The organism is Burkholderia sp. HI2761 (genome assembly GCF_002223355.1).
Lineage (GTDB): Bacteria > Pseudomonadota > Gammaproteobacteria > Burkholderiales > Burkholderiaceae > Burkholderia.
In genome coordinates this window covers 394983-450331 of the sequence record NZ_NKFN01000001.1, presented here as the reverse complement: position 1 = coordinate 450331, position 55349 = coordinate 394983, and the positions used below count along the sequence as shown (strand labels likewise).

Genomic DNA, 55349 nt, shown 5'->3' with positions numbered 1-55349 from the left:
TCCCTCCGTTGTCGATATCCCGTATGTCCCGTTCTTCTTCCGGCCGCCCGGCGGCCCCCTCTGGCCGCGGCAAGCCGCACACGATCCGCATCATCGGCGGCGACTGGAAACGCACGCCGCTTGCAGTGCTCGATCTCGACGGCCTGCGCCCGACCCCCGATCGCGTACGCGAGACGCTGTTCAACTGGCTCGGCCAGGATCTCGAAGGATGGCGCTGCCTCGATCTGTTCGCGGGCACCGGCGCGCTCGGCTTCGAGGCCGCGTCGCGCGGCGCGGCGAGCGTCGTGATGGTCGAGCGCCATCCGCGCGCCGCGCAGCAGTTGCGTGCGATCAAGGACAAGCTCGGCGCCCGTTCGGTCGAGATCGCCGAAGCCGATGCGCTGCGGCTCGCGGCCGGGCTCACGCCGGGCGCGTTCGACGTCGTGTTCCTCGATCCGCCGTTCGACGACCTGGCCGCGCTCGAGCGCGCGATCTCGCTGTCGGCGCCGCTCGTCGCGGCAGGCGGCGCGCTGTACGTCGAAACGGGGGCGGAACTCGATCCGGCCGCGCACGACGCGCTCGCGGGCTGGCAGGTGGTGAAGCACGGCAAGGCCGGTGCGGTTCACTATCATTTGCTGCGGCGCGAAAATGATGAATAATGCGCGTTCCATACGAGGCGGCGCGCCGCAAAGGCGACGCATGCCCATCTCGGCAGCGGCGTGCGCATCGCGCGGCTGCCATCCCGTTTGCGTGATGACAGGAGGAGCGACATGGTAGTCGCCGTGTATCCCGGTACGTTCGATCCGCTGACGCGCGGGCACGAAGACCTCGTGCGGCGTGCGTCGAGCATTTTTGATACGCTGGTGGTGGGTGTTGCCGACAGTCGCGCGAAAAAGCCGTTTTTCTCGCTCGAAGAACGTCTGACGATTGCGAACGAAGTGCTCGGCCATTACCCGAACGTGAAGGTGATGAGTTTCACCGGCCTCCTGAAGGATTTCGTGCGCGTCAACAATGCGCGCGTGATCGTGCGCGGGTTGCGCGCCGTGTCCGATTTCGAATACGAGTTCCAGATGGCGGGGATGAACCGCTATCTGCTGCCCGACGTCGAGACGATGTTCATGACGCCGTCCGACCAGTACCAGTTCATCTCGGGAACGATCGTGCGCGAAATCGCGCAGTTGGGCGGCGATGTCAGCAAATTCGTGTTTCCGTCCGTCGAGAAGTGGCTGACCGAGAAAGTCGCCGCGATCGGAGGCCCTGCCGCGTGATGCGGCGCCGGCCGGTTTCGTTGCGAAGCCGGCCGCCGGCCTGAAGAAGTGAGATCAGTATGTCTTTGATGATTACCGACGAGTGCATCAATTGCGACGTGTGCGAGCCCGAGTGCCCGAACGGCGCGATTTCGATGGGCCCGGACATCTACGTGATCGACCCGAACAAGTGCACCGAATGCGTCGGCCATTTCGACGAACCGCAGTGCCAGCAGGTGTGTCCGGTCGAATGCATTCCGCGCGATCCGCAGCATGACGAATCGCACGCGCAATTGATGGAGAAGTATCACGCGTTGATCGCCGCGAAGGGCGACGACGCGTCGTGATCCTGAGTTGACGCACGCACGCTGACTGGCGAACGCGCGTCCTGCTTCAGATCGGCGCCGCCCGGCGCCGATTCTTTCGTGTCAGGCCAGCAGCTCGCGCAACGCCGCGACAAGCGCGTCGCATTCGGCATCGGTGCCGACGGTGATGCGCAGGTGCTGGTCGATCCGCGGCAGCCGGAAGTGCCGCACGAAAATTTCCCGTTCCTTCAGCTTCGCCGCGATCGTGCCCGCATCGTGCGCGGGGTGGCGCGCGAACACGAAATTCGCGGCCGACGGCACGATCTCGAAGCCGAGTGCGTCGAGCGCATGCGTGAGCCGGGCCCGGCTGTCGATCACGCGCCGGCAGGTGGCGTTGAAATGATCGGTGTCCTCGTATGCGGCCTGCGCGGCCACCTGCGCGAGCCGGTCGAGCGGATACGAGTTGAAGCTGTCCTTCACGCGGTTCAGCGCATCGATCAGTGCCGTATCGCCGAACGCGAAGCCGACGCGCATGCCCGCGAGCGAGCGCGCCTTCGACGTCGTATGCACGACGAGCAGGTTCGGATGACGGTCGATCAGCGTGATGGCCGACTGCGCGCCGAAATCGACGTACGCTTCGTCGATCACGACGACCGACGACGGATTCGCGGCCGCGATCCGCTCGACGTCCGCGAGCGGCAACGCGCGCCCGGTCGGCGCATTCGGGTTCGGAAACAGTACGCCGCCGGCGTCGTCGAGATAGTCGTCGACGCGGATCGAGAAATCGTCCGCGAGCGGCACGACCGTGGTCTCGACGCCGTACAGGCGCGCGTAGGTCGGATAGAAGCTGTACGTGATGTCGGGAAAGCGTAGCGGCCGGTCGTGCTTGAGCAGCGCCTGGAACGCGTGCGCGAGCACCTCGTCGGAGCCGTTGCCGACGAACACCTGCTCGGGCTTGATGCGGTGATGGGCCGCGACCGTCTCGCGCAGTGCGCGCGCGACCGGGTCCGGATAGCGGCGCAGCGTGTCGCCGGTGTCGCCGAGTTCGCGTGCGATCGCCGCGACGACGCGCGGCGACGGCGGATAGGGATTCTCGTTGGTGTTCAGCTTGACGGGGTGCGCGAGTGCAGGCTGTTCGCCCGGCACGTAAGGCACGAGTTGCTGAACGACGTCGCTCCAGTAACGGCTCACCGCTTGGCTCCTGTCGGGCAAAACGTCGAGATTACCGCATGTGTGCGTCGCGGTGGGGCGGGCGAGGCCGCTCGGTTGCGCCGAACGGCCGATGCACCAGGCCGGTGCGTCGGACTCAGTTGCGATGCAGCTGCATCGTCGCGCGATCGAGTTCGCCCTTGACGATCATCGGCATCACGGCGAGCGCGCGTTCGATCGATGCGTCGATCACGTCCTGTTCCTCGCGGCGCGGCGGCTTCAGCACGAAGTTCGCGACGTCGGGCTTCGCGCCAGCGCGCGCGCTTTCCGGAATCAGGTCGCGCGGATGGCCGATGCCGATCCGCAGCCGCCAGTACTGCTGCGACGACAGGTGCGCGGAGATGTCCTTCAGGCCGTTGTGGCCGCCGCTGCCGCCGCCGAGCTTCAGCTTCACGGTGCCGGGCGGCAGGTCGAGCTCGTCGTGCGCGACGAGGATCTGGTCGGGCAGGATCTTGAAGAATTGCGCGAGCGCGACGACCGACTGGCCGGAGCGGTTCATATAGGTTTGCGGCTCGAGCAGGTGGACTTCCTCGCCGTGCAGGCGTGCTTTCGCATAGAAGCCGTGGAAACGGCGTTCGTCGCGCAGCGTCGTGCCGGCTTCGCGGGCGAGCTGGTCGATCAGCCAGAAACCGGCGTTGTGGCGCGTCGCGGTGTATTCCGCCCCGGGATTGCCGAGGCCGACGATCAGTTTGATCATGACGTTTCGAAGGCGGCGGCTGCCGCCTGGGCGCAGAAAAAGAAAAACCCGCCGGGCAAGCCGCGGCGGGTTGCGTCGACCGTTTCGTGAAACGGATCGATGGAGCGTGCAGGCAGCCGCTCAGGCAGCCGGCGTTTCGCCTTCTGCTGCGTCCGACACGGCACCCGCCGGGACCGTCGCCGAGGCGACAACCGGGTTTTCCGCGTCGATGTGCGCGACCAGCGCGACGCCCTTCGGCAGCGCGATGTCCTTCGCGTGCAGCGACTGACCGGCTTCGATCTTCGACAGGTCGACTTCGAGGAACTCCGGCAGCGCGGCCGGCAGGCACTCGATTTCGATTTCCGTCGCGACGTGCGAAACGATCGCGCTCGACAGCTTCACGGCAGGGCTGACTTCAGCGTTCAGGAAGTGCAGCGGCACCTTCGTGTGCAGCTTCTTCTTCGCGTCGACGCGCTGGAAGTCCACGTGCAGCACCAGTTGCTTGAACGGGTGGTATTGCACGTCGCGCAGCAGAACCTGCTGCGACTGGCCGGCCACTTCGAGGTCGAGGATCGACGAGTGGAAGGCTTCCTTCTTCAGGGCGTGCCACAGGGCGTTGTGATCGAGTTCGATCTTTTGCGGGGCTGCTTCGCCACCGTAGACGATACCCGTGGTCTTACCCGAATTGCGCAGGCGGCGGCTCGCACCCGTACCTTGCTGTTGGCGCTCGAAAGCGACGACTTTCATGTGATTCTCCAATGGCTGCCCGCGACCAGGCAGTGAAACGGGGCCATCAAGCGGCCCCAGATGAAACGGCCGGGGTTTCGTCTATCCCGTCCGATTGTGCAAAAAGCGAAGCGTTGCCGCTTCGCTTTCCGCGCATACTTTGTTCCGTCGATTCGCGATCAGGATTCCGCGAACAGCGACATCACCGAATCGCCGCGGCGAATCCGCGAGAACGTCTCGGCCAGCAGGCTCGCGCTCGTCAGCGAGCGGATCTTCGAGCATCCCAGCGATTCGGCCGACAGCGGGATCGTATCGGTGACGACCAGCTCGTCGAGTTCCGATGCGGCGATGCGATCCCCGGCGCCGCCCGACAGCACCGGGTGCGTCGCGTAGGCGAACACCTGCTTCGCACCGCGGTCCTTCAGCACTTGCGCGGCCTTGCAGAGCGTGCCGGCCGTATCGACCATGTCGTCCATGATCACGCAGGTGCGGCCTTCGACTTCACCGATGATGTTCATCACTTCGGCGATGTTCGCCTTCGGACGACGCTTGTCGATGATCGCGAGATCGCAGTTGAGCTGCTTCGCGAGTGCCCGGGCACGCACCACGCCGCCGACGTCCGGCGACACGACGAGCAGATCCGAGTAGTTCTGCTTGCGCAGGTCGCCCAGCAGGATCGGCGTCGCGTAGATGTTGTCGACCGGGATGTCGAAGAAGCCTTGAATCTGGTCGGCGTGCAGATCCATCGTGATGATCCGCTCGACGCCGGCGATTTCCAGCATGTTCGCGATGACCTTCGCCGAGATCGCGACGCGCGCCGAACGCGGGCGGCGATCCTGACGTGCATAGCCGAAGTAGGGGATGGCAGCAGTGATCCGGCCGGCGGATGCGCGCTTGAGCGCATCGACCATGATCATCAGTTCCATCAGGTTGTCGTTCGTCGGTGCGCACGTGGATTGCAGGACGAAGACGTCCTTGCCGCGCACGTTTTCCTGGATCTCGACCTGGATCTCGCCGTCGGAGAAACGGCTGACCATCGCTTTGCCGAGGGGAATACCAAGGATATTGACGACTTCCTGGGCGAGCGCGGGATTCGCGTTGCCAGTAAAGACCATCAGGCCATCATGGCTGTGGCTGCTCATCGTGCACCTGCTTCAGGCTTGGGCGGGAAATGCGGGAAAATTTTTGGCAGGGGAGGAAGGACTCGAACCCTCGCATGCCGGAATCAAAATCCGGTGCCTTGACCAACTTGGCGACTCCCCTACACTTAACTGATAACTTCACCGAACTCGTGTAGGCCGTTCGGCAAAGTAAAACTTCATGACGCGAAAGCGAAGAGCGGATGCTCGTTCAGGCTTTCGGCAACTGCGCCATTCCAACTGGCGGGCAGTTTGGCTTTCGCCGCTTCTGCCTCGTGCTTGCTGTGAAACGCTGCAAACACGCTAGCTCCGGAGCCGGTCATCCTCGCGGGGGTCACATCATACAACCATTTGACCACCTGCGCAACTTCCGCGTACTTCTTTGTTACAACTTCCTGCATATCGTTCCGGCCGAAGCTGTCTGGCCATCCCGCATCGCTGGTTTGCCGTGCAAGAAAGTCAGCAATTGTGACGGGCTTCGTATTTCTTGTCAACAACTCATCTGAAAATATTTCAGCGGTCGGGACATGAACGCGTGGCGTCACAACCAGGAACCAGCGAGTCGGCAATTCTACCTCAGCTAATTCTTCTCCGATACCCTCTGCGAATGCATTTTTTCCAAAAATAAAAAACGGGACGTCGGCGCCGAGTTTGACCGCGAGCGACTGGAGTTCGGCGCGCGGCAAATCGAGTTGCCACAGGCGGTTCAGCGCGAGCAGCGTCGTCGCCGCGTCGGAGCTGCCGCCGCCGAGGCCGGCGCCCATCGGCAGGATCTTGTCGATCTCGATGTCGACGCCGTGCGCGGTGTCCGTATGCGTTTTCAGCAGGTTGGCCGCGCGCACGACGAGATCGCTTTCCTCGGGCACGCCGGGTACCTCGGTGGCGCGGGCGACGCGGCCGTCGTCGCGTAACGTGAAGTGCAGCGTGTCGCCCCAGTTCAGCAGCTGGAATACGCTCTGCAGATCGTGATAGCCGTTCGGACGGCGGCCGGTGATGTGCAGGAACAGGTTGAGTTTCGCGGGCGCCAGGCAGTTGCGCAGCGAGCGGGTCGAATCGGTCATGCGGGTATCGGGCTAGGCGCGCGTGCTCACTGATCGAGCACGAGCTTGATGTCGAGCGGCGGCGTCGCGCGCACGAGGTTGACGCGTTTGACGCCCGTGGCCGGGGCATCCGCGTAGGCAAGGTAGTCGATCGTCCAGCCGTCCTGACGGAGCTGCTTGAGGCGCGTGCCGTCGGCCGGGTCGCGCACGGTTTCCGCCGGCGTCGCGGGTGCGGCGGTCGGCAGCAGCCAGTAGCGCAGGCCCGCGAGCGGCAGCTCGAAGCCGAGCGCTTTCTGCATCAGGTCGCCGACGTCCGGCGCATATTGGGTCGGACGGTTCGGCAATTCGAGCGACGCCGCGCGCGGCGTCGATTTCACGACCGCAAGCGTCTGGCCGAGCGGGCTGCGCAGTTCGAGCGACACGTCGTCGCCGTGTTCCTGCCAGTCGAAGTTGCCGTACACGTTCTGCGGGTTGCCGAGACGATCGTCGTACCGCACCGCGAAGCGGCCATGGTACGCATGCATCGCCGCCGTCTGCAGTGCGGCGCCCGCCGGCGTGCCGGCCGACGGCGGCGTACTCGCGCAGCCGGCGAGCGCGAGCGCCGCGCCGGCCGCGGCCAGCGTGCGCCGCGCGCGGGAGGACAGGGAAAACATCGGGAACATCCGCATCAGAGGCCGTTGATCTGCAGGCGCTTCAGCGTCTGCACGAGCGTTTCGTTGTCGGGCTCGAGCTTCTGCGCGGCACGCAACGCGTTGCGCGCGTCGTCCTGCGCGCCGCTCTTCCACAGCACTTCGCCGAGATGCGCGCCGATTTCGGCGTTCGGCTGCAGTTCGTATGCGCGCTGCAGCACCTTCGTCGCGCCGGCCGTGTCGCCCATCCGGTACTTCACCCAGCCGAGGCTGTCCATGATGTACGCGTCGTTCGGCGCGAGCGCCATCGCCTTGTCGATCAGCTTGCTGGCCTCGGGCAGGCGCTGGTTGCGGTCGGCGAGCGAATAGCCGAGCGCGTTGTAGGCCTGCGGATTGTCGGGCTGCGTGCGGATCAGCTCGCGCAACTGCTTTTCCATCGTCGCATAGTGGCCCGTCTTTTCGGCCGCCATCGCGTAGTCGTAGCGCAGGTCGGGATCGTCCGGGAAGTCCTGGACGGCCTGCCCGAGCCGCGCCTCCGCTTCCGGATAGCGCTTCGCCGTGAACAGGATCGACGCATCGGTGCGCGCCACCACGGCCGCGTCGCGCGGATCCGTGATCGGCAGGTTGTCGAGCACCTTGCGCGCCTCGTCGGTCTTGCCCTGTTTCTGCAACAGTTGCGCGCGCGTGATCTGCGCGGGCAGGTAGTGCTGGCTCGTCTGGTCGACCTTGTCGAGCCATTGCGACGCCTGCGCGTCGTTGTTCTGGTCGATCGCGATCTGCGCGAGGTAGATGTAGCCCTGGCCGACGTCGAGGTTCGGCTGCTTGTCGCCGAGCTGTACGTACTGCTTCAGGTAGCCGGTCGCCTCGTCGAGTTTCTTCTGCTGGATCTTGATCAGCGCGAGCGCCATCAGCGGCGTCGGATCCTTCGAGTCGAGCTTGCGCATCGTCTCGAACTGCTTCTGCGCGTCGTCGAGGCGGTCGTCGGCGAGATAGAGCTGCGACAGCGCGAGCCGTGCGTCGCGCGACTTCGGATTCTGCTGAACATACTTCTCGAACGACGCGATGCCCGCGGCGCGTTCCGCCGGCCCCATCTGCGACAGCATCAGCGCCGCCGGCAGGTAATCGGGGCGAATCTGCAACGCCTGCTTCAGCGATTGCGCGGCGCCGTCCTTGTCGTCGACCGCGAGCTGCTGCCGCGCGATCGCGAGCTGCGCCTCGGGGCGATTCATGTCGTTCTTCAGCATGTCCTTCAGCACCGCGAGGCCGCCCACGCGGTCGGAGCCGCGCACGAGGAGCGCCTGCAGCGCGAGGATCGCCGGGCCGCGCGTGTCGCCGGTCGCGCGGGCCAGCTCGCGCGCGAGCATCGGCTGCGCGTCGGCCGGCTTGCCGGCGAGCACCAGCAGCGCGGCGTCGACCTGCGACGCCCGGTTCGAGTCGGGTGCGTACTGGCGCCACAGGTTCGCGGCGGACAGCGCGTCGGCCGGGCTCTGCGCGCCGAGCGCGATTTCGGTCGCGCGCTGCGCCATGCGCGGATCGCGCGTGTCGCGGGCAAGCGCAAGGTAGGTCTGGTAGGCCGGCGCCGGCTGGTTGCGCTGGAGCGCGACCTCGGCGGCGAGCACCTGGTAGACGATCTGGCTCGTCAGCGGCACGCCGGGGAGATTCTTCTGCTCGTCCGGCATCACGTGCTCGAACGCACCCTGCGGCTCCGCGTCGTCCGGTGCCGGATCCTGCGCGTGGGCCGGAAAGGCGGTGAGGGTCCAGGCGGCAAACAGCGCGGCACCGAGTGCACGGCGGACCGGGAAGGCGCGCGCGCCGCGCACGGCGGCGGGGCGCTTCTGAAGCAGCTTCGAGGGCAGGGTCATGGAAATCCGTTCGATGTTTCAACCGATTGTAACGCGCTCGCTACAATACACGCACGATCGTGATAGGTTCCGTTTACCTGTGGAATCCCCATGCGAATGCCCGAAATCGCCCGCCTCGCGTGCTGCCAGGCGGGCGATTTCGGGCATTCCCGTGTTTAATTCGGGGTCGGCGCGAGAACGGCCGTTCTCGTGGCGCCGCATGCGTATTCGCGATGTAAACAGACCGTAGCCTCAGACCCGCAAAACATGCCAGAGTTGCCAGAAGTCGAAGTCACGCGCCGGGGCATCGAGCCCTTTGTCGCGGGCCGCCGCGTCGAGCGTGTCGACGTCCGTACCGCGATGCTGCGCTGGCCCGTGCCGGCAGGGCTCGCCGAACAGTTGCGCGCGCGCGAGGTGCTCGCCGTCGAGCGCCGCGGCAAGTACCTGCTGTTCGAGGTCGATGCAGGCTGGTTCATCGTCCATCTCGGGATGACCGGCACGCTGCGCGTGCTGCCCGCGGCCGGCGTGCCGATCGCCGCGAAGCACGACCACATCGACTGGATCTTCGATGAATTCGTGCTGCGGTTCCGCGATCCGCGCCGCTTCGGCGCCGTGCTGTGGCATCCGCGCGAAGCAGGCGACGTGCATGCGCATCCGCTTCTCGCGAGCCTCGGCGTCGAGCCGTTCTCGCCGGCGTTCACCGGCGCGCTGCTGCATGCGCGTACGCGCGGCCGCACGGTGTCGGTCAAGCAGGCGCTGCTCGCGGGCGACATGGTCGTCGGCGTCGGCAACATCTACGCGTCGGAGAGCCTGTTTCGCGCCGGCATCCGGCCGACGACGGCCGCCGGCAAGGTTTCGCTGCCGCGCTACGAGCGGCTGGCCGATGCGGTACGCGCGACGCTCGCCGATGCGATCGAGCGCGGCGGCAGCACGTTGCGCGATTTCGTCGGCAGCAACGGCGAAAGCGGCTACTTCCAGCTCGACTGCTTCGTCTACGATCGCGCCGGCCAGCCGTGCCGCGTATGCGGCACATCGATCCGCCAGATCGTGCAGGGCCAGCGGTCGACCTATTTCTGCCCGACGTGCCAGCGTTGAAACCCTTTTCCTCGATCCCATCACTTGAAGCCGCCCCGCATCGCCCCCGCTCCGTTCCCCGTCACGCCGCTGCACCGCACGTTCGCCACGCGTCTCGTCGCGTGGCAGCGCGAGCATGGCCGCCATGACCTGCCATGGCAGAACACCCGCGATCCGTACCGGATCTGGCTGTCGGAAATCATGCTGCAGCAGACGCAGGTATCGACCGTCATTCCGTACTACACGCGTTTTCTCGACCGCTACCCCGATGTCGCCGCGCTCGCGGCTGCGCCCGGCGACGACGTGATGGCGCTGTGGGCGGGGCTCGGCTACTACTCGCGCGCGCGCAACCTGCACCGCTGCGCGCAGGTCGTCGTCGCCGAGCACGGCGGCGCGTTTCCGGCGACGCCCGACGCGCTGGCCGAACTGCCGGGCATCGGTCGTTCGACGGCCGCCGCGATCGCGTCGTTTGCGTACGGTGCGCGCGCGACGATCCTCGACGGCAACGTGAAGCGCGTGCTCGCGCGGGTGTTCGGCGTCGAGGGCTTTCCGGGCGAGAAGCGTGTCGAGAACGACATGTGGGCGCTCGCCGAATCGTTGCTGCCCGACGCCGCGAACCCGGCCGACGTGAGCGCGTACACGCAGGGGCTGATGGATCTGGGCGCGACGCTGTGCGTGCGCGGCAGACCCGACTGCGCGCGCTGCCCGTTCGCGGGCGACTGCGTCGCGCAATCGACCGGCCGTCAGCGCGAATTGCCGGCCGCGCGGCCGAAGAAGGCCGTGCCGACGCGCAAGACCTGGATGCTCGTGCTGCGCGACGGCGACGCCGTGCTGCTCGAGCGACGGCCGCCGACCGGCATCTGGGGCGGACTGTGGAGCCTGCCGCAAGCGGACGGCGAAGCCGCGCTCGCGGATCTCGCGCGCGGCTTCGGCGGCGGCGGCACGGTGCCGCTCGCGCCGTTCATGCATACGTTCACGCATTTCCGGCTCGAGATCGAGCCGCGGCTGAGCGATCTGGCGGACGGCGGCGGCCTGCCGTCGCCGGCGCGGGACGCGGATACCGCATGGGTGCCGCTGAGCCGGCTCGACGCGTACGGCGTGCCGGCGCCCGTGCGCAAGCTGCTCGATGCGCTGAGCGGGCCGCTGCTGTAACGAACGGGGAAGGGCGCGGCGCGGGCCGCGTTCGGGAAGGCGCCTGACCGCCGCGGCATTGCCCTCGCGCAGGCGGCCCGCCGGGCACGCGCGACCGGCGGCGTTACAGCCAGCCGTGCCGGTCGAGCACGTGGTGCACGGCGTCGATGCGCGCGCCGACGTCCGGAAACTCCATCAGCTTCTGCCGCGCGCGCAGGTCGAGCGGCAGCAGTTCCGAGAGGCGATTCGATACCCAGCTCGGATCGTCGAGGCGGAACGGTTCGACGAACGGCATTTTCTCCGGATCGGACTTCTTCAGCGCGTCGATGATGCGCTCGAGCACCTCGGCGCACGAGCCGAACTGCGCGAGCGCCTGTTCGCCTTCGAGCGGGATGTCGTCGGGCAGCGGTTCGGCGATGCCGACCAGCAGCCCGTTGCTTTCGACGCGATACGACAGCAGCTCGAAACGCTGCGTGCCGACCGCCTGCAGATACAGCATCCCGAATTCGCCGGTATCGCATTCGGTGATGCGCGCCATGCAGCCGATGGTTTCGGGCACCGACACCGCGCCGTCCTGCGCGACTTCGGGCCCGCTCTTGAGCAGGCACACGCCGAACGGCACGTCGTCGCGCAGGCACGCGCGGGACATGTCGAGATAGCGCGCCTCGAACACCTTGAGCGGGAGCAACCCTCCCGGAAACAGCACCGTGTGCAGCGGAAACAGCGGCAGGTCGATCAGGGTGGTCGATAGGGAGGACATGGCGCGCGGGCGTGGGGGCGGGTGTCGCTAGGGTCGGTCGACCTCGGAGACGAGCCGCGACGACGCGTCGACATCCACTGGCGCGTCACGATGCCGCACGATCACGTTCGCGTCGCGGGCGAGGCGCGCGGCGAGCGTTTCCGCGATGAATACCGAGCGATGCTGCCCGCCCGTACAGCCGATGGCGACGGTCAGGTAGCTGCGGTTGTCATCGCGGAAGTGCGGCAGCCATTTCATCAGGAACGCATGGATGTCGTCGATCATCTGATGGACGATCGGCAGTGCGTCGAGAAAGGCGATGACCGGCTGGTCGAGCCCGGTGAGCGGGCGCAACTGATGGTCGTAGTACGGATTCGGCAGCGCGCGCACGTCGAACATCAGGTCGGCGTCGAGCGGCACGCCGCGCTTGAAGCCGAACGATTCGAACATCACCATCAGGTCGTTGTTCTTCTGCTCGATGAAGCGCTTGACCCAGGTGCGCAGCGCGTTCGCGCGCAGCGTGCTGGTATCGATCTGGTGGCCGAATTCGGCGAGCGGCGCGACGAGTTCGCGCTCGCGCTCGATCGCTTCCTCGAGCGACGACAGCAGGCCGACGTCCGCATCGTGCGACCGCGAGCCGGACAACGGGTGGCGGCGGCGCGTTTCGGAGAAGCGCTGGATCAGCGCCTGGGTGCTCGCGTTGAGGAACAGCACGCGCACGTCGTGCTCGCGGGACAGATCGCGGATCAGGCCGGGCATTTCGTCGAGCGAGGCGCTCGAGCGTGCGTCGATCGCGACCGCGAGCCGGCGCTGGCCGTCCTGGGCGAGGTAGCGGGCGAGTTCGGGGAGCACGTGCGGCGGCAGGTTGTCGACGCAGTAATAGCCTGCGTCTTCGAGCGCATTCAGCGCGACGGACTTGCCTGAGCCGGAGATGCCGGTAATGAGGACGATGCGCATGGGAACAGAGAATCCTGACGTTTCATCATAGCACCGGCTCGACGCGTCGGCGTTGCGCGGCCGGCGCGTGCGGGTTACACCAGCTTGCCGGGGAACTGACTGTCGGGATCTTGCATCGCGAGTCGTTGCCGATCCATGAAATCGCGCAACGTGTCGATTCCGCGCAACTGCAGGATCGTGTTCCGGACGGCCGCCTCGACGAGCACCGCGAGGTTGCGGCCGGCCGCCACCTGGATCGTGACCTTGCTGATCGGCAAACCGAGCACGTCGACGGTCTGGCTTTCGAGCGGCAGGCGCTGGAATTCGCCGTCGGGACGCCGCACGAGCTGGACGATCAGCTTCAGCTTCATTTTCCGGCGCACCGCGGTTTCACCGAAGATCGTCTTGATGTCGAGCAGGCCGAGGCCGCGCACTTCGAGCAGGTTCTGCAGCAGCGGCGGGCAGCGCCCTTCGACGAAATCGGGGCCAAGACGGACGAAATCGACCGCGTCGTCGGCGACGAGGCCGTGTCCGCGGCTGATCAGCTCGAGGCCGAGTTCGCTCTTGCCGAGGCCCGAATCGCCGGTCAGCAGCACGCCCATCCCGAGGATGTCGAGGAACACGCCGTGCAGCGTCGCGCGCGGCGCGAGGATGCGCGACATGTAGAGCCGCAGGCTGTCGATCACCGCGGCGGCCGACATCGGCGTCGTGAACAGCGGCGTGGACGAGCGCGTGCAGCGCAGCACCAGTTCGGGCGGTGCCGCGGCGCCGCCGGCGACGACGAGGAACGGCGGCTCGAGCGCGATCAGCTCGGCCATGTGGCGCGAGCGGTCTTCGTCGGTCTGGCGCTGGTAGTAGTCGATTTCGGCTTCGCCGAGCACCTGGATCCGGTTCGGGTGGATCAGGTTCAGGTGGCCGACGAGGTCGGCGCTCGACGTTGCGTTGCCGACCGTGTCGGCCGAAAAGCCGCGTTCCCAGCCTTCATGCCCCGTCAGCCAGCTCAGTTTCAGCGTGGCTGCGTTGTCGTCGAAGATGCTCTGGGCGTTGATGCTGGACGTATCCATCACTCTCGTCACTCCAATGGGCCGGTGCGGGCGCGCGGCGACGGACGTCGCCATGCCGGGCCGGCGCCGAGCGGCCCTGGACGGCGGCGTGTGCCGCCTAGTACGGGGAAATATTCCGCCCGGAACAACTCAAGGTTGCCACTGAGTGAGCAGGCGATGCAACTCGGCGATATCCGTTTCGTTGTGCAGACGCTCGCGGGCGTCGCGATCGGACAGCAGTTGCGCGATTTCCGACAGGATCTCGAGGTGCTGCTGGGTGGCTTGCTCCGGGACGAGCAGGAAGATCAGGAGGCCGACCGGCTGGCCGTCGGGCGCTTCGAACGGGATCGCCTCGGAGAGGCGGACGAACGCGGCGAGCGGGTGCTTGAGGCCCTTGATGCGGCCGTGCGGAATCGCGACACCTTCGCCGAGCCCGGTCGAACCGAGGCGCTCGCGCGCGAACAGGTTGTCCGTGACGGTGCTGCGGCCGATGCCATTCTGATTCTCGAACATCAGCCCGGCTTGTTCGAAGACGCGTTTCTTGCTGGTGACCGAGAGGTCGATGACGACGTTCTCTATGGGCAGGATTTTGGCTAGGCGATTCATGTTGGCAGGCGATTGGGCGGCCTGGGGTCTCCTTGCGGCGGCGGACTGATTTTCCATGTTCGGCGATATCACGGCATGTGGCATGGCAACCTGCAACGCAGCTACCGCAATCCAACACCCCCCGGCGATAACCGGAACATTATAGAGCACAGCCGCGTGCGTGGCGCGGCACGGACGGACCGGCCGCACCTTCGCGCGGAGTGGCAAAAAAAACGCCCGGCGAACCGGGCGGCGTGCGTGTCGCAGTGACGGTTATTGCGGCGGCAGTTCGATCTGGTCGATCGACGGCTGCAGCTTGATCGGGTCGTGCGCGTGCGTTTGCAGGCGCTCCATGTGCTTGACGACCTGGCGATCCAGCTTGTCGATCAGCAGATCGATCGCGGCGTACAGGTTGCCGTTCGCGCTTTCGACGAAGATGTCCTTGCCCTTCAGGTGCAGGTTGATTTCCGCGCGCTGCTGCTTGTCCTTTTCCTTGTGGTTGTCGACCGAGAGGATCACAGTGCCATCGATCACCTGATCGCTATGCCGTAGCACCCGGTCCAGCTTGGTGATCACGTATTCGCGAATTGCAGGCGTGACTTCGAGATGATGTCCACTGATCTTCAGGTTCATAGTGCTTCTCCAAGCGAGTGACCACCCGGCCGCATCGAGGCGGCGCTCCGGCCGACTTGCCCGTGCCGCACGAGGCGGCGTATCGCGGACAGGTCGCCCGGCCTGTTCCCCGTGTGCGCGGTGGCCGGAACACGCCTGCCGCCGGGCAGGCAGCAGGCTTAAAGAGACTTGCGCAGATTCACTGCCGGGATCTTGAGGGCTTCGCGATATTTGGCAACCGTGCGGCGCGCGACCACGAAACCCTGTTCTGCCAGCAGCTCGGCAATGCGGCTGTCCGAAAGTGGCGATTTTGGGTCTTCAGCTCCTATCAGTTGCTTGATGAGGGCTCGGATGGCGGTCGACGAAGCGGCGCCACCGGTGTCGGTCGAAACGTGAGATCCGAAGAAGTACTTAAATTCCAGCGTCCCGAACGGGGTCAGCATGTACTTCCCGGTTGTCACACGGCTGACAGTCGACTCGTGTAGGCCCAGCGTATCAGCTATTTCCCGCAAAACCAAGGGGCGCATGGCAATTTCACCGTGCGCAAAGAAATTCTTCTGACGCTCGACAATAGCCTGCGCGACACGCAGGATCGTCTCGAAACGCTGCTGGATATTCTTGATCAACCAGCGTGCTTCCTGAAGCTGCTGCTTCAGCGATCCGGCCGCCGGATCGCCGCGGCTGTTGCGCAGGATGTTCGCGTACAGGTTGTTGATCCGCAGGCGCGGCATGACCTCCGGGTTGAGCTCCGCGAGCCATCCCTGGCCGGCCTTCTTCACGATGATGTCGGGCACGACGTAGTCGGCCTCGGCCTTGCCGTATGCGGCGCCGGGAAACGGCTCGAGCGAGCGGATCAGCGCGTGCGCGTCGCGCAGCGCGTCGTCGCTCGCCTTCAGGTGCTTGCGCAACCGTGTGAAGTCGCGCGCGGCGAGCAGTTCGAGATGCTGCGACACGATCTCGAGCGCGAGCGTGCGCGTCGGGGACGGATCGAGCCGCAGCAACTGCAGCTTCAGGCATTCGGAAGCCGAGCGCGCGCCGACGCCGGCCGGGTCGAAGCTGTGCAGCAACGCGAGCGCCGCGTTCAGTTCGTCGCAGTCGATGTCCAGTTCGGGCGGCAGGTCGGCGAGTACTTCGTCGAGCGTGGCGGTCAGGTAGCCGTCGTCGTCGAGCGATTCGATCAGGAACATCACGAGCGCGCGATCGCGCGGGCCGGCCTGCGTGACGCGCAACTGCGCGGACAGGTGCTCGCGCAGCGACGTCGCGGCTTCCTGCACCTGCAGCGGCGGCAGGTCGTCGTCGTCGGACGCGCCGCTCGAGCGGCCGTAGTCGTCCAGGTTCCACTGCGGGCCGTCGTTGCCGTCGCCCGACCCGTAACCGTCGTATTCGTCGGCGCCGGCCGGCTCGTCGCGCTCCGCGCGATCGCTGGACGTGCCGCTGCCGTTCGTCGCGGCGGGCTCGGTGTTTTGTGCGGGCGGCGTCTGCGCGATCAGCGATCCGTCCGACGCGACGCGCAACGGGCTCGCGATCCATTCGTCGTCGCTCTCGAGCAGCGGGTTCTGCGCGACGGCCATCGCGACTTCCTGCTGCAACTCGAGCGTCGACAACTGCAGGAGCCGGATCGACTGCTGCAGCTGCGGCGTCAGCGCCAGATGTTGCGACAGGCGGAGTTGAAGGCTGGCTTTCATGGCAAGGAGGGAGTCATACCGGCAGTTTGCCACGACCCAGGCGCATTGAGCCATCCGCGATTACGCGCGGCGCGCCGCCTGGCCGCGGGCATGGCCGCGGGCGTGGATGCAAGCGGGGCGCGGCCCCGCGCGGCGATGCCGGGCGGGGTGCAGCCAGCCACGAGGAGGGAGTTACATGCGGAAGTGTTCGCCGAGGTACACGCGGCGCACGCTTTCGTTTTCGATGATTTCGCTCGGCGCGCCGGCGGCCAGCACCGAACCGTCGCTGATGATGTACGCGTGGTCGCAGATACCGAGCGTTTCGCGGACGTTGTGGTCCGTGATCAGCACGCCGATGTTGCGTTGCTTCAGGAACTTGACGATCTTCTGGATCTCGAGCACCGCGATCGGGTCGACGCCGGCGAACGGTTCGTCGAGCAGGATGAAGCTCGGGTTGGTCGCGAGCGCGCGCGCGATTTCGACGCGGCGCCGTTCGCCGCCCGACAGCGACAGCGCGGGGTTCTCGCGCAGGTGACCGATCTGCAGTTCGTCGAGCAGCGCTTCGGTGCGCAACGAGATCGCGTCCTTCGACAGCCGCTTGCCGTCTTCGCCGTACTGCAGCTCGAGCACCGCGCGGATGTTCTCCTCGACGGTCAGCTTGCGGAACACGGACGCTTCCTGCGGCAGGTACGACAGGCCGAGCGACGCGCGCTTGTGGATCGGCAGCAGGCTGATCGAGCTGCCGTTCAGCGAGATTTCGCCCGCGTCCGTCGGCACCAGACCGACGATCATGTAGAACGACGTGGTCTTGCCGGCGCCGTTCGGGCCGAGCAGGCCGACGACTTCGCCGCTCTTCACGTCGAGCGACACGTCCTTGACGACCGTGCGCGAGCCGTAGCGCTTCTTCAGGTTGCGGACGACGAGCGAGCTCGTGGTGCCGGCCGGCTGGCGGTTCGGGAGCGCGTTCATTGGCCGGGCGCTCCCTGGATCGTGGTGGACGGCGACAGCTTGGCCGGCGCCCCGTTCAGCGGCGCGGGGCCGCCGTTCTTCGGCGACAGCATCGCGCGCACGCGGCCGTTCGGGTTGCCCGGCGCGGCGACGTCCTTGCCGCCCTTCGCGGTGTAGAAGTCGCGCTGGCCGTCGTACGTGATCACGCTGCCGTGCACGGTATCGGCGATCGTCGACGTGCCCTGCAGGCGGCGCACGGTCGCGGCGGTGGTCAGCGTGGTCAGGTCCTGCTTGCCGTCGTAGTCGATCCGCTCGGCGTCGCCGTCGATGTATTCGTCGAGGCCTTCGCGCTTCTGGCGGAACGTCGCGTGCTTCTTGCCGCTGCCGAACGACGTCGCGTACTGGTAGCCTTCCGGGTCCTGGCGCACTTCGACACGATCGCCCTTGATGATGATCGTGCCCTTCGTGATCACGACGTTGCCGGTCGCGACCGTGACCTGCTTCAGATCGTCATAGGTCAGGTTGTCTGCCTCGACGTTGATCGGCTTGTTCTGGTCGGCCTTCTCGGCATGGGCGAGCGGCGCCAGCCCGACCAGCGGGAGCGCCACGAGCGTCGCGGCGAGCGCGGCGCGGACGGCGCGCGCAGCGCCGCCGGAAATCTGTCGAGGGAACGGTTCGTTCATGCAGTCACGTGAGGGATGCGTCACTTGGGTTGACCTTTCGAGCCGCCGGACGTGTCCGCCGCGGCGATCGTGCCGCGCACGTTGCCGTAAAGCTCGATGACCCGGGTGACGTTGTTGTACTTCATGCCGTCGGTCGCGTTGACGAGCGACAGGCCGCGCTGAAGTTTAACCGGCTTTTCGGTCTGGATCACATCGTCATTGACGAAGATCCGGAAATGCTGGGAATCGGCCTGCATCTGCGGGTCGCCGCCGCCGGCCGCGCGCAGGATCCGCGCATCGTCGTACAAATCGACGATCGACACGTCGCCGTTGACGGTGCCGCGCTTCGCGGTGGTCGTCACGACGGGCTTGCCGGGCTGGAACGCGCGCATGGCCGGATCGGTCAGGTCGCTGCTTTCGGTGTCTTCGTAATGGACCAGCTTCGCGGCCGTCAGCCGGTACTGGGTCGTGCCGGACTGGTCGAGCTCGGTGACCGAGAAGTTGTCCGCGAAATAGTCGGGCGTATGGCGCTTCGGCTGCACGGCGCCCTCGCCGGGCGGCGGCAGCGTGGCTTGCAGCAGCCACCAGGTGACGCCCGCGAGCGCGGCGACCGCGGCGAGCGGCAGCATCTGGGTCCAGCGGAAATGCGTGCTCATCGGTCAGGCTCCGCAGACGGCGGCGAGCAGCGCGTCGTAGCGGCGCTGCGCGCGCAGGATCGCATCGCAGACCTCGCGCACGGCGCCGTGGCCGCCGCGGGCCTCGGCGACCCAGTGCGCGCGGGCGATCACCTCGGGGTGCGCGTTCGCGGGGGCCGTGGCGAAGCCGCAGCGCAGCATGACCGGCAGGTCGGGCCAGTCGTCGCCCATGTAGCCGCATGCGTCGGCCGTCAGGCCGAGCGACGCGATCAGGTCGGCGAACACGGCGAGTTTGTTCTCGACGCCCTGGAACAGGTGCGCGATCTTCATTTCCTTCGCGCGTGCCGCGACGATGTCCGAGCGGCGGCCCGTGATGATCGCGGTCGCGATGCCGGCTTCGCCGAGCAGCTTCACGCCGTGACCGTCGAGCGAATTGAACGATTTCATCGCGTCGCCGGCCGCGGTAAACAGCAGGCCGCCGTCGGTCAGTACGCCGTCGACGTCGAAAATCATCAGCTTCACGCGGCTCGCGCGTTCGGCCGCAGTCAGTGCTGCGCTCATCAGATCACCTTCTTCGAAAACAGGTCGTGCATGTTCAGCGCGCCGATCAGCGCGCCGTCGGCATCGACGACCAGCATCTGGTTGATCCGGTGGCGCTCCATCAGTTCCACGGCCTCGACCGCCAGGTGATCCGGCGCGATCGTGCGCGGGTCGCGCGTCATGACTTCGGTGATCGGCAGCGTGCGGAAGTCGCCGTCGCGCGCGAGCACGCGGCGCAGGTCGCCGTCCGTGAAGATGCCGACGACCTTGCCGCCGGCGTCGACCACGGCCGTCATGCCGAGGCGCTTCACGGTGATCTGGAACAGCGCGTCCGACAGCGTCGCGTTCAGCCCGACGGACGGGACGTCGTCGCCCGAGCGCATCACGTCGCGCACGTAGGTGAGCAGGCGCCGGCCGAGCGCGCCGCCCGGATGCGAGCGCGCGAAATCTTCCGAGCCGAAGCCGCGCGCGTCGAGCACGGCGACGGCGAGCGCGTCGCCGAGCGCGAGCGCGGCGGTCGTGCTCGCGGTGGGCGCGAGGTTCAGCGGGCACGCTTCCTTCGACACCGCGGCGTTCAGGTTCACGTCGGCGAGCGTGCCGAGGCTCGACCCCGCGCGGCCCGTGATCGCGATCAGCTTCGCGCCGATCCGCTTCACGAGCGGCAGGATCGCGACGAGCTCTTCCGATTCGCCGGAATAGGAGATGCCGATGAAGACGTCGTCGGAGGTGACCATCCCGAGGTCGCCGTGGCTGGCCTCGGCAGGGTGGACGAAGAAGGCCGGCGTACCGGTGCTGGCCAGCGTGGCTGCGATCTTGCGGGCGATATGCCCCGATTTGCCGATGCCGGAGACCACGACGCGGCCGCGGCAGTCGAGCAGCAACGCAACGGCCTGGACGAAGCCGCCGTCGAGCTGGTCACGCAGCGCGCGCACGGCGTCCGCCTCGATGTCGAGCACGTCGCGGGCGAGCGCGAGCGCCCGATCATCATTGATTTTCGCTATCATGCGCGGAGTATAGCAAAGGCGTTTGTTCGCCGCGCCGCGCCTTCGGACCCGTCCGATGTCGCTTGCCCACCGCCACCACCCGCGCCCGCATTGCCGTGGCCCCGACGAACGAGGACGCTTCGCCTGTGATTTCCCCGCTCGAAATGACCCTGCTGCTGCTGCTGGCCTCGGTGGTGGGCGTCGTCGTATTCCGCTCGTTGAACCTGCCGCCGATGCTCGGCTACCTGACCGTCGGCATCCTGGTCGGCCCGCACGCATTCGGCGTCGCGGCGGATCTCGAACGGGCCGAGCACCTGGCGGAGTTCGGCGTGGTGTTCCTGATGTTTTCGATCGGCCTCGAATTCTCGCTTGCGAAACTGAGGGCGATGCAGCGGCTCGTGTTCGGGCTCGGCCTGCTGCAGGTCGTCGCGACCCTCGTGCTCGCGCTCGTGCTCGGCGCGCTGTTCGAGCGCTGGGTGCACATCACGTGGCAGGGCAGCATCGCGCTCGGCGGCGCGCTCGCGATGTCGTCGACGGCGATCGTGTCGAAGATGCTCGCCGAGCGGCTCGAGATCGAGACCGAGCACGGCCGCAACATCTTCGGCGTGCTGCTGTTCCAGGATCTCGCGGTCGTGCCGCTGCTGATCGTGATCGCCGCGTTCGGCGCCGAATCGTCGAAGGACCTCGCGATCACGCTCGGCTTCGCGGCGGTCAAGATCGTGATCGCGCTCACGCTGCTGCTGGTCATCGGCCAGCGTTTCATGACGCGCTGGCTCAACGTCGTCGCGCGGCGCCGCTCGCAGGAGCTGTTCGTGCTGAACCTGCTGCTCGTCACGCTCGGCGCCGCGTTCATCACCGACCGCTTCGGCCTGTCGCTCGCGCTCGGCGCGTTCATCGCGGGGATGCTCATCTCCGAGACGCCGTTCCGCCATCAGGTGGAAGAGGACATCAAGCCGTTTCGCGACGTGCTGCTCGGCCTGTTCTTCGTGACGACGGGGATGCTGCTCGATCCACGCGTGATCTGGGAGCATCCGTTGATCGTGCTCGGTTTTTTCGTCGGGCAGATCCTGTTCAAGGCGACCATGATCGCGGGGCTCGCGCGGCTGTTCGGGGCGACGCCGGGCGTCGCGATGCGCACGGGCATCGGCCTCGCGCAGGCCGGCGAATTCGGCTTCGTGCTGCTGAACCTGATCCTCGACCGGCATCTCGTCGATTCGACGCTGCTGCAGGCGATCCTCGCGTCGATGCTGCTGTCGATGCTCGCCGCGCCGTTCCTGATCCAGAACGCCGACCGGATCGTGATGCGGCTGTCGTCGACGGAATGGATGCAGCAGTCGCTGCAGATGACGCGGATCGCGACGCAGAGCCTGAAGCAGCGCGGCCACGTGATCATCTGCGGCTATGGCCGCGCGGGCCAGAACCTGGCGCGCATGCTCGAGCAGGAAGGCATTTCGTACGTCGCGCTCGACCTCGATCCCGATCGCGTGAGCGCGGCCGCGACGGCCGGCGAATCGGTCGTGTTCGGCGACGCGGCGCGCCGCGAATCGCTGCTCGCGGCCGGTATCCACCGTGCGGCGGCCGTCGCGATCACCTACGCGAACACGCCGTCCGCGCTGCGCGTGCTCCATCACGTGCACGAGCTCGAGCCGACGCTGCCGGCGATCGTGCGCACCGTCGACGATGCCGATCTGGAGAAGCTGCTCGCGGCCGGCGCGACCGAGGTGATTCCGGAGATCGTCGAGGGCAGCCTGATGCTCGCGTCGCACACGCTGGTGCTGGTCGGCGTGCCGATGCGCAAGGTCGTGCGGCGCGTCGAGGAGATGCGCGACGAGCGCTACAGCCTGCTGCGCGGCTATTTCCGCGGCGCGGACGACGCGGACGACGACGATCACGAGCAGGTGCGGCTACAATCGGTGCCGGTCGATGCACGCGCGGACGCGGTCGGGCGCTCGCTGGAAGAACTCGGGCTGTACGCGCTCGGGCTGGAAGTCACGGCGATCCGCCGGCACGGCATTCGCGGCGTCGAACCCGATCCGCAGACCAAGCTGCGCGCGAGCGACATCGTGGTGCTGCGCGGGCTGCCCGAGGCGCTCGCGCTCGCGGAGGAGCGGTTGTCGCGCCATCGGCGCGATCCGCCGGCCGCGGCTGCGTGAGCCGCGATTCACAACCTGACCCGTATTGTTCAGAAACGGTGCCCGATCTTCGCGCACCGTTTTTTTCGGAGAGTTTCATGCCGCATTCGTCGTCGGGCGCACCGCTCGATCCGGTCGCCTTCATCCACAGCCAGATCCGCACGGTGCCCGACTGGCCGCAGCCGGGCGTGCAGTTCCGCGACATCACGACGCTGCTGCAGAGCCCGAAGGCGCTGCGCATCCTCGTCGACCTGTTCGTCGAACGCTATGTCGATGCGAAGCTCGATTACGTCGCGGGGCTCGACGCGCGCGGCTTCATCATCGCGCCGATCGTCGCGTACGAGCTGAGCGTCGGCTTCGTGCCGATCCGCAAGGTCGGCAAGCTGCCGTACAAGACCCGTTCGGAATCGTACGACCTCGAATACGGCAGCGCGACGGTCGAGATCCACGAAGATGCGTGCCGCCCCGGCGACCGCGTGATCGTCATGGACGACCTGATCGCGACCGGCGGCACGATGATGGCGGGGCGCAACCTGCTGCAGCGGCTCGGCGCGGTGGTCGTCGAAGGCGCGGCGATCATCGACCTGCCCGATCTCGGCGGCTCGGCGCTGCTGCGCAACGCCGGCCTGCCCGTCTATACCGTCACCGAATTCTCCGGCCACTGAACGCCGGTGCGCTCGGGGCTTGCCGCCCCGGCTTGCCCCGGTTCACGTTACGCAGCGAGGTCACGATGCCCAACTTCATGCTGTTTCTCGCCACGTCGATCGCGATCACGTTCGCGCCGGGTCCCGACAACCTGCAGGTGCTCGCACGCGGCATCTCGCAGGGCCGCGCGGCCGGCTTCGTCGCCGCGCTCGGCTTCACGGCGGGGATCCTGTTCCACACGACGCTCGCGGCGCTCGGCGTCGCGGCCGTGCTGCGTTCGTCGCCGGTCGCGTTCCAGATCCTGAAGCTCGCGGGCGCCGCGTACCTCGTGTGGATCGGCATCAAGGCGCTGCGCAGCCAGGGCCTCGCGAACGCGCATGCGCGCCCGCCGCAGCCGCTCGGCGCGATTTTCCGGCAGAGCATGATCGGCAACCTGATGAACCCGAAGGTCACGCTGTTCTTCGTCGTGTTCCTGCCGCAGTTCGTCGATCCGCACGGCGCGCAGGGCGTGACGCTGCAGATGTTCGAGCTCGGCGCGCTGTTCATGCTGCAGACGGCCGCGGTCTTCTCGCTGTTCGGCGTCGGCGCGGGCATGATCGGCGCGTGGCTGAAGCGTCGCCCGAAGGCCGGCGTGTGGCTCGACCGGATCGCCGGCGCGACGTTCATCGCGATCGGCATCCGCGTCGCGCTGAAGGACTGAGCGCCATGACGTTTCCGTGCATCGCGGCCGCGCGCCGCTTCGATCCGGCCGCGCACCTGCGTTTCGAGATCGCCGGCCAGGCGGTCGGCTGGGTGCGCCGCCAGGACGTCGCGAAGCTCGCGCGCTGGCCCGACGTGTTCGAGTTGACCGGCGAGCGGGTCGTGCTGTCGGCGCGCTACGATTCGGTCGACGCGCGCAGCATGGCGCTCGCCGGCGCGATCGGCGCGCTCGCCGCCGAAGGCGCGATTCCCGGCTGGCGCGACGAGATCTACGCGATCCGCAACCGCTTCGACGATCCGCCGCTCGCCTACATCGAGCGCGCCGCGTCGCGCTTCTTCGGCACGCAGACCTATGCGGTGCACGTGAACGGCATCGTAGAATATGCGGTTACGCCGGGCGAGCCGGCCGCCGCGGCCGCGCCGAAGATGTGGCTCGGCCGCCGCAGCGCGACCAAGGCCACCGACCCCGGCATGCTCGACAACGTCGTCGCGGGCGGGATCGGCTGGGGGCTGGGCGTTCACGAGACGCTCGCGAAGGAATGCTGGGAAGAAGCCGGCATTCCGGCCGAGCTGGCGGCGCGCGCGATCGCGGGCCGCACGGTGCAGGTGCTGAACGCGCTGCCGGAAGGCACGCAGTCGGAACTGATCTTCGTGTACGACCTGCCGCTGCCGCACGACTTCGCGCCGCGCAACCAGGACGGCGAAGTGGCCGAACACCTGCTGGCCGGCGTGCCCGAGGTGATCGGCTGGTTGCGCGAAGGCCGCGCGACGATGGATGCGAGCCTCGCGACGCTCGATACGCTGCTGCGCCACCGCTGGATTCCGGCGGCCGACGCGGCCGGCATCGACGCGCTGTTCGTGCCGGCCGCGTGACGCGCGCCGCGCGGCGCGAACGGGCAATTTGACGAATACGGAAACAATGGGAGTCGCGGTCATGCCGACCGATCACAGCTTTATCTTGAAACTGTCGTGCCCCGACCGGCACGGCATCGTCCATGCGGTCTCGGGCTTCCTGTTCGAGCGCAGCAACAACATCCTCGATTCCGCGCAGTTCGGCGACAGCCGCACCAGCGAGTTCTTCATGCGCGTGCACTTCGAGCAGGACGGCGGCGGCGTGGATGCTGCGTCGGCGCTCGACACACTTCGCAAGGAATTCGCGCCGCTCGCCGAACGGTTCTCGATGCGCTGGGAGCTGCACGACGCGGCCGTGAAGCCGCGCGTCGTGATCATGGTGTCGAAGATCGGCCACTGTCTGAACGACCTGCTGTTCCGCTATCGCACCGGCCAGTTGCCGATCGAGATTCCGGCGATCGTGTCGAACCACAAGGAGTTCTACCAGCTCGCGGCGAGCTACAACATTCCGTTCCATCACTTCCCGCTGATCGGCGGGTCGTCCGATGCCGCGAAGGCCGCGCAGGAAGCGCGCGTGCTGGAAGTGATCGACGAGCATCAGGCCGATCTCGTCGTGCTCGCGCGCTACATGCAGATCCTGTCGCCGAACATGTGCGAGCAGCTCGCCGGGCGCGCGATCAACATCCACCATTCGTTCCTGCCGAGCTTCAAGGGCGCGAAGCCGTACTACCAGGCGTTCGACCGCGGCGTGAAGCTGATCGGCGCGACCGCGCACTACGTGACGACCGATCTCGACGAAGGCCCCATCATCGAGCAGGAAGTCGAGCGCGTCGACCACAGCATGACGCCCGACCAACTGACCGCGATCGGTCGCGACGTCGAGTGCGTGACGCTCGCGCGCGCGGTGAAGTGGCACGTCGAGCACCGGGTCGTGCTGAACGGGACGAAGACGGTCGTGTTCCGCTGATCCGCCGACGCCGAAAGGCGGGCTCCACGAGCAAAAACGCCGCGCCCTTCACGGGGCGCGGCGTTTTTTTACGCCGTCGGCGAGCGGGCGGCCTCAGATCAACCGCAGCAGGTACAGCTCGCGTTTCAGGTACGCATAGAAGATCGGCGCGGCGATCACGCCCGGCAGCCCGAACGCGGCTTCCATGATCAGCATCGCGAGCAGCAGCTCCCACGCGCGCGATTCGATCTGGCCGCCGATGATCTTCGCGTTCAGGAAGTATTCGAGCTTGTGGATGACGACGAGGAACGCGAGCGACGCGATCGCGGTGCCCATGCTGACCGACAGCGACACCGCGACGATCAGCGTGTTCGAGATCAGGTTGCCGATCACGGGCAGCAGGCCGACGATGAACGTGACGAGCACGAGCGTTTTCGACAGCGGCAGCCGCTGGTGGAAGATCGGCAGCGCGACGAGCAGGTAGATGCCGGTGAAGGTCGCGTTGATCGCCGAGATCTTGATCTGCGCGAACACGATGCGGCGGAACGCATCGGAGAAGCGCGACACGCGCGTGACGAGCGCGGTCGACAGCGGCCGGCGCACCTTGCCCTGCTCGACGCCGATCGCGATCATCGCGCCGATGATCATCCCGAACAGCACGTGGCCGAAGCCGCGCGCGACGCTCTTGCCGCTTTGCTGGAGCTGGTCCATGTGCGAGTGCATCAGCACGGCCGCCTTCGTCTTCATCTGTTCGACATCGACGGGCAGCAGATTCGCGATCCAGGCCGGCGTGCGTGCGCGCGTCTGCTCGACGATCTGCATCAGCTGGTCGAGCAGGCTCTGCAGGTTCGGCACCGTGTGCTCGAAATGCTCGATGATGCCGATCGTCAGGCCGGTGAGCCCGCCGACGATCGCGATCGACAGCAGCACGACGGCGACCCAGCGCGCGCGCATGCTCGTGGTATGGCGCTCGATCACGGGCGCGATCGTGTGGATCAATTGATAGACGAGCAGGCCGGCCAGCATCCCGCCGAGCAGCCGGAGCTCGAGGACGAGCCACATCATGACGAGCGCGAAGAGATAGCTGCCGACCTCGAGCGCCGACAGCTTCGGCAGGCTCAAGTCGCTCGTCAGCCGCACGCTGCGCAGATGCGGCTCGCGGTTCTGCGTGTCGCGCGACTCCTGTTGCTTCTCCATCGTGGATTCCTGTCGTCCGTGTGTCGTGCCGGGCGCCGCGCGGCAGAGCGCCGCCCGCCCGGCGCCGCACCGGATTGGTGCGGATGGCGAACCTTACGACCGTAAAGTATAGCTGCCATTATGGTCCGCAATCGGGCCGTTTGGCGCGTGGTGTAAACGCAGAAGGGAAAACGAGGGGGCGCGGCCTTCCTTCGGCGCGCGCGCGGCCGGGCGGCCGCGCGCGGGGAAGGGCGGAACGGGTGTCAGCCGGCCGCGACTTTGCGGGCCGCACGCTTGAGCAGCGGCGCGAGGTACTTGCCGGTGAAGCTCGCCTTCGTCTTCGCGACCTGCTCGGGCGTGCCCTGCGCGATGATCTGGCCGCCGCCGGCGCCGCCTTCGGGGCCGAGGTCGATCACCCAATCGGCCGTCTTGATCACGTCGAGGTTGTGCTCGATGATCACGACCGTGTTGCCCTGGTCGCGCAGCCGGTGGATCACTTCCAGCAGCAGTGCGATGTCGTGGAAGTGCAGGCCGGTGGTCGGCTCGTCGAGGATGTACAGCGTGCGGCCGGTGTCGCGCTTCGACAGCTCCAGCGACAGCTTCACGCGCTGCGCCTCGCCGCCCGACAGCGTCGTGGCCGACTGGCCCAGGCGGATGTAGCCGAGGCCGACGTCGAGTAGCGTCTTCAGCTTGCGCGCGATGACCGGCACCGCGCTGAAGAACTCGTACGCGTGCTCGACCGTCATGTCGAGCACTTCGCTGACGTTCTTGCCCTTGTACTGCACTTCGAGCGTTTCGCGGTTGTAGCGCTTGCCGTGGCACACGTCGCACGGCACGTAGACGTCCGGCAGGAAGTGCATCTCGACCTTCAGCACGCCGTCGCCCTGGCACGATTCGCAGCGGCCGCCCTTCACGTTGAACGAGAAGCGGCCCGGATCGTAGCCGCGCTCCTTCGAGGTCGGCACGCCCGAGAACAGCTCGCGGATCGGCGTGAACAGGCCCGTGTACGTGGCCGGGTTCGAGCGCGGAGTGCGGCCGATCGGCGACTGATCGACGTTGATCACCTTGTCGAAGTGCTCGAGGCCCTCGATCGCCTCGTGCGGCGCCGGCTCGGCCGACGAGCCGTACAGGTGGCGCGCGACCGCGTGATACAGCGTGTCGTTGATCAGCGTCGACTTGCCGGAGCCCGACACGCCGGTGATGCAGGTCAGCAGCCCGACCGGCAGTTCGAGATCGACGTGCTTCAGGTTGTTGCCGTGCGCGTCGACGATGCGCAGCATCCGCTCCGGATCGGGCGCGAGCCGCTCGTCCGGGTACTCGATGACGCGCTTGCCGAGCAGGTACTGGCCGGTCAGCGATTGCGGGTTCGACTGCACCTGTTTCGGCGTGCCTTCGGCGACGACCACGCCGCCGTGCTCGCCCGCGCCGGGGCCCATGTCGACGACGTAGTCGGCCGTGCGGATCATGTCCTCGTCGTGCTCGACGACGATCACCGAGTTGCCGAGGTCGCGCAGATGCTTGAGCGTCCCGATCAGGCGGTCGTTGTCGCGCTGGTGCAGGCCGATCGACGGCTCGTCGAGCACGTACATCACGCCCGTCAGCCCCGAGCCGATCTGCGACGCGAGCCGGATCCGCTGCGCCTCGCCGCCCGACAGCGTTTCGGCGCTGCGCTCGAGCGACAGGTAGTCGAGGCCGACGTTGTTCAGGAACGTCAGGCGCGCGACGATTTCCTTGATCACCTTGTCGGCGATCTCGCGCTTCGCGCCTTCGAGCGTCAGCCCGTCGAAATAGCCGAGCGCGTCGCGCAGCGGCCAGCCGCTGATTTCATAGATGCCGCGCGCGTCGTCGCCGGTGCCGATCCGCACGTGGCGCGCCTCGCGGCGCAGGCGCGTGCCGTCGCACGACGGACACGGCTGGTTGTTCTGGTATTTCGACAGCTCTTCGCGCACCGCGACCGAATCGGTCTCGCGGTAGCGGCGTTCGAGATTCGGGATGATCCCCTCGAACACGTGCTCGCGGATCGTCGTGCGGCCGCGCTCGTTGATGTACGAGAACGGGATCGTCTGCTTGCCCGAACCGAACAGCAGCACCTTCCGGATCTTTTCGGGCAGATCCTCGAATGCGGCGTCGATGTCGAATTCGTAGAATGCCGCGAGGCTCTGCAGCATCTGGAAGTAGAACTGGTTGCGGCGGTCCCAGCCCTTCACCGCGCCGGCGGCAAGCGACAGCGACGGGTGCGCGACGACCCGCTTCGGGTCGAAGAACGTGATCTGGCCGAGGCCGTCGCATTCCGGGCACGCGCCCATCGGGTTGTTGAAGGAGAACAGGCGCGGCTCGAGCTCCTGCAGCGAGTACGAGCAGATCGGGCACGCGAACTTCGAGCTGAACAGGTGCTCGCGGTCGGTATCCATCTCGAGCGCGATCGCGCGGCCGTCGGCGAGGCGCAGCGCCGTCTCGAACGATTCGGCGAGCCGCTGCTTCATGTCCGGGCGCACCTTCAGGCGATCGACGACGACGTCGATGGTGTGCTTGTCGTTCTTCTTCAGCTTCGGCAGCGACTCGACCTCGTAGATCTTCGCGACGCCTTCGTTCGCGGTGCCGCCACCCGAGCGCACGCGAAAGCGCACGAAGCCCTGCGCCTGCATCTCCTCGAACAGCTCGGCGTGCTCGCCCTTGCGGTTCGCGACGACGGGCGCGAGGATCATCAGCTTGGTTTCCTCGGGCAGCGCGAGCGCCGCGTCGACCATCTGCGACACGCTCTGCGCCTCGAGCGGGATGTCGTGGTCGGGGCAGTACGGCGTGCCGACACGTGCGTACAAAAGTCGCAGGTAGTCGTGGATTTCCGTGACCGTGCCGACGGTCGAACGCGGGTTGTGGGACGTTGCCTTCTGCTCGATCGAGATCGCCGGCGACAGCCCTTCGATCAGGTCGACGTCGGGTTTCTCCATCAGCTGCAGGAACTGGCGGGCATACGCGGACAGGCTTTCCACGTAGCGGCGCTGGCCCTCGGCATAAAGGGTGTCGAACGCGAGCGACGACTTGCCCGACCCGGACAACCCGGTAATCACGACCAGCTTGTGGCGCGGCAGGTCGAGATTGACGTTTTTCAGGTTGTGGGTGCGTGCCCCACGGATACGGATCTGTTCCATGAACCTGGCGAAAATGGAGGGAACCAAACCTGCTACTATAACGGCTTTTCGAGACCGTCGTTTACGGCCCCCAGCCTTTACGGCAAGTGGCAGCAAGGCGACACCTGCGCCGGGGAAAGCGGTCGCGCCGCACGTTCCGGGCGGTTCGCAGGCCGCCTGCATCCGGCCCCGACGTGTCGTCCGAAAGGCCGCCAGGCCGCCGGTCCTGATCTTCCGCCGCCCGCTGCCGGGCGGACATTCCGATCATTCGAAATTCATTCCCGATGTCCAATCCGTCTGCCACGTCTTCCCGCATGACTGCGCCCGAACTGCGCGCGACCACGTCGCTCGCGGCGATCTTCGCGCTGCGCATGCTCGGCCTGTTCATGATCATGCCGGTGTTCTCGGTCTACGCGAAAACCATCCCGGGCGGCGACAACGTGCTGCTCGTCGGTGTCGCGCTCGGGGCCTACGGCGTCACGCAGTCGCTGTTCTATATCTTCTACGGCTGGGCGTCCGACAAGTTCGGCCGCAAGCCGGTGATCGCCACGGGCCTCGTGATCTTCGCGCTCGGCAGCTTCGTCGCCGCGTTCGCGCACGACATCACGTGGATCATCGTCGGCCGCGTGATCCAGGGGATGGGCGCGGTGTCGTCCGCGGTGCTCGCGTTCATCGCCGACCTGACCTCCGAGCAGAACCGCACGAAGGCGATGGCGATGGTCGGCGGCTCGATCGGCGTGTCGTTCGCGGTCGCGATCGTCGGCGCGCCGATCGTGTTCCACTGGGTCGGGATGAGCGGGCTGTTCGCGATCGTCGGCGTGCTGTCGATCCTCGCGATCGGCGTCGTCCTGTGGATCGTGCCCGATGCGGCAAAGCCCGTGCACGTGCCCGCGCCGTTCGCCGAGGTGCTGCACAACGTCGAGCTGCTGCGCCTGAACTTCGGCGTGCTGGTGCTGCATGCGACGCAGACGGCGCTGTTCCTCGTCGTGCCGCGCCTGCTGGTGGACGGCGGGCTGCCGGTCGCCGCGCACTGGAAGGTCTATCTGCCGGTGATGGGGCTCGCGTTCGTGATGATGGTGCCGGCGATCATCGTCGCGGAAAAACGGGGCAAGATGAAGCCGGTACTGCTCGGCGGCATTCTGGCTATCCTGATTGGCCAATTGTTGCTCGGCAGCGCACCGCATACCATTCTGATTGTGGCGGCGATCCTGTTCGTGTACTTCCTCGGGTTCAACATCCTGGAAGCGTCGCAGCCGTCGCTCGTGTCGAAGCTCGCGCCGGGTTCGCGCAAGGGCGCGGCCACGGGCGTCTACAACACCACGCAGTCGATCGGGCTCGCACTCGGTGGCATCGTGGGCGGCTGGCTGCTGAAGCACGGCGGCGCGAACACGGTGTTTTACACGTGTTCTGGGCTCGTTGCCGCGTGGCTTATAATCGCGGCCAGCATGAAAGCGCCGCCGCGCAAGGCCTGAATCTGATTGTCGGGCAGGCACGGGCGGCGTTCGCCGGCTCGCCCGGCGGGCCGCTCCGACGGCTTTCGCGGGCGGCCCCGCATCGAATTTACTGGAGAAACACATGGCATCCGTCAACAAGGTCATCCTCGTCGGCAATCTCGGCGCCGATCCTGAAGTCCGTTACCTGCCGAGCGGCGACGCGGTTGCGAACATCCGTCTCGCGACGACCGATCGCTATAAAGACAAGGCGAGCGGCGATTTCAAGGAAATGACCGAGTGGCATCGCGTCGCGTTCTTCGGCCGTCTGGCGGAAATCGTCAGCGAATACCTGAAGAAGGGGTCGTCGGTCTATATCGAAGGCCGCATCCGTACGCGCAAGTGGCAGGGCCAGGACGGCCAGGACCGTTACTCGACCGAAATCGTCGCCGAACAGATGCAGATGCTCGGCGGCCGCGGTGGTTCGGGCGGCGGCGGTGGCGGCGGTGACGAAGGCGGTTATGGCGGCGGCTACGGTGGTGGCGGCGGCGGTCGCGGCGAGCAGGCGGAGCGCGGCGGTGGCGGCGGCGGTCGTGCCGGCGGCGCGGCGCGTGGCGGTGCGGGTGGCGGCGGCCAGAGCCGTCCGAGCGCACCGGCTGGCGGCGGCTTCGACGAGATGGACGACGATATTCCGTTCTGATCGCGAGTCGCACCCGCGTATCACGATGGGCCCGAATGTCCGAGTCAAGCCAGTCGCTTGGCACGGGTCTTCGGGCCTTGCTTCGTTTACGTCGCGCCTTCCCGTCGCGCTCCGGATGAAACTTGGCTGACGCACTCCTCGACCTCATCGCTCCCGATCTCGATGTCCTGTTCTGCGGGATCAATCCCGGCCTGGTCGCGGCCGCGACCGGCCATCACTTCGCGGGAAGAAACAACCGCTTCTGGCGCGTGATCCATCTCGCGGGCTTCACGCCGACGGAAATTTCGCCGCAGGACGATCGCGCGATTCTTCAGTACGGCTGCGGGCTGACGGCCGTGGTGCCGCGGCCGACCGCGCGTGCCGATCAGCTTTCGCGCGCGGAATTCATGGCCGCGGCCGCCGTGTTCGAGCAGAAGGTCGCGCAGCATGCGCCGCGCTTCGTCGCGTTTCTCGGCAAGGCGGCGTATTCGGCGCTGTCCGGGCAACGCGAAGTCGCGTGGGGGTTGCAGCCATCACGCATCCGGCATGCGCGAGTGTGGGTGCTGCCCAATCCCAGCGGGAGAAACCTCGCATTCGGGCTCGGCGATCTGGTCGATGCGTATCGTGAGCTTCATCTCGCGGCGATGACGGAGAGGCACGATGCGACGCAGTAAGACGGCGGCTGCGTGGCCCGGCGCCATCGTGCCGCGCGCATTCTTCAACCGCATGGCCACCGAGGTGGCGCCGCAACTGCTGAACAAGATCCTCGCGGCCGCGGACGGCCGGGCCGGCCGCATCGTCGAAGTGGAAGCGTATGCGGGCGCGCTCGATCCGGCCGCGCACACCTATCGCGGCAAGACGCCGCGCAACGCGACGATGTTCGGGCCGCCCGGGCACTTCTACGTCTATTTCACGTACGGCATGCACTGGTGCTGCAACTGCGTGTGCGGTCCGGACGGCGCCGGAACGGGCGTGCTGATCCGTGCGCTGGAGCCGCTGCACGGGCTCGATCTGATGCGTGCGGCGCGGCCGCCGCGGACGCGCGATCGCGACCTGTGCCGCGGGCCGGCACGGTTGACGCAGGCGATGGGGATCAGCGGCGCGCAGGATGGCGTCGACCTGGTCGGTGCGCATGAAGGGTTCGCGATCGTCGACGACGGGATGGCGCCGCCCGACGATCTGGCGGGCGGGCCGCGCATCGGCATTCGCGTCGGCCAGGATCTCCCGTGGCGGTGGAGCGTGCCCGGCAACCGCTACGTATCGGGCGCGGTGCCGCGCATGTGACGTGTGCCGCGCACAAGTCGCGTCCGATTCGATCTGCGTCACGCGGCCGCCATGATTGAGCGGCTAAGCTGGCCGTTTCGACGTTTCGATCGAGGGGACACCATGCGGCGGGTCGTATTCAACCAGAAGGGCGGCGTGGGCAAGTCGACGATCGTCTGCAACCTGGCGGCGATCAGCGCGAGCGAAGGATTGCGCACGCTCGTCATCGATCTCGACGCGCAGGCGAACTCGACGCGCTACCTGCTCGGCGACGCCGCGGCGGATGCGCGACCGGGCGTGGCCGGCTTCTTCGAAACCGCGCTGACCTTCAACTTCCGTCCGGTCGACGTCGCGTCGTTCATCCACGCGACCCCGTTCGACGGGCTCGACGTGATGCCCGCACATCCGGATCTCGACACGCTGCACGGCAAGCTCGAATCGCGCTACAAGATCTACAAGCTGCGCGACGCACTGAACGAGCTCGACATGTACGACGCCGTATACATTGACACGCCGCCCGCGCTGAACTTCTATACGCGCTCGGCGCTGATCGCGGTCGAGCGCTGCCTGATCCCGTTCGACTGCGACGATTTCTCGCGCCGCGCGCTGTACACGCTGCTAGAGAACGTGAAGGAAATCCAGCAGGACCACAACGCCGCGCTCGAGGTGGAAGGAATCGTCATCAACCAGTTCCAGCCGCGCGCGAGCCTGCCGCAACGGCTGGTCGACGAGCTCGTCGACGAAGGGCTGCCGGTCCTCGCGTCGCGGTTGTCCGCGTCGGTGAAGATCCGCGAATCGCATCAGCAGTCGATGCCGGTGATCCATCTCGAGCCGACGCACAAGCTCGCGCAGGAGTTCCGCGCGCTGCACCGTGAACTGGCCGGCTGATCCCGCGCCCGACCGCATCGACCGGGGCCGCTTCGAGCGGCCTTTTTTTATCGCAATCCGCAATTCGTCCGATTATTGAATTCGTTATTAATAATACCGAAAACGATTTCATAATAAATCTCGAAAAAAACGATTACATGGGTCGCCGCCAGATTTTTAATGAGGGCCGGTTTTCTAATAAGCGGAATAATGAATTGGTAAATATTGCGCGAAGTCACGATGCGCTATGCTGTAAAAAGGTAAAAAGGCGTTGCGGGTCGGAGTCGGTGGGTATCTCCGGTCGCGAAATCGGCATGCCGCGGGCTTCGACGGGGGCCGTAAAGGGTAATAAGGGTTTACACCTATCATTAATGCCACTTAATTGACAATTAATCGCTCTAGAATGGCTTCCTTCAACTGCCCGTGCTCAAACAGGTAACGGGTCGTCAATAAGGAAGCAGCTGTCGATCAAGCTTCCATTTTTCTTCAAGTCGTCTCTCGCATTGCTAACAGGAGCGTGCCCGATGTCCGTATTTGCCCCCGAAAAACTCGCCGCCGATTATCAATCCGGTATCGCCGCCTGGTTCGCGATCGCCCGTCCGGCGATCCACGGTTTCGAGGCCGTCGTCGAACTCAACCTGCAGGCGGCCCGGACGGCGCTCGAGGAATACGAGGACAAGCTGAAGAACGCGTTCAACAGCAACAACCCGGCCGCGGGCCTCGCGCAGCAGGTTGCCGCGCCGCAGGAAGCGGCCGGCAAGGCCGTGTCGTACGGCCGCCATCTGTTCGACATCGCGGTGTCGACGCAGTCCGAATGGGCGAAGGTCGCGCAGGCGCAGTACGAGCAGAACGACAAGCGCCTGAAGGACGTGCTTGGCGAACTGTCGAAGCATGCGCCGGCCGGCTCGGCACCGGTGGTGGCCGCGCTGAATTCGGCGCTGTCCGCGGCGACCGCCGCGGCCGACTCCGTGCGTGCGGCGACGGGGCAGGCGATTGAAGCGGCGCAGAGCGGCTTCGACGCGGTCAGCGAAACGGCCACGCGCGGCGCCAAGCAGACGGCGTCTGCCGCCCGCAAGGACGCAGCAGCTGCGCGCGGCGAATCGGCTACGTAACCGCGTGAGTGCGTGTCGCGCGCAGGCGCGACACGATTGATCGGCGCCGGATGGCGCCGGACGCCGCGTGTGCCACACGGGGTCCGACGAACGTCCGATGCGCCGCAAGACGACCGTGCACGGTTGCCCGTGCCGCGGTGTGCCGTGCCGACGGTGCGAACAGGCGCTGCCCACCATGCGACGGCATGCGACCGCGCCCGCGCCGGATGGCCCGCCGCACGCCATCGCCACGTGCTGCGGCCTCGTGCCGGCGTCGGAACGACGAACTGATTTCAATGCAGGGATTGAACATGACGGATGTAGTGATCGTATCGGCCGCACGGACCGCGGTCGGCAAATTCGGCGGCTCGCTGGCGAAGATCGCGGCGCCCGAACTGGGCGCGACGGTGATTCGCGCGGTACTGGAGCGTGCGGGCGTGAAGCCCGAGCAGGTCAGCGAAGTGATCATGGGCCAGGTGCTGACGGCCGGCTCGGGGCAGAACCCGGCGCGGCAGTCGCTGATCAAGGCGGGGCTGCCGAGCGCGGTGCCGGGGATGACGATCAACAAGGTGTGCGGCTCGGGCCTGAAGGCCGTGATGCTGGCGGCGAACGCGATCGTCGCGGGCGACGCGGACATCGTGATCGCGGGCGGCCAGGAGAACATGAGCGCATCGCCGCACGTGCTGCCGGGCTCGCGCGACGGGTTCCGGATGGGCGACGCGAAGCTGGTCGACACGATGATCGTCGACGGGCTGTGGGACGTGTACAACCAGTACCACATGGGCATCACGGCGGAGAACGTCGCGAAGGAATACGGGATTACGCGCGGAGAGCAGGACGCGTTCGCGGCGCTGTCGCAGAACAAGGCGGAAGCCGCGCAGAAGGCCGGGCGCTTCGCCGACGAGATCGTGCCGGTGTCGATCCCGCAACGCAAGGGCGAGCCGCTGCAGTTCGCGACCGACGAGTTCGTGCGTCACGGCGTGACGGCGGAGTCGCTGGCGGGGCTGAAGCCGGCGTTCTCGAAGGACGGCTCGGTGACGGCGGCGAACGCGTCGGGGCTGAACGACGGCGCGGCGGCGGTGCTGGTGATGTCGGCGCAGAAGGCGGCGGCGCTGGGCCTGACGCCGCTCGCGCGAATCAAGGCATACGCGAACGCGGGCGTGGACCCGAGCGTGATGGGCATGGGCCCGGTGCCGGCGTCGCGCCGTGCACTGGAGCGCGCGGGCTGGACGCCGGGCGACCTGGACCTGATGGAAATCAACGAAGCGTTCGCGGCGCAGGCGCTGGCGGTGCACAAGCAGATGGGCTGGGACACGTCGAAGGTGAACGTGAACGGCGGGGCGATCGCGATCGGCCACCCGATCGGCGCATCGGGCTGCCGGATCCTGGTGACGCTGCTGCACGAGATGGTCAAGCGCGATGCGAAGCGCGGGCTGGCGTCGCTGTGCATCGGCGGCGGGATGGGTGTCGCGCTCGCGGTCGAGCGCGACTGAGCCGGGGCTGACGGCACGGTTCGCTTGCGGCGCGGATCGGCGCCGCGGGTGAGCCAGGCGATTTTCGCGCAAGACAGGCGGTCAACAATACGCGCGAGGTGACGGTGCGCGCCGCGCCCGCGATGCGGGGGTCGCACGCACATCGAAGCGGCGGGGCGGCCGCATTGCGATGCCGTCGCCCGGCCTTTCATCGATTACTTTTTTGTCGGTAGTGAATAGGATGACTAAGAGAATTGCAGTTGTGACGGGTGGCATGGGTGGCCTTGGTGAAGCGGTCAGCATCCGGTTGAACGATGCGGGTCACCGGGTAGTCGTCACGTATTCGCCCAACAACGCCAACGCGGACCGCTGGCTGACCGAGATGCATGCGGCCGGCCGCGCGTTCGATGCGTACCCCGTGGACGTGGCCGATCACGACTCGTGCCAGCAATGCATCGAGAAGATCGTGCGGGACGTCGGCCCGGTCGACATTCTCGTGAACAACGCGGGCATCACGCGCGACATGACGCTGCGCAAGCTCGACAAGGTCAACTGGGACGCGGTGATCCGCACGAACCTCGACTCCGTGTTCAACATGACGAAGCCGGTTTGCGACGGCATGGTCGAGCGCGGCTGGGGCCGCATCGTCAACATTTCGTCGGTGAACGGCTCGAAGGGATCGGTCGGCCAGACCAACTACGCGGCGGCGAAAGCCGGCATGCACGGCTTCACGAAGTCGCTCGCGCTCGAGGTCGCGCGCAAGGGCGTGACGGTGAACACGGTGTCGCCGGGCTATCTCGCGACGAAGATGGTCACCGCGATCCCGCAGGACATCCTCGACACGAAGATCCTCCCGCAGATTCCGGCGGGCCGGCTCGGCAAGCCCGAGGAAGTCGCGGCGCTGGTGGCCTACCTGTGCTCGGAGGAGGCCGGCTTCGTGACGGGTTCCAACATCGCGATCAACGGCGGTCAGCACATGCACTGACGCGCGGCGGCCCGCACGGCGTTCGGACCCGTGCAGGCCGCGTTCCCCACTATCCCGTGCCGGAGCGGCGGCAGGCGCGCCGCTTCGGCCTCGCATTCCGGAGAACGCATGGGCGACACCTGGATGGGACTCGTGATCGGCGGCGCGGCGCTGGCCGTCGCGCTGGCGATGACGATCTCGCTCTACTGGCTCGAGCGGCGCCGCGCGCGGCTGCTGCGGAACTTCGATCATCGCGATTGCTGGCTGGTCGCGTACGGCAAGTGCTTCGCGCGCAGGCCGGCGAGGTCGCCGCGCCGCATGCGCGGCGCACGCTGACGGCGGCGCCGGCGCGTCGCAATCGGCGATCGATCGATGCGTGGTCACGTCCCGCGCGCATGCCTTCGGCAATGCGCGCGGGACGCGTGATCAGTCGTTCTTTTCGCTTTTTCCAGCCGACTCGTCCGAGTCGTTCTTGTGGAAGATCCGCTTCGTCGTGCGCTTGGTGGCTTCCCAGCCTTCGCGCGACGCATGGGCGACGCCGTGCCCGACCGCCTTCGCGGCGCTCGCGGTCGCGTGGCCGAAGCTGCGCGCCGCGTCGCCGGTCTTGTGCGCGGCTTCCTTCGAGTCGCGCTTGATGTCCTGCTTCACTTCAGACATGTCCGCGTGTGCGAGCGGGCTGAGCAGCGCCAGAACGAGCGCGGCGCCAATGAACTGACGAACTTTCACGACCGGTTTCCTTGAGGTAAGCCTCGTCATCGAGGATTCGTGTTGCCGGCAGGCGCCGGTTGAAACGCGCCGGCGGCCGATGCGTCGAGCATCACCGCCGCGCGGCCGGACAGCAGCACGCGCTCGCCGCAGCGCAGCGCGAAGCCGTACAGGACCGAGCGGCCGTCGCCGCTCACACGGTGCGCGTCGACGGTGAGCGGCTGCTCGAAGGTGTCGAGCCGATCGACGAACGCGTCGACGTTGCGCACGCTCGCGAGATAGCCGGCGCGCGGGCGCGCTTCGTGCGCGCCGAGCAGCGCGCCGTGCACGGCCATCGCCTGCGCGGCGTATTCGATGCCGCAGACCGATGCGAGCCGGCCGTGCGCACGCAGCGGGTTGTGCGGATCGCGGTGGCTCGTCGCGGTGCAGCGGATTCGTTCGGTATCCCACGCATCGACCGAATCGAGCACGCACATCGTGCCGGCGTGCGGAATGTGCGCGGCAATCCACGCATGGTCGAGCGGCGGCGTCAATGCGGCCGTTGCGGTCATTGCGCGCGCTCCGCGACGGGTTCGGGCATCGCGACGTCGACCTGCACGCGCGTATCGGCCAGGTAATCGAGCACGACGCGCGTGGACCGCCGCGCGGCGAGCGCCTCGAGCAGCGGCAGCACGCGGGCGGCCGGATTGCCGGCGCGCAGTGCGTCGAGTCCGGCATCGGCGAGCGTTGTCGCGGCTGCGTCGGTGAGCTGCACGTCGATGCGGGCGAGCGTGCGCTCGCCGGCTTGAGGTGCGAGCACGAGCGCGACGCCGAACGCGTCGCCGATCGGGCGCACCGTGCGCAGCGGTTCCGGATAGTCGGTGTCGTACGCGATCAGCAGGCTCGGCACGCGATCGACGACGACCTGGCACAGGCTTTCGAGCAGGCCGGCGGCAAAGCTGCCGTCATGCGCACACAGCACGTTCGACGTCGCCGTCGCGCGGGTCGCGATGCTCCAGTAGCCGGCCGGGGCGTTGTGCACCGAGTTGTGGAAGCGGGTCGGCGACAGCTGTCGATCATCGCCGGCCAGCGTTTCGCAGATCGCGTGGCAGTTCTGGCCGTCGCCGCCGGATGCGCTGAACACGGTCGCGAGCGTCGCGGCGTCGAAGCCGCTCGCGGCCACCGCTTCGTGGCCGACCGCGAGCGCGGCGCGCACGACGGGGCCCGTGCGACGCCGTTCGGCGGACGGCAGGCCGGCCGGCGGCGGCAGCTCGGTGCGGGCGGGCGCATAGGACGCGCGGCCCGCGAGCACGTCGGCCGCGTGCGGCCAGTCGTTCAATCCCGGCCCGACGAGGCCGATGCTTTCGATGAAGGCGGTCAGTGTCATGGCGAGCCTCAACGGCGGGCGTGATCGGCGCGGCCGAGGATCAGGCTGCAATTCGTGCCGCCGAAGCCGAACGAGTTGGAAAGGACGGCGCGTACGCGCGTGTCGCGGCTCGCGAGCACGTAATCGGCCGCGAGCGCCGGGTCGGGCTGCGTCGTGTTGACGCCGGCCGGCACGAACTGCTCGCGCAGCGCGAGCGCGGCGACGATCGCCTCCAGCGCGCCGGCCGCGCCGAGCGTGTGGCCGGTCGCGCCCTTCGTCGAGCTGCATGGTGTGCGGGCGAACAGCGCGCCGACCGCGCGGCTTTCCGCTGCATCGTTGCTCGGCGTCGCCGTGCCGTGCAGGTTCACGTAGTCGATATCGTGCGCGCCGAGGCCGGCGGACGCGAGCGCCTGCTCGATCGCGGCGCGCGCGCCGAGCCCTTCCGGATGCGGCGACGACATGTGGTGCGCGTCGCTCGATTCGCCGATGCCGAGCAGCAGGATCGCGTCGTCGTCGAGCGTGGCGGGCGGCGCGGGGACGCGTTCGACGAGCGCGAATGCGGCGGCCTCGCCGATCGAGATGCCGTCGCGCGCGACGTCGAACGGCCGGCACGGCCGGCGCGACAGCAGTTCGAGCGAATTGAAGCCGTACAGCGTGGTCAGGCACAGCGAATCGACGCCGCCGACGACGGCCGCGTCGATCAGTCCGGCCTCGATCATGCGTCGCGCGGAGCCGAACACCTTCGCGCCCGACGAGCACGCGGACGAGATCGCCATCGCCGGCCCGCGCAGTGCGAAATACGCGCGCACGAACGCGGCCGGCGAATACGGATTGTGCGTGTGCGCATAGCGGAAGTCGGCCGGCAGCGCGCCGCTCGCCGGGTCGCGGCGCTGGTATGCGCGTTCGGTTTCGAGGATGCCGGCCGTGCTCGTGCCGACGAACACGCCGACGCGTGCGGCGCCGTAGCGCGCGACGGCCGCCGCGACGCGGGCGTCGAAGCCGTCCTGCGTCAGGCCGAGTTGCGCGAGGCGGTTGTTGCGGCATTCGAAGTCGGCGAGATCGGCACGCACGGGTTGCGTATCGACGGCGTCCACCGCGCCGATCCACGTGTCGAGGTCCGCACGCTCGAAGTCGCACGGCACGAGCCCGCTGCGGGCGTGGCGCAGCGCATCGAGGGTCGCGTCGAGGCCGCGGCCGATGCAGCTGGTGGCGGTGAAGTGCGAGAGCAGGAGAGGTTTCACGAGGGTCGCATCCGGGGGCCGGAACGGGCGCCGCAGCAGGGCTGGCGGGCGCGCCGTTCGAGGTCAGATTTTATCAAACGGGGGGTGCCGGAACGCCCGGCTGGCCGGACGGTTCGGGCGCGAGCGCCGCGCGCAGGGTGGTCCAGTGCAACTGCGCGTCGGCGGCCGCGCGCAGCACCGCGTGCAGCACGTCGAGCACGACCGGTTCGCCGCGCGCATCGCGCGCCGCATGACCGTCGTGGACCAGCAGGATGTCGCGCGCATCGAGGCCGTGCAGCAGGCGGCGCGTGACGGTCGCGGCGTCGTGCGCACGCGTGTCGAAGCCGCGCCGCGTCCAGCTCGCGAGTTGCAGGCCGAGTTCGCACAGCACCGGTTCGAGAAACGGATTGCGCAGGCCGGCCGGCGCGCGGAAGAACAGCGGACGCGTGCCGGCGAGATCGGTCAGCGTCTGCTGTGCGGCCGCGATTTCGCGTCGCAGCGCGGCCGGCCCCGACAGCGAGAACGTATGGCGGTGCCGCTGGCTGTGGTTCTCCACCGCATGGCCGCGCGCGACGATCGCCTCGATCCACTGCGGATGACGGCGCGCGAGATCGCCGATGCAGAAGAACGTCGCGCGCGCGTCGTGACGGTCGAGCAGGTCGAGCACGCGCGGCGTGACGTCCGGGTCCGGGCCATCGTCGATCGTCAGCGCGATGCGGCGGCCCGCGCCGGGCGGCAGGCGCGTCCAGTTCGGGCCGAGCAGCGTGCTGCGCGGCCACAGGCCGGCCGCGGTCAGCGTGAGGTGCGACGCGACCACGCTGCCGACGGCCCACGGCCACGCGGCCGGTTGCGCGATCACGGCGGCGGCCGCGCCCGCGTGCAGCGCGGCGGTGCCCGCGATCAGCGGCGTGGGTTTCCAGCGCCGCGCGTCGCCGGCGTCACGCGGTGGAATCGACGACGGCGCACTCATGCGCGGCCTCCTCGTTCACGATTGCCGGCCGCCGTCGCGGCGCGCGGCGCGAGAATCGCCGCGAACGCGAGCGCGAGCATCGCGCCGGGGCCGACGGTCAGCCCGAAGGTTTCGAGCAGCGGCACGCGCGACAGCGCGAGCAGCCCGAAGCCGGCGACCGTCGCGAGGTTCGCGATCAGCAGCGACACCAGCGTGTACGGCGTGACGGGCTGCGCGTCGTCGCGCCGGCAGAAGAACAGCGCGTAGTTCGAGCCGACCGCGACGATCAGCAGCATCCCGACGAGGTGCAGGATCGTCAGCTGCACGCCGGCGAGCGCGAAGCCGGCCGTCACGACCAGCACGGCCGCGACGAGCGGGGCGAGGGCGCGCACGGCGCGGCGCGGCGAGCGCAGCGCGATCAGCAGCAGCACGGCGATCGCGGCGAATCCTGCGAGCGACAGCCGGATGTCCTCGTGCACGTAGCTCACGTACAGCCGATCGGCTTCGGTCTTCATGTCGACGAACAGCGCATCGGGCACGCCCGCGCGCGCGACGGCGGCGCGAATCGGCGCGGCATCGAGGCTCGGCGCCGGCTGCGCGGTGCGTGCGGCGTCCGGCGCACGCAGCGGCAGCATCGCGCTCCAGCGGCCGTCGCGTTCGGTCAGCAGCGCATCGACGGCGAGCGCCATCGACGTGCCGCGCAGGTCCGCGCGCGTCAGCAGCGGCGCGCGACGCGCGGTGTCGACGTCGGCGAGGAACGGCGCGAACAGGTCGGGCTTCACCGCGATCGGCTGGTGCGCGACGGCATCGCGCATCCGTGCGGCAAGCGCGTTCGCATCCGGCAGGCTCGCCTGGCGCGCGCGCTGCGCGGCGTCGCTCGGCAGATAGCGCGCGGGGTTTTCGAAACCGCCGAGCACGCCGCGATCGACGAGGGGCTGCAATTGCGCGGCGATTTTTTCCGCGCCTTCGAGTGCGGCCTGCTCGGTCGGCGCGGCAATCACGACGAGGTAGCGCACGTCGGGCGCGCCGACATCCGCGCGCAGCCGTGCGTCGAGCGCCTGCGCGGGCGCCGGCACGGGGCTGAGCGCGGCGAGCTCGCGGCTCCACAGGCTGTCGCGATGCAGCGCGAGGGTCGCGCATGCGGCGACCACGAGCACCAAGAGCGGCCAGCGCAGCCGCGGCGCGGCGTCGGCCGCGCGCGCCAGCACGGCGCCGACGCGCGATACGTCGCGGATCGCGACATGCTCGCCGCGCAGGTGCGGCAGCACGAAGCGCGTGACGAGCGCGGCGGCCGTCAGCCCGACGATCGAATAGCACCCGAGTTGCACGAGGCCCGGGAATCCGGAGAACAGCATCGACGCGAAGCCGCACACCGACGTCAGCACGCCGAGCCGGATCGTCGGCCAGTACGCGGCGACCCACGCGCGCGTCGCGTCGGCCGGGCGCGCGGCGCCGCGCGTGCCGTCCTGCGCCGATTGCACGAACAGGTAGATCGAATAGTCGACGGCTTCGCCGATCAGCGTCGTACCGAACCCGAGCGTCAGCCCGTGGACCGTGCCGAACGCGACGCTGACCGCCGCGATTCCCGCCGCGACGCCCGTCAGCACCGGCAGCAGGCCGAGCGCGAGCGTGCGTGGCGAACGGTACAGCGTGAGCAGCAGCGCGACGATCAGCACGACGCTTGCCGTCGACAATCGTTCGACGTCGTGCCGGATCGTGTCGCGCGTGTCGACCGAGAACACGCCGGGGCCTGTCATTGCGAGCGTGGTTGCCGCTGCATTCGGGATGGCCCGTTTCGCGGCGGCGAACGCGCGCCGCACCGTGTCGATCGCGCGTGCCTGCGCATCGGTATCGGAGCCGGCGGCGGCCGTCTGTACGACCAGCACCGCGCGCGTGCCGTCGCGCGACGCCCACACGCCGTCGCGGCTCGCCGGTTCGGCCGCGCTGTCGAGGCCGTCGACGAGCGCGGCGACTTCGCCGGTCGGGTCGCGCGGCAGCATCGCCTTCGCGACGAGGCCGGCCGACGAACTCAGCAGATCGAGGCTGTCGCCGAGCGCCCGGTGCAGGCCGTCGGCGCTGAAGCGTTGCGGCGTGACGGCCGGGCTCAGTAGATAGCGGTGATCGAAGATGAATTGCCGGTCGCGCGCGTCGTTCGCGGCTTCGCCGTTGTGCACGGCCGCGAACCGCGGATCGGCGCGCAGCGTGCCGGCGACGCGCCGCGACAGCGCGGCGCGCGTGCTCGCATCGCCGCCGTCGATCGCGACGAGGATCAGGCGCGACACGATGCCGTCGCGCAACTGATCGACGAGCACGCGTTGCCCGGCGCTCGGCGCATTCGGCAGGAACGCGGACAGGTCGGCCGTGAAGTGCGCACGCCCGATCGCGACGCCGCACGCGACGAGCGCGAGCAGCCACACGAGCACCGCGCGCTGCCGCCACGCGGGCTGGCGGTGCGCGACGGGGGAGGGGCGCGTGCGATCGTCCATCAGTTCGCGCTCGCCGCCACGGGTTGCAGGCGCATCACCGAACGATCGCCGTCGGCCTGCCGGATCGCGACACTGCGCAACACGTCGCGCGTGCCGTCGAGCGTGATCGTGCTGACGACTTTCAGCATCCGCGAGTCGAGCGGCGTGAGCGTCAGCGTCCAGTCGTCGCCGCGTCCGGACAGGGCGACCTTGTACACCCGTTCGAGCGCGAAGCGGTTGCCGGCGAGCGTCGCGCGGATACTGTCAATGAACGCGCCGAGCTCCGGATAGCGCGCGAGCGCGAGCGTGTACTTGCGGTCGTTGCGCTCGACGGTGAGCATGTCGCCGTCGACGACGAGGTGTTCGGGCTTCGGGCTCAGCGTGTGCTTTTCCAGATGGTCGGGCGCGACGAACACCAGCTCGCCCGACGATTCGACCGGCTGCGTGGCGATCGACAGGTACTTCGTCTCGGTGAAGGTCGCACGGCCCGATTTGTGCTGCGCGAGCGTCGACATCAGCCGGTCGAGGCTCCACGCCGAACCAGCGTCGGCCGCGTGCGCGGGCACGGCCAGCGCGACTGCGGCGGCGCCGGCGGCGAGCACGCGGGCGAGGCGGGGCAGCGAGAACGGGAACGGGCGGCGGCGAACGGCGATCATGCGTCGGAATCCCTCGTGGCGGGCAGGTCGGCGGCGGCGTGCACCGCGTCGCGGCGCGCGGCCTCGGCATCGCCGCCTTGCCAGAAATCGAAATAGTTGAACCAGTTGTACGGCGCCATGCGGCAGTACTTGTCGAGCAGCGCGACGTAGCGCGCGAGCGCTGCATCGACCGCCGCCGCACGCGCGTCGCGCCGCACGTCGGAGAAATCGGCGAGCGTCTCGAAGTGCACATCGTAGCGGTTGCCGTCGCGATAGAGGCCCGTCATGAAGATCACCGGGCGCTTCAGCATCGCGGCCATGTAAAGCGGGCCGAGCGGGAACGCGGCCGGCGCGCCGAGCAGCGGCAAGCGTCGTAGCGACGCGGCCGCGTCATCGAGCAGCGTGCGGTCGGCGAGCATGCCGACCATGCAGTTCGCATCGAGGCGCTCGCGCACCTTCAGCATCGAGTCGACCTGCCCGAGCGGAATCACTTCCGGCTGCGCGGCCGGGTTCACCGCGGCGAGCGTCGCGTTGATCTTGTGCGCGTTCTTCTCGTACATCGTGACGACCACGCGCAGATCCGGATGCGTGCGGCCGATCGCGCGCACGACCTCGAAGCTGCCGAGATGCGCGCCCATCAGGAACGCGCCGCGCCCGCCCGCGAGCGCGTCGTCGACGAGCGTCTCGCCGTGCAGCCGGATGTCGAACAGGTCGAAGCGCTCGTTCATCAGGTAGACGCGATCGTGGATCGTCGCCGCGAACGTGAACACGTGCCGATACACGTCGCGCCAGCGTGCGGGGCGGCCGAGCACGCGCCGCAGGTAGTCGCGCGACGCCGCGCACGCGACCGGCGAGAACAGCACGAAATACGTCGCGATCAGGTGCAGCACGATGCGCGCGCGTTGCCGGCCGAAGCGCAGCGAGATCCACGTCATCGCGCGCAGCAGGCCCGCGTTGCTGCGCTCCTGGCGCTCGGCCCATGCGGTGCGCTTCATGGCTGCGCGCCGTCCTGCGCGGCCGGCGGCGCGGACAGCACGCCGGTCGCGACCTCGCGCGACCCGGCGCGCACCGTGAAGCGGATCGCGCCGCTGGCCGCGGCGTCGTACGCGAGCGCGAGCGGCTCGCCGGGCGCGACCGGGCTCAGGAATTTCGCGGACCCGAGCCGCCACGCATGCAGCGGGCGGTTCAGCGCCGCGCCGATCGTGTGGATCGCATGATCGAGCAGCACGACGCCCGGCACGACCGGATGGCCGGGGAAATGGCCGGGCAGCGCGGGATGGTCGGCGGCGATCGTGAACGCGAGCACGGGCGGGCCGGCCGGGTCGTGCTCGGCCGGCGGCGCGGCCGTCGCGCGCGCATGTTGCGCAACGAGCGCGGCCAGCACGTCGCGCGGCAGCTTGCCCGTTTCATTGCGCGGCAGTGCATCGACGAACACGAGCGGGCGCGGCATGAACGCGGGATCGATCCGCTCACGCAGCGCGCGTTGCAGATCGGCCGCCGCGAGCGTCGGCGCGACGACCAGCGCGACGAGGCGCGTGACCGGCTCCAGGGCGGTGTCGCCCTGTGCCGGCCCGGCTTCGTCGGGCATGAAGAACACGCCGTCGACCACTTGGGGAATCGCGTTGAGCTGATGGTTCAGGTACGCGAGCGACGTGCGCTTGCCGGCGATGTTGACGAGATCGGCCTTGCGGCCGTGCAGCAGGAACCGGCCGTCGTCGAGCAGTTCGAGCGCATCGCCCATCGGCACGGGCGCCTCGACGTGCCCGCCCGATACCCACACGGTCGGCCCGCCGTCGTCGCCGTCCGGTTCGTCGCGTGCGTCGAGCCGGATGCCCGGGAACAGTTCCCACGCCGCGCCTCGTGACGTGCGACGGGTCGCGATCTGGCCGGTCTCGGTGCTGCCGTAGATCTCGACGAGCGGCGCGCCGAGCGCGGCCTCGGCTTCGCACGCGAGCTTTTCCGACAGCGGCGCGGTGGCCGACAGCACCAGCGCCGCACGCGGCAGCGCATGGCCGGCCGACAGCAGCGCACGCAGGTGGATCGGCGACGTGACGAGCACGCGCGGCTGCGGGATCGCGTCGAGTTCGTCGCGAATGTCGCCCGGGTAGAACGGCTGGCGATTGCTGAACGCGAGGCCGCCGATCAGCGCGAGCAGCACCGTCGATTCGAAGCCGTACATGTGCTGCGCGGGCACCGTGCCGATCAGCGTGGCCGCGCGGCCATCGAGCAGCCCGAGGCGATCGGCCGCCGCATGCACGCAGCCGACCAGGAAGCCCCAGGTCTTGCGGTGCGGCACCGGCGCGCCGGTCGAGCCGGACGTGAACACGTAGGCCATGATCCGCGCCGCGTCGATCCGCGGGACGGCGAACGGCGCATCGCTCGCGAGTTCGCCGGGCGCGGCATCGGGATACGCGAAGCGCGGCAGGTCGATCGTGCAATCGGGCGCATCGTGCAGGCAGAACGCGTCGGGCGCGAACGACGCGAGCTGGCGGACCATTTCCGGCGTGTGCGTCGACGGCAGCAGGCTGATCTTGCCGGCGACGAGCGCCGCGCACAGGCTGACCGCGAAGCGATAGCGGTCGCGGCACACGTTGAACACGTGGCCGCCGGTGGGCAGCGCCGCGGCCACGCGCGCGACGTCGGCGATGAACGCGCGCACGGTGACGGGCGAGCCGTCGCGCCAGGCGATCGTCTGGTCGGGCGAGGCATGGAATACCAGCGGGTGAGTCGGCATAAATCGGTCAAGACGGGTACGAAGGCCGGCGCGGCCGTGGGGCCGCGCCGGTCATGAATTCATCGCGAGGCCTGCGATGCGTGGGTGGACGCGCGATACGCGCGCACCGCGTCGATCATTCGCGGCCGCGGCTCGTGCGGCAGCGCGACACGCCGGCACGCATGCTCGGCGGCGAACATCACGGCGACGAGCGGCAGCGACAGGTAGTTCGCGAAGGTCGACCACGTGACGATCGGCGCGGTCGCGAACAGCAGCGTCGACACGGCGGCGATCGCGATGAAGAACAGCGTCCATGCGAGCGTGATCCGCCGCGTGTAGCGCGCGACGGCCGGCGTGACCGTGCCGTGGATCATCGCCGCGAAGCGCGTGCACAGCGGTACCTTGCCGGCCGCGAGCGTGCGGCCGAACAGCAGCGCCATCGCGACGTTGAAGCTCGCGTGTTCAAGATACAGCCCCCATTCGAAGTGCCGAGCGAGCGGCGCGCGCGCGGCCCACAGCGCGGCGGCGGCCAGCAGCCATGCCGGCACGAGCCACGCGCGCCGCGGCGAGCGCAGCGCGACGCCCAGTGCGAGCAGCAGCGGCGGCACGAGCGCCATCGCGAGGCCGAAGCCGTGCGCGCCGGGTGTCGCGCTCGCGTAATGCGCGCCGGCCTGGTACGCGGCCACGGCGCCGACCGCTGCGGCGCCGCGCACGACGGGCAGCAGCCGGCTCATCGGCGGCCTCCGGGCGCGCGGCGCGCACTCCGGCCGGCGGCCGGGCTGCAGCGGCCGACGGGCGGGCGAATCGGAACGGAGCGCAAGGGCGGACACGGCATCACGGGAGACATCGGGCGGATCGTGGACGGGCGCGGGGGCGGGCCGTCAAACATCATATGAATGGTGGCCGGGACGCGGGTCCGGGCCGGTGGTCGGGCACGCTCATTTTAGGGCCGCGGCAGCGCGGGTTCGGGGCGGCCGCGACCGGGTTTTGTAACCGATTGTATGGCACCGGGCGACCGGTTTCGCGGGGTCGGTCCATTTCCATCCGAAGCGGCTCAAGCGTCTCGTGCATTCGGGTTCGAAACGGGCCGTCGCGGCGGCTCGCCAGTCTTGTAACCATTCGCGGTATACGGCCCGATACCCTTCGTCTAGAATCCGCGTAACTTTTACAAACGATCCCCAAACGACGCAGGCGGGGAAGCCGGCAGACGCCGGAGGGACGGAGATTGGCACGCGCCGGGCGTGCCCGACGGTTTGCCGTTTCCGGGCGCCTCCCGCTGCCATGGCCGCCTGCTCGCACGCATGATGAACGCACTGGAACAAGAGCTCGCCACGCTGATCATCGGCGAATTGAATCTCGAAGACGTCCCGCTCGACACAGTGACGGCCGTTACGCCGCTGTATGGCGAAGGTTTCGGGCTCGATTCCATCGACATCCTGGAAATCGCGCTGCTGATTTCGAAGAAGTACGGCTTCGAACTGCGCTCGGACAATCCTGACAACCAGACGATCTTTGCGACGCTCGGTGCGCTGGCTGCTTACGTCGCCGCGCATCGCACGAAGTGACGGCGTAGCGCACGGGCGTAGCGCAACGGTGAAGACGGCATGCGGCGGCGCTCGAAGGACGATGCGCGGCCGCGTCTAGCGAGGTGAACAACGCGATGAACGGAGCCATTCGATGCGGGCGCTCGTGACGGGCGGCAGCGGCGCGCTCGGGCAGGCGATCTGCACGGCGCTCGCGCAGGCCGGCCATGAAGTGTGGGTGCATGCGAACCGCCATCTCGCGCAGGCGCAGGCCGTCGCGCAGCAGATCGTCGCGGCCGGCGGCGCCGCGCACGCGATCGCGTTCGACGTGACCGACGCCGATGCGACGCTCGCCGCGCTGCAGCCGTTCATCGACGACGCGCCGGTGCAGATCCTCGTCAACAACGCGGGCATTCACGACGACGCGCCGATGGCCGGCATGTCGCGCGAGCAATGGCGCAGCGTGATCGACGTGACGCTCAACGGTTTTTTCAACGTCACGCAGCCGCTGCTGTTGCCGATGATCCGCACGCGGCGCGGGCGGATCGTCAACATCGCGTCGGTGGCCGGCGTGACCGGCAATCGCGGGCAGGCCAATTACGCAGCCGCGAAGGCGGGGCTGATCGGCGCGACGAAGTCGCTGTCGCTGGAGCTCGCGTCGCGCGGCATCACCGTGAACGCGGTGGCGCCCGGCATCATTGCGTCGCCGATGGCCGAGCACGCGTTTCCGGCCGAACGCATCAAGCAGCTCGTGCCCGCGCAGCGTGCGGGCCGGCCCGACGAAGTCGCGGCGATGGTCGCGTATCTGGTGTCCGACGCCGCGGCCTATGTGACGGGGCAGGTGTTGTCCGTCAACGGCGGGCTCGCATGACGAAGCGCGTCGCGCTGGCCTGACGTAACGCAACGCGGTGCAGGGCCGCGATGTCGGGCGGCGGCCAACGCCATCTAGTGAGGAAATCGAAGTGTCCGTGCATCCAGTCCACGCCGAACGGCGCCCGTGTCCCCCGTTGTCTGCCGCCGCGCCGTTCGCGCACGCCGGCGGCCGCGCGCTGCGGCTCGTCCGGATGAGCCATGCGCGGCTCGTCGCGCTGCTGCACGATGCGGATAGCCGTGGCGACGGACTCGATCGCGTGTTTCCCGGCGTACTGGGCGCGGTGTGCATCGGCGCAGCGGGAACGCCGGACGAGTCGCGCGCGGAGACGATGGTGCGGATGCTGACCGATGCCGCGCCCGGCCTGCCGGTCGCGCCGGTGCAGATGATGCTGCTCGGCGCCGAGGTCGCAGCGGGCGATGCCGTCTGCGAACTGTGGCAATGCGATGCGCACGACCTGTGCAGCGAGCAGCGAGGTGCGCTGCGCTATCGCTACAGCGAAGCGGCGGGGCTCGTGTTCGGCAGCCTCGTCGTGCACGAGACGGACGCCGCATACGACGCACCGCGCGACGGCGGCACGCCGCTCGAACGCGCGACGTTCGACGCGTACCGCGCGCTGTTCGACCTGCTCGATACGCTCGGCATGCCGCATCCGCTGCGGATCTGGAATACCGTGCCGGCGATCAATGCGGTGCAGGGCGGGATCGAGCGCTATCGTCAGTTCAATATCGGCCGTCAGCAGGCGTTCGACGCGTGCCGCCGTGCATCGACGGGCGGCGTGCCGGCCGCATGCGCGCTCGGCTCGGTCGTGCCGCTCACGGGTGACGCGTCGCCGGCCGCACCGCTCGCGATTTACTTCCTCGCGAGCCGAACGCCGGCCGATTCCATCGAGAATCCGCGCCAGGTCAGCGCGTATCACTATCCGGCGCAGTACGGCCCGCGTGCGCCGACGTTCGCGCGCGCCGCCGCATGGGCCGACGGCGAGGCGGCGCCGGTGCTGTTCGTATCGGGCACCGCGAGCATCGTCGGCCACCGCACCGTGCATTGCGGCGACGTCGTCGCGCAGACGCGCGAGACGGTCGCGAACCTCGCGGCGGTGCTCGAGCAGGCCGCGCGGCAGGGGCACGGCCCGTTCTCGCTCGCCGACCTCAGCTATCGCGTCTACGTGCGCGACGCCGGCGATACCGCGACGCTGGCCGCGATCGGGCAAGTGTTGCGCGAGGCGGCCGGTCCCCACGTGCGGCCGCTGTTCGTTCACGCGGACGTGTGTCGCGACGACCTGCTGGTCGAGATCGAGGCCAGCGCCGGTCATGCCGTGGAGTGGCTGTCATGAAGCGCGACGGCCTCACGATCCGGCAACCGGCCCCGCATGCGGCCGGTGTCGACGACGCGTGCCGGCGGTCGTCGGCACGTCATACACTTTTGTCAGGATCCCCGTCTTCGCCATCGGTTGTTCCCATGTCCGAGCTGCACGCCTCGTCCACCCATCTCGTCCTGATTCCGAGCTACAACCCGGGCGCCAAGGTCGACACGACCGTGCACAATGCCCGCGAGCAGTGGAATCCGGTGTGGGTCGTCGTCGACGGCAGCACCGACGGCAGCGCCGAACGGCTGCAGGCGATGGCCGAGCGCGATCCCGGCTTGCGCGTGATCGTGCTGCCGGAGAATCGCGGCAAGGGCGCCGCGGTGCTCGCGGGGCTCGACGCGGCCGCCGCGAGCGGCTTCACGCACGTGCTGACGATGGATTCCGACGGCCAGCATCCGGCCGACCTGATTCCCGCTTTCATGGCGGCATCGCAGGCTGCACCCGACGCGATGGTGCTCGGCGTGCCGAAGTTCGACGGGAGCGCGCCGCAGTTGCGCGTGCAGGGGCGCCGGCTGTCGAACGCGTGGGCCGACCTCGAGACGCTGTGGGCCGGGATCGGCGATTCGCTGTACGGCTTTCGGGTCTATCCGGTCGCGCCGCTGGCGGCGATCATGCGGCGCCAGCCGTGGATGCGCGGCTTCGACTTCGATCCCGAAGCGGCCGTGCGGCTGTGCTGGGCCGGCGTGCGCCCGATCCGCATCGACGCACCGGTGCGCTATTTCGGCCGCCATGAAGGCGGCGTGTCGCACTTTCACTACGGTCGCGACAACGCGCTGCTCGCGTGGATGCACTTGCGGCTTTTCACCGGCTTCGCGATGCGGCTGCCGATGCTGGTCGCACGCCGCCTGACGCGGCGCCGCGACCAGACGGCCTGAGCGCAGGCCCGTCCATTCTCCTTCCCCGATCGCCGTACCGGCGTGCGGCGATTGCCATGATTTTTGTCGTCAATACGGTGCCAGATCGCCGGGTCATTTCAATCCGCTGAGTAATCAACGTGTCATCGGATGTAAACATCTGGTAATTTTCTGCCGGATTATGCAAAATCGCCGCTCCCAAATACAACTATCGAGGGATTCCGGGATGCAACTCAAGAAAGCGGTGGCGGCGTGTGGCGTGGCGTTTCTGTTGAGCGCGTGCGGCGGGGTACAGGGCCTTGACGCGAACAGCCTGACGTCGGCGGGGACCAATCTGTACAAGGCAGCGACGCTGTCGGACAGCGACATCGCCGCGCTGTCGAACGAATCGTGCAAGTCGAGCGACGCCGAGTCGAAGATCGCGCCGGCCAACAGCGCCTACGCGAAGCGCCTGACGAAGGTGATGAAGGGCTTCGGCGACATGACGCTGAACGGCCAGAAGATCAACTACAAGGTCTACGTGACCAAGGACGTCAACGCGTGGGCGATGGGCAACGGTTGCGTGCGCGTGTACAGCGGCCTGATGGACATGATGAACGACGACGAGCTGCGCGGCGTGATCGGCCATGAAATGGGCCATGTCGCGCTCGGTCACTCGAAGAAGGCGATGCAGACGGCCTACGCCGTGAGCGCGGCGCGCAGCGCGGCCGGCGCGGCATCGCCGGGTGTGGCGGCGCTGTCGAGCTCGCAGCTCGGCGACATCACCGAGAAGTTCATCAACGCGCAGTTCTCGCAGTCGCAGGAAAGCGCGGCCGACGACTACTCGTTCGACCTGATGAAGCAGAAGGGCATGAGCCAGAAGGGCCTCGTCACCGGCTTCCAGAAGCTCGCGCAGATGGACGGCGGCCAGAGCTCGATGATGAGCTCGCACCCGTCGTCGGCGAGCCGTGCGCAGCATATCCAGGATCGCATCGCGAAAGGCAGCTGATTCAGCAGCTGATTGCGTAACCGATCGCCGGTCGTCGACGCCGGCGATCGGCACGCGAAATGAAAAACCCACGCTCGTTCGGGCGTGGGTTTTTTGTTTTTCGGGCGTGCACGTTGCCGCTTACGGCACCATCCCCGGCAGCACGTACGCCTGTACGAGCGTGATGAGCCCGACGATCACCGCGAACAGCAGGCTGTGCCGCACCGTGAAGCGGAACAGCTCGGATTCCTTGCCGACGAGGCCCGTCGCCGCGCACGCGACCGCGATCGATTGCGGCGAGATCATCTTCGCGGTCACGCCGCCGGTCGTGTTCGCGGCGACCGCGAGCGTTTCGGGCACGCCCAGTTGATGGGCGGTCGCCTGCTGCAGCGAGCAGAAGAGCGCGTTCGACGACGTGTCCGAGCCGGTCAGGAACACGCCGAGCCAGCCGAGAAACGGCGAGAAGAACGGGAACGCGCCGCCGGTCGCGGCCAGCATCAGCGCGAGCGTCGACGACATCCCCGAGTAGTTCGCGACGAACGCGAACGCGAGCACGAGGCCGATCGACAGGATCGGGCGCGTCAGTTCCTTCAGCGTCTCGCCGAACGTGACGAACGCGTCGCGCGGCTTCATCCGCAACAGCGCCATCGAGATCAGCGCGGTCACGAGGATCGCGCTGCCGACCGCCGACACGAGATCGATCTTCAGCACCGCGTCGAGCGCCTTCGGCGTCGCGGCGATCGGCGCGGTCTTCACGACGAGCTGGTCGAGCCCGGCCACGTGGAACTTCAGCACGGTCGACGCGAGCGCGCCGTGCGCGGCGAACAGCGCCTTGAACGGCGCGATGCTCCACACGGTGACGACGGCCGTCAGGATCAGGAACGGCGACCACGCGCGCACGGTTTGCGCGAGCGTGTACGGCGACGCCTGGCGGCTCGCGCCCGACCCGTTGCCGCCCGCGCCGAACCCCGCGAGCGCCGCGCCGCCGCCGGACGCGACGATCGCGCCCGCCGTCTGCCTCGCGCTGCTCGGCTGCCAGACCTTCAGGAACGCGGCGAGCGACACGAGGCTGACGAGCGACGACGTGATGTCCGGCAGCTCGGGTCCGATGTGGTTCGACGTGAAATACTGCGTGACCGCGAAGCTGCCGCCCGCGACGAGCGCGGCCGGCCAGGTCTGCCGCACGCCGCGCAGCCCGTCCATCATGAATACCAGCCAGAACGGCACCGCGAGCGACAGCAGCGGCAACTGGCGGCCGGCCATCGCGCCGATGTGGAACGGGTCGATGCCCGTCACCTGTCCGGCGACGATGATCGGGATGCCCATCGCGCCGAACGCGACCGGCGCGGTGTTCGCGATCAGGCACAGGCCGGCCGCATGCAGCGGCTTGAAGCCTAGGCCGACGAGCAGCGCGGCCGTGATCGCGACGGGCGCGCCGAAGCCGGCGGCGCCTTCGAGGAACGCGCCGAACGAGAAGCCGATCAGCAGCATCTGCAGCCGCTGGTCGTCGGTGATCGACAGCACCGACGCGCGGATGACGTCGAACTGGCCGGTCTTCACGACGATCTTGTACAGGAACACGGCCGCGACGATGATCCACGCGATCGGCCAGATGCCGTACGCGAAGCCGAAACCGGCCGCCGCGAGCGCCTGCGGCACGGGCATTCCGTACGCGAGGATCGCGACGCCGAGCGCCAGCAGCAGCGTGATCGCGGCCGCGACGTGGCCCTTCATCCGCAGCGCGGCCAGCGCGACGAAAAAGAAGATGATCGGAATCGCGGCGACGAGTGCCGACAGCCCGAGGCTGCCGAGCGGGGTGTAGATCTGATGCCAAACCTGCATGGGTGTCTCCTCCATGGATTTATAGGGGTACGGGTTTGAAACGGGATGCGCTATTCGGGCTGGCCGCGTGCGCGCAGCAGGTCGGACAGGCTGCGCGGCGCCGGTTCGAGCGGCGTGCGGTGCTGCGTCCAGCCCATCTGCTTCGCGGGCGTCAGCGCGCGCAGACGCGTCGCGGTCCAGCGGAACGCGCGGTACGCGCGCGGATGC

General features: G+C 68.1%; 56 protein-coding genes and 1 tRNA gene (1 of these 57 only partly in view). 24 read left to right on the top strand and 33 right to left on the bottom strand.

The features are described 5' to 3' along the window. The first annotated feature begins 23 nt into the window (after positions 1-23). The 3 genes from rsmD (at position 24) to CFB46_RS02120 (ending at position 1573) form a co-directional block, all read left to right on the top strand. Complete coding sequence (rsmD, locus tag CFB46_RS02130) at positions 24-638, top strand: 16S rRNA (guanine(966)-N(2))-methyltransferase RsmD (protein ID WP_027785473.1); 615 nt, start codon at positions 24-26, stop codon at positions 636-638. Between the two features lie 111 nt (positions 639-749). After that, entirely contained in the window at positions 750-1247 is a 498-nt protein-coding gene (gene coaD / locus CFB46_RS02125; protein ID WP_027785472.1) for a pantetheine-phosphate adenylyltransferase, read from the top strand. A gap of 59 nt (positions 1248-1306) precedes the next feature. Continuing rightward, on the top strand, positions 1307-1573 hold the full coding sequence (locus tag CFB46_RS02120; protein WP_027785471.1) for a YfhL family 4Fe-4S dicluster ferredoxin: 267 nt from the start codon (positions 1307-1309) through the stop codon (positions 1571-1573). An 81-nt stretch (positions 1574-1654) separates the two neighbouring features. On the opposite strand, the gene hisC is transcribed toward CFB46_RS02120, so the two are convergent. The 8 genes from hisC to CFB46_RS02080 all read right to left on the bottom strand — a co-directional run bounded on the left by hisC (position 1655) and on the right by CFB46_RS02080 (position 8812). Then, positions 1655-2722: a histidinol-phosphate transaminase gene (gene hisC / locus CFB46_RS02115; protein WP_027785470.1), complete on the bottom strand. Its 1068-nt coding sequence runs from the start codon at positions 2720-2722 to the stop codon at positions 1655-1657. Positions 2723-2837: 115 nt separating this feature from the next. Beyond that, the gene (gene pth / locus CFB46_RS02110; protein ID WP_027785469.1) at positions 2838-3437 is read right to left on the bottom strand and encodes an aminoacyl-tRNA hydrolase; all 600 of its coding nucleotides are present in this window, start codon (positions 3435-3437) and stop codon (positions 2838-2840) included. A 120-nt stretch (positions 3438-3557) separates the two neighbouring features. Next, complete coding sequence (locus tag CFB46_RS02105; RefSeq protein WP_027785468.1) at positions 3558-4163, bottom strand: 50S ribosomal protein L25/general stress protein Ctc; 606 nt, start codon at positions 4161-4163, stop codon at positions 3558-3560. A 158-nt stretch (positions 4164-4321) separates the two neighbouring features. Continuing rightward, positions 4322-5284, bottom strand: a complete 963-nt coding sequence (locus tag CFB46_RS02100; RefSeq protein WP_027785467.1) for a ribose-phosphate pyrophosphokinase — start codon at positions 5282-5284, stop codon at positions 4322-4324. A 44-nt stretch (positions 5285-5328) separates the two neighbouring features. After that, a tRNA-Gln gene (locus CFB46_RS02095) sits at positions 5329-5405 on the bottom strand. A gap of 55 nt (positions 5406-5460) precedes the next feature. Further along, a complete protein-coding gene (gene ispE, locus CFB46_RS02090) occupies positions 5461-6342 on the bottom strand; it encodes a 4-(cytidine 5'-diphospho)-2-C-methyl-D-erythritol kinase (RefSeq protein WP_027785466.1) in 882 nt (293 codons plus the stop codon). Positions 6343-6368: 26 nt separating this feature from the next. Further along, the gene (gene lolB, locus CFB46_RS02085) at positions 6369-6989 is read right to left on the bottom strand and encodes a lipoprotein insertase outer membrane protein LolB (protein WP_027785465.1); all 621 of its coding nucleotides are present in this window, start codon (positions 6987-6989) and stop codon (positions 6369-6371) included. Further along, the gene (locus tag CFB46_RS02080) at positions 6989-8812 is read right to left on the bottom strand and encodes a tetratricopeptide repeat protein (protein ID WP_027785464.1); all 1824 of its coding nucleotides are present in this window, start codon (positions 8810-8812) and stop codon (positions 6989-6991) included. Before CFB46_RS02080 ends, lolB begins: the two co-directional genes overlap by 1 nt. Positions 8813-9058: 246 nt before the next feature. On the opposite strand from CFB46_RS02080, the gene mutM reads away from it, so the two are divergent. Together mutM and mutY are read left to right on the top strand one after the other, a co-directional pair. Beyond that, positions 9059-9886, top strand: coding sequence for a bifunctional DNA-formamidopyrimidine glycosylase/DNA-(apurinic or apyrimidinic site) lyase (gene mutM / locus CFB46_RS02075; RefSeq protein WP_089499162.1), 828 nt, complete (start codon positions 9059-9061; stop codon positions 9884-9886). Between the two features lie 24 nt (positions 9887-9910). Continuing rightward, on the top strand, positions 9911-11017 hold the full coding sequence (gene mutY, locus CFB46_RS02070; protein WP_027785462.1) for an A/G-specific adenine glycosylase: 1107 nt from the start codon (positions 9911-9913) through the stop codon (positions 11015-11017). A gap of 103 nt (positions 11018-11120) precedes the next feature. Here the strand turns inward: mutY and CFB46_RS02065 are convergent, their stop codons facing one another. From CFB46_RS02065 to kdsD, 11 genes are all read right to left on the bottom strand, one after another. Then, positions 11121-11756, bottom strand: a complete 636-nt coding sequence (locus CFB46_RS02065) for an LON peptidase substrate-binding domain-containing protein (protein ID WP_027785461.1) — start codon at positions 11754-11756, stop codon at positions 11121-11123. 27 nt (positions 11757-11783) lie between these two features. After that, on the bottom strand, positions 11784-12692 hold the full coding sequence (gene rapZ / locus CFB46_RS02060; RefSeq protein ID WP_027785460.1) for an RNase adapter RapZ: 909 nt from the start codon (positions 12690-12692) through the stop codon (positions 11784-11786). 74 nt (positions 12693-12766) lie between these two features. Further along, positions 12767-13735, bottom strand: a complete 969-nt coding sequence (gene hprK / locus CFB46_RS02055; RefSeq protein ID WP_006483133.1) for an HPr(Ser) kinase/phosphatase — start codon at positions 13733-13735, stop codon at positions 12767-12769. Positions 13736-13864: 129 nt separating this feature from the next. Beyond that, entirely contained in the window at positions 13865-14377 is a 513-nt protein-coding gene (locus CFB46_RS02050; RefSeq protein ID WP_027785459.1) for a PTS sugar transporter subunit IIA, read from the bottom strand. 195 nt (positions 14378-14572) lie between these two features. Further along, positions 14573-14932: a ribosome hibernation-promoting factor, HPF/YfiA family gene (gene hpf, locus CFB46_RS02045; protein WP_006477786.1), complete on the bottom strand. Its 360-nt coding sequence runs from the start codon at positions 14930-14932 to the stop codon at positions 14573-14575. 158 nt (positions 14933-15090) lie between these two features. After that, complete coding sequence (locus tag CFB46_RS02040) at positions 15091-16596, bottom strand: RNA polymerase factor sigma-54 (RefSeq protein WP_027785458.1); 1506 nt, start codon at positions 16594-16596, stop codon at positions 15091-15093. Positions 16597-16767: 171 nt separating this feature from the next. After that, a complete protein-coding gene (gene lptB / locus CFB46_RS02035; RefSeq protein ID WP_027785457.1) occupies positions 16768-17544 on the bottom strand; it encodes an LPS export ABC transporter ATP-binding protein in 777 nt (258 codons plus the stop codon). Further along, complete coding sequence (lptA, locus tag CFB46_RS02030; protein ID WP_012329239.1) at positions 17541-18206, bottom strand: lipopolysaccharide transport periplasmic protein LptA; 666 nt, start codon at positions 18204-18206, stop codon at positions 17541-17543. Before lptA ends, lptB begins: the two co-directional genes overlap by 4 nt. Positions 18207-18226: 20 nt before the next feature. Beyond that, the gene (gene lptC, locus CFB46_RS02025) at positions 18227-18841 is read right to left on the bottom strand and encodes an LPS export ABC transporter periplasmic protein LptC (RefSeq protein ID WP_027785456.1); all 615 of its coding nucleotides are present in this window, start codon (positions 18839-18841) and stop codon (positions 18227-18229) included. 3 nt (positions 18842-18844) lie between these two features. Beyond that, positions 18845-19381, bottom strand: coding sequence for a KdsC family phosphatase (locus CFB46_RS02020; RefSeq protein ID WP_027785455.1), 537 nt, complete (start codon positions 19379-19381; stop codon positions 18845-18847). Beyond that, on the bottom strand, positions 19381-20364 hold the full coding sequence (gene kdsD, locus CFB46_RS02015) for an arabinose 5-phosphate isomerase KdsD (protein WP_027785454.1): 984 nt from the start codon (positions 20362-20364) through the stop codon (positions 19381-19383). Before kdsD ends, CFB46_RS02020 begins: the two co-directional genes overlap by 1 nt. Positions 20365-20489: 125 nt before the next feature. Here kdsD and CFB46_RS02010 point away from each other — a divergent pair, with 125 nt between their 5' ends. From CFB46_RS02010 to purU, 5 genes are all read left to right on the top strand, one after another. Continuing rightward, positions 20490-22496 carry a monovalent cation:proton antiporter family protein gene (locus CFB46_RS02010; protein WP_027785453.1) on the top strand — a complete coding sequence of 669 codons (2007 nt, stop codon included), beginning with the start codon at positions 20490-20492 and terminating at the stop codon, positions 22494-22496. Between the two features lie 77 nt (positions 22497-22573). Beyond that, positions 22574-23140, top strand: a complete 567-nt coding sequence (locus CFB46_RS02005; protein ID WP_027785452.1) for an adenine phosphoribosyltransferase — start codon at positions 22574-22576, stop codon at positions 23138-23140. A gap of 65 nt (positions 23141-23205) precedes the next feature. Continuing rightward, positions 23206-23820, top strand: a complete 615-nt coding sequence (locus CFB46_RS02000; RefSeq protein WP_027785451.1) for a LysE family translocator — start codon at positions 23206-23208, stop codon at positions 23818-23820. A 5-nt stretch (positions 23821-23825) separates the two neighbouring features. Beyond that, the gene (locus CFB46_RS01995) at positions 23826-24692 is read left to right on the top strand and encodes an NUDIX hydrolase (protein WP_027785450.1); all 867 of its coding nucleotides are present in this window, start codon (positions 23826-23828) and stop codon (positions 24690-24692) included. 61 nt (positions 24693-24753) lie between these two features. Continuing rightward, positions 24754-25638 (top strand): formyltetrahydrofolate deformylase, encoded by an 885-nt coding sequence (gene purU / locus CFB46_RS01990; RefSeq protein WP_027785449.1) that lies wholly within the window; start codon positions 24754-24756, stop codon positions 25636-25638. A 93-nt stretch (positions 25639-25731) separates the two neighbouring features. Here the strand turns inward: purU and CFB46_RS01985 are convergent, their stop codons facing one another. Both CFB46_RS01985 and uvrA read right to left on the bottom strand, forming a co-directional pair. Then, a complete protein-coding gene (locus CFB46_RS01985; RefSeq protein ID WP_027785448.1) occupies positions 25732-26814 on the bottom strand; it encodes an AI-2E family transporter in 1083 nt (360 codons plus the stop codon). Between the two features lie 242 nt (positions 26815-27056). Beyond that, positions 27057-29942: an excinuclease ABC subunit UvrA gene (gene uvrA, locus CFB46_RS01980; protein WP_027785447.1), complete on the bottom strand. Its 2886-nt coding sequence runs from the start codon at positions 29940-29942 to the stop codon at positions 27057-27059. Positions 29943-30205: 263 nt separating this feature from the next. Here uvrA and CFB46_RS01970 point away from each other — a divergent pair, with 263 nt between their 5' ends. The 9 genes from CFB46_RS01970 to CFB46_RS01930 all read left to right on the top strand — a co-directional run bounded on the left by CFB46_RS01970 (position 30206) and on the right by CFB46_RS01930 (position 38023). Beyond that, the gene (locus CFB46_RS01970; RefSeq protein WP_027785446.1) at positions 30206-31393 is read left to right on the top strand and encodes an MFS transporter; all 1188 of its coding nucleotides are present in this window, start codon (positions 30206-30208) and stop codon (positions 31391-31393) included. 103 nt (positions 31394-31496) lie between these two features. Continuing rightward, positions 31497-32051, top strand: a complete 555-nt coding sequence (locus CFB46_RS01965; protein ID WP_027785445.1) for a single-stranded DNA-binding protein — start codon at positions 31497-31499, stop codon at positions 32049-32051. A 122-nt stretch (positions 32052-32173) separates the two neighbouring features. Further along, a complete protein-coding gene (gene mug / locus CFB46_RS01960; RefSeq protein ID WP_089499161.1) occupies positions 32174-32704 on the top strand; it encodes a G/U mismatch-specific DNA glycosylase in 531 nt (176 codons plus the stop codon). Next, positions 32691-33314 (top strand): DNA-3-methyladenine glycosylase, encoded by a 624-nt coding sequence (locus CFB46_RS01955; protein ID WP_027785444.1) that lies wholly within the window; start codon positions 32691-32693, stop codon positions 33312-33314. Before mug ends, CFB46_RS01955 begins: the two co-directional genes overlap by 14 nt. 102 nt (positions 33315-33416) lie before the next feature. Further along, the gene (locus CFB46_RS01950; RefSeq protein WP_027785443.1) at positions 33417-34181 is read left to right on the top strand and encodes a ParA family protein; all 765 of its coding nucleotides are present in this window, start codon (positions 33417-33419) and stop codon (positions 34179-34181) included. A gap of 503 nt (positions 34182-34684) precedes the next feature. Continuing rightward, positions 34685-35272 carry a TIGR01841 family phasin gene (gene phaP / locus CFB46_RS01945; protein ID WP_027785442.1) on the top strand — a complete coding sequence of 196 codons (588 nt, stop codon included), beginning with the start codon at positions 34685-34687 and terminating at the stop codon, positions 35270-35272. Positions 35273-35562: 290 nt separating this feature from the next. Continuing rightward, a complete protein-coding gene (locus CFB46_RS01940; RefSeq protein WP_027785441.1) occupies positions 35563-36744 on the top strand; it encodes an acetyl-CoA C-acetyltransferase in 1182 nt (393 codons plus the stop codon). 220 nt (positions 36745-36964) lie between these two features. Then, entirely contained in the window at positions 36965-37708 is a 744-nt protein-coding gene (phbB, locus tag CFB46_RS01935) for an acetoacetyl-CoA reductase (RefSeq protein ID WP_027785440.1), read from the top strand. A 108-nt stretch (positions 37709-37816) separates the two neighbouring features. Next, complete coding sequence (locus CFB46_RS01930) at positions 37817-38023, top strand: hypothetical protein (protein WP_027785439.1); 207 nt, start codon at positions 37817-37819, stop codon at positions 38021-38023. A 90-nt stretch (positions 38024-38113) separates the two neighbouring features. On the opposite strand, the gene CFB46_RS01925 is transcribed toward CFB46_RS01930, so the two are convergent. The 10 genes from CFB46_RS01925 to CFB46_RS01880 form a co-directional block, all read right to left on the bottom strand. After that, positions 38114-38443 (bottom strand): hypothetical protein, encoded by a 330-nt coding sequence (locus CFB46_RS01925; protein ID WP_027785438.1) that lies wholly within the window; start codon positions 38441-38443, stop codon positions 38114-38116. Next, positions 38440-38943, bottom strand: coding sequence for a hotdog family protein (locus tag CFB46_RS01920; protein WP_027785437.1), 504 nt, complete (start codon positions 38941-38943; stop codon positions 38440-38442). The genes CFB46_RS01925 and CFB46_RS01920 overlap by 4 nt, the downstream gene beginning before the upstream one ends. Next, a complete protein-coding gene (locus CFB46_RS01915) occupies positions 38940-39758 on the bottom strand; it encodes a beta-ketoacyl synthase chain length factor (protein ID WP_027785436.1) in 819 nt (272 codons plus the stop codon). The genes CFB46_RS01920 and CFB46_RS01915 overlap by 4 nt, the downstream gene beginning before the upstream one ends. Positions 39759-39766: 8 nt before the next feature. After that, entirely contained in the window at positions 39767-40978 is a 1212-nt protein-coding gene (locus CFB46_RS01910; RefSeq protein ID WP_027785435.1) for a beta-ketoacyl-[acyl-carrier-protein] synthase family protein, read from the bottom strand. A 73-nt stretch (positions 40979-41051) separates the two neighbouring features. Further along, positions 41052-41927: a polysaccharide deacetylase family protein gene (locus CFB46_RS01905; protein WP_051421407.1), complete on the bottom strand. Its 876-nt coding sequence runs from the start codon at positions 41925-41927 to the stop codon at positions 41052-41054. After that, a complete protein-coding gene (locus tag CFB46_RS01900; protein ID WP_027785434.1) occupies positions 41924-44392 on the bottom strand; it encodes an MMPL family transporter in 2469 nt (822 codons plus the stop codon). Before CFB46_RS01900 ends, CFB46_RS01905 begins: the two co-directional genes overlap by 4 nt. Next, entirely contained in the window at positions 44392-45027 is a 636-nt protein-coding gene (locus CFB46_RS01895; protein WP_027785433.1) for an outer membrane lipoprotein carrier protein LolA, read from the bottom strand. The genes CFB46_RS01900 and CFB46_RS01895 overlap by 1 nt, the downstream gene beginning before the upstream one ends. Continuing rightward, on the bottom strand, positions 45024-46001 hold the full coding sequence (locus CFB46_RS01890) for an LpxL/LpxP family acyltransferase (protein WP_027785432.1): 978 nt from the start codon (positions 45999-46001) through the stop codon (positions 45024-45026). Before CFB46_RS01890 ends, CFB46_RS01895 begins: the two co-directional genes overlap by 4 nt. Further along, positions 45998-47740: an acyl-CoA synthetase family protein gene (locus CFB46_RS01885; RefSeq protein ID WP_027785431.1), complete on the bottom strand. Its 1743-nt coding sequence runs from the start codon at positions 47738-47740 to the stop codon at positions 45998-46000. The genes CFB46_RS01890 and CFB46_RS01885 overlap by 4 nt, the downstream gene beginning before the upstream one ends. 59 nt (positions 47741-47799) lie before the next feature. Beyond that, positions 47800-48453, bottom strand: a complete 654-nt coding sequence (locus CFB46_RS01880; protein WP_027785430.1) for a membrane protein — start codon at positions 48451-48453, stop codon at positions 47800-47802. 570 nt (positions 48454-49023) lie between these two features. Between CFB46_RS01880 and CFB46_RS01870 the strand changes: the two genes are divergently transcribed. The 5 genes from CFB46_RS01870 (at position 49024) to CFB46_RS01850 (ending at position 53321) form a co-directional block, all read left to right on the top strand. Then, positions 49024-49284 (top strand): phosphopantetheine-binding protein, encoded by a 261-nt coding sequence (locus CFB46_RS01870; protein WP_027785429.1) that lies wholly within the window; start codon positions 49024-49026, stop codon positions 49282-49284. Positions 49285-49396: 112 nt separating this feature from the next. After that, a complete protein-coding gene (fabG, locus tag CFB46_RS01865) occupies positions 49397-50113 on the top strand; it encodes a 3-oxoacyl-ACP reductase FabG (RefSeq protein ID WP_027785428.1) in 717 nt (238 codons plus the stop codon). Positions 50114-50150: 37 nt separating this feature from the next. Continuing rightward, positions 50151-51446 (top strand): chorismate transformation enzyme, FkbO/Hyg5 family, encoded by a 1296-nt coding sequence (locus tag CFB46_RS01860; protein WP_027785427.1) that lies wholly within the window; start codon positions 50151-50153, stop codon positions 51444-51446. Positions 51447-51571: 125 nt separating this feature from the next. Next, positions 51572-52354, top strand: a complete 783-nt coding sequence (locus CFB46_RS01855; RefSeq protein WP_027785426.1) for a glycosyltransferase family 2 protein — start codon at positions 51572-51574, stop codon at positions 52352-52354. 205 nt (positions 52355-52559) lie between these two features. Beyond that, on the top strand, positions 52560-53321 hold the full coding sequence (locus tag CFB46_RS01850; protein ID WP_027785425.1) for a M48 family metalloprotease: 762 nt from the start codon (positions 52560-52562) through the stop codon (positions 53319-53321). A 120-nt stretch (positions 53322-53441) separates the two neighbouring features. Here the strand turns inward: CFB46_RS01850 and CFB46_RS01845 are convergent, their stop codons facing one another. Continuing rightward, the gene (locus CFB46_RS01845) at positions 53442-55142 is read right to left on the bottom strand and encodes a lactate permease LctP family transporter (RefSeq protein WP_027785424.1); all 1701 of its coding nucleotides are present in this window, start codon (positions 55140-55142) and stop codon (positions 53442-53444) included. A gap of 50 nt (positions 55143-55192) precedes the next feature. Beyond that, positions 55193-55349: the 3' portion of a LutB/LldF family L-lactate oxidation iron-sulfur protein gene (locus CFB46_RS01840; RefSeq protein WP_027785423.1), read on the bottom strand. The gene runs 1289 nt beyond the window's last position; only the last 157 of its 1446 coding nucleotides appear in the window; the start codon falls outside the window, past its right edge; the stop codon is at positions 55193-55195.

What these genes read in the sequence shown, in the direction of transcription:
- rsmD (WP_027785473.1), top strand. Translation starts at nt 24, where the DNA reads ATGTCCCGTTCTTCTTCCGGCCGCCCGGCGGCCCCCTCTGGCCGCGGC.
- coaD (WP_027785472.1), top strand. Translation starts at nt 750, where the DNA reads ATGGTAGTCGCCGTGTATCCCGGTACGTTCGATCCGCTGACGCGCGGG.
- CFB46_RS02120 (WP_027785471.1), top strand. Translation starts at nt 1,307, where the DNA reads ATGTCTTTGATGATTACCGACGAGTGCATCAATTGCGACGTGTGCGAG.
- pth (WP_027785469.1), bottom strand. Translation starts at nt 3,437, where the DNA reads ATGATCAAACTGATCGTCGGCCTCGGCAATCCCGGGGCGGAATACACC.
- CFB46_RS02105 (WP_027785468.1), bottom strand. Translation starts at nt 4,163, where the DNA reads ATGAAAGTCGTCGCTTTCGAGCGCCAACAGCAAGGTACGGGTGCGAGC.
- CFB46_RS02100 (WP_027785467.1), bottom strand. Translation starts at nt 5,284, where the DNA reads ATGAGCAGCCACAGCCATGATGGCCTGATGGTCTTTACTGGCAACGCG.
- ispE (WP_027785466.1), bottom strand. Translation starts at nt 6,342, where the DNA reads ATGACCGATTCGACCCGCTCGCTGCGCAACTGCCTGGCGCCCGCGAAA.
- lolB (WP_027785465.1), bottom strand. Translation starts at nt 6,989, where the DNA reads ATGCGGATGTTCCCGATGTTTTCCCTGTCCTCCCGCGCGCGGCGCACG.
- CFB46_RS02080 (WP_027785464.1), bottom strand. Translation starts at nt 8,812, where the DNA reads ATGACCCTGCCCTCGAAGCTGCTTCAGAAGCGCCCCGCCGCCGTGCGC.
- mutM (WP_089499162.1), top strand. Translation starts at nt 9,059, where the DNA reads ATGCCAGAGTTGCCAGAAGTCGAAGTCACGCGCCGGGGCATCGAGCCC.
- CFB46_RS02065 (WP_027785461.1), bottom strand. Translation starts at nt 11,756, where the DNA reads ATGTCCTCCCTATCGACCACCCTGATCGACCTGCCGCTGTTTCCGCTG.
- rapZ (WP_027785460.1), bottom strand. Translation starts at nt 12,692, where the DNA reads ATGCGCATCGTCCTCATTACCGGCATCTCCGGCTCAGGCAAGTCCGTC.
- hprK (WP_006483133.1), bottom strand. Translation starts at nt 13,735, where the DNA reads ATGGATACGTCCAGCATCAACGCCCAGAGCATCTTCGACGACAACGCA.
- CFB46_RS02050 (WP_027785459.1), bottom strand. Translation starts at nt 14,377, where the DNA reads ATGGAAAATCAGTCCGCCGCCGCAAGGAGACCCCAGGCCGCCCAATCG.
- hpf (WP_006477786.1), bottom strand. Translation starts at nt 14,932, where the DNA reads ATGAACCTGAAGATCAGTGGACATCATCTCGAAGTCACGCCTGCAATT.
- CFB46_RS02040 (WP_027785458.1), bottom strand. Translation starts at nt 16,596, where the DNA reads ATGAAAGCCAGCCTTCAACTCCGCCTGTCGCAACATCTGGCGCTGACG.
- lptB (WP_027785457.1), bottom strand. Translation starts at nt 17,544, where the DNA reads ATGAACGCGCTCCCGAACCGCCAGCCGGCCGGCACCACGAGCTCGCTC.
- lptA (WP_012329239.1), bottom strand. Translation starts at nt 18,206, where the DNA reads ATGAACGAACCGTTCCCTCGACAGATTTCCGGCGGCGCTGCGCGCGCC.
- lptC (WP_027785456.1), bottom strand. Translation starts at nt 18,841, where the DNA reads ATGAGCACGCATTTCCGCTGGACCCAGATGCTGCCGCTCGCCGCGGTC.
- CFB46_RS02020 (WP_027785455.1), bottom strand. Translation starts at nt 19,381, where the DNA reads ATGAGCGCAGCACTGACTGCGGCCGAACGCGCGAGCCGCGTGAAGCTG.
- kdsD (WP_027785454.1), bottom strand. Translation starts at nt 20,364, where the DNA reads ATGATAGCGAAAATCAATGATGATCGGGCGCTCGCGCTCGCCCGCGAC.
- CFB46_RS02005 (WP_027785452.1), top strand. Translation starts at nt 22,574, where the DNA reads ATGCCGCATTCGTCGTCGGGCGCACCGCTCGATCCGGTCGCCTTCATC.
- CFB46_RS02000 (WP_027785451.1), top strand. Translation starts at nt 23,206, where the DNA reads ATGCCCAACTTCATGCTGTTTCTCGCCACGTCGATCGCGATCACGTTC.
- CFB46_RS01995 (WP_027785450.1), top strand. Translation starts at nt 23,826, where the DNA reads ATGACGTTTCCGTGCATCGCGGCCGCGCGCCGCTTCGATCCGGCCGCG.
- purU (WP_027785449.1), top strand. Translation starts at nt 24,754, where the DNA reads ATGCCGACCGATCACAGCTTTATCTTGAAACTGTCGTGCCCCGACCGG.
- CFB46_RS01985 (WP_027785448.1), bottom strand. Translation starts at nt 26,814, where the DNA reads ATGGAGAAGCAACAGGAGTCGCGCGACACGCAGAACCGCGAGCCGCAT.
- uvrA (WP_027785447.1), bottom strand. Translation starts at nt 29,942, where the DNA reads ATGGAACAGATCCGTATCCGTGGGGCACGCACCCACAACCTGAAAAAC.
- CFB46_RS01970 (WP_027785446.1), top strand. Translation starts at nt 30,206, where the DNA reads ATGTCCAATCCGTCTGCCACGTCTTCCCGCATGACTGCGCCCGAACTG.
- CFB46_RS01965 (WP_027785445.1), top strand. Translation starts at nt 31,497, where the DNA reads ATGGCATCCGTCAACAAGGTCATCCTCGTCGGCAATCTCGGCGCCGAT.
- CFB46_RS01955 (WP_027785444.1), top strand. Translation starts at nt 32,691, where the DNA reads ATGCGACGCAGTAAGACGGCGGCTGCGTGGCCCGGCGCCATCGTGCCG.
- CFB46_RS01950 (WP_027785443.1), top strand. Translation starts at nt 33,417, where the DNA reads ATGCGGCGGGTCGTATTCAACCAGAAGGGCGGCGTGGGCAAGTCGACG.
- phaP (WP_027785442.1), top strand. Translation starts at nt 34,685, where the DNA reads ATGTCCGTATTTGCCCCCGAAAAACTCGCCGCCGATTATCAATCCGGT.
- CFB46_RS01940 (WP_027785441.1), top strand. Translation starts at nt 35,563, where the DNA reads ATGACGGATGTAGTGATCGTATCGGCCGCACGGACCGCGGTCGGCAAA.
- phbB (WP_027785440.1), top strand. Translation starts at nt 36,965, where the DNA reads ATGACTAAGAGAATTGCAGTTGTGACGGGTGGCATGGGTGGCCTTGGT.
- CFB46_RS01930 (WP_027785439.1), top strand. Translation starts at nt 37,817, where the DNA reads ATGGGCGACACCTGGATGGGACTCGTGATCGGCGGCGCGGCGCTGGCC.
- CFB46_RS01925 (WP_027785438.1), bottom strand. Translation starts at nt 38,443, where the DNA reads ATGACGAGGCTTACCTCAAGGAAACCGGTCGTGAAAGTTCGTCAGTTC.
- CFB46_RS01920 (WP_027785437.1), bottom strand. Translation starts at nt 38,943, where the DNA reads ATGACCGCAACGGCCGCATTGACGCCGCCGCTCGACCATGCGTGGATT.
- CFB46_RS01915 (WP_027785436.1), bottom strand. Translation starts at nt 39,758, where the DNA reads ATGACACTGACCGCCTTCATCGAAAGCATCGGCCTCGTCGGGCCGGGA.
- CFB46_RS01905 (WP_051421407.1), bottom strand. Translation starts at nt 41,927, where the DNA reads ATGAGTGCGCCGTCGTCGATTCCACCGCGTGACGCCGGCGACGCGCGG.
- CFB46_RS01900 (WP_027785434.1), bottom strand. Translation starts at nt 44,392, where the DNA reads ATGGACGATCGCACGCGCCCCTCCCCCGTCGCGCACCGCCAGCCCGCG.
- CFB46_RS01895 (WP_027785433.1), bottom strand. Translation starts at nt 45,027, where the DNA reads ATGATCGCCGTTCGCCGCCGCCCGTTCCCGTTCTCGCTGCCCCGCCTC.
- CFB46_RS01890 (WP_027785432.1), bottom strand. Translation starts at nt 46,001, where the DNA reads ATGAAGCGCACCGCATGGGCCGAGCGCCAGGAGCGCAGCAACGCGGGC.
- CFB46_RS01885 (WP_027785431.1), bottom strand. Translation starts at nt 47,740, where the DNA reads ATGCCGACTCACCCGCTGGTATTCCATGCCTCGCCCGACCAGACGATC.
- CFB46_RS01880 (WP_027785430.1), bottom strand. Translation starts at nt 48,453, where the DNA reads ATGAGCCGGCTGCTGCCCGTCGTGCGCGGCGCCGCAGCGGTCGGCGCC.
- CFB46_RS01870 (WP_027785429.1), top strand. Translation starts at nt 49,024, where the DNA reads ATGAACGCACTGGAACAAGAGCTCGCCACGCTGATCATCGGCGAATTG.
- fabG (WP_027785428.1), top strand. Translation starts at nt 49,397, where the DNA reads ATGCGGGCGCTCGTGACGGGCGGCAGCGGCGCGCTCGGGCAGGCGATC.
- CFB46_RS01855 (WP_027785426.1), top strand. Translation starts at nt 51,572, where the DNA reads ATGTCCGAGCTGCACGCCTCGTCCACCCATCTCGTCCTGATTCCGAGC.
- CFB46_RS01850 (WP_027785425.1), top strand. Translation starts at nt 52,560, where the DNA reads ATGCAACTCAAGAAAGCGGTGGCGGCGTGTGGCGTGGCGTTTCTGTTG.
- CFB46_RS01845 (WP_027785424.1), bottom strand. Translation starts at nt 55,142, where the DNA reads ATGCAGGTTTGGCATCAGATCTACACCCCGCTCGGCAGCCTCGGGCTG.